Consider the following 56,323-nt stretch of genomic DNA (forward strand, 5'->3'; position numbering starts at 1 on the left):
TTGCCCGACCCGGACGGGCCAACGATGGCCAAAGAGCGCCCGGCGGGCACGACAATATCCACGCCTTTGAGGATCGGACGGGCCGGGTCATAATGAAATTCAACTTCTTTGAGTACCACGGCCCCGCCCGCCACCTGAAGCTCGGGCGCATTGGGCGCGTCAAGGATTTCTGCGGGTTGATGCAACAGATCAAACATCGCCTCCATATCGACCAGCCCCTGACGGATTTCACGGTACACCGTCCCAAGGAAATTCAGCGGCATGGTGATCTGCACCATATAGGCGTTGACCATGACAAAATCGCCCACGGTCATCGTGCCGTTTTCAACCCCAAGCGCGGCCATGACCATCACGATCACAAGCCCCGCTGTGATCAAAAAGCTTTGGCCAAAGTTGAGAAACCCCAGCGAATAGGCGGTTTTGACCGCCGCCGTTTCATAGGCTTCCATGGCTTTGTCATAGCGCGCCGCTTCGCGTTGTTCGGCGCCGAAATATTTCACCGTTTCAAAGTTCAAAAGACTGTCGATCGCCTTTTGATTGGCGTCGGTATCCTGGTCGTTCATCTCCTTGCGCAGCTTCACCCGCCATTCCGTGACCTTAAAGGTAAAGACCACATAGGCGAGGATCGTCCCGGCCAAAACGGCCATATAGGAGGCACCAAAGGCAAAGGAGACGACCACCAAAATCATAGCAAGTTCAATCGCCAAAGGCCCGATACTGAACACCAGAAAGCGCAGCAAAAACGCCACGCCTTTGGTGCCACGCTCAATAATCCGGCTAAGCCCCCCGGTTTTGCGGGCAATGTGATAGCGCATGGAGAGGGCGTGAATGTGATTGAAGGTCTCAAGCGCCAATTTGCGCAGCGCCGATTGCGCCACCGGAGCAAAGACCACATCGCGCAACTGGTTGAACCCGTTCGACATCAGCCGCGCCATGCCATAGGCGACGGTCAACCCAACCGCCCCCATGCCCAACATCCAGGCCGCCGATTTGGCGTCCCCGGCCAAAGCATCGACGGCGGCTTTGTACAACACAGGCGTGCCAACGGTGACAACTTTCGCCGCCATCAAAAACACCAAGGCGATGATCACCCGGATTTTGGTGGCACGGACTTCGGCTTTTGGACCTGCGTTGGGCCAAAAATACGGGATCACGGCACGGATCACCGCCCATCCATTTTTCGGGCCTTCGGTGGTGGTCATCGGGCGGTTGCCGCGCATATGGGCTGCCTTTCGGTGGCATGTTTCAAAGCGAGCGACACAATCGCGCAGACCACCGCCGGGCACAAGCCCCGATGCCGCACAGCCTGCTGTGCCTTCGGTCTCACACCTGATCGGATCACTCAGGTAAAACGAAAATCTGCCCCGGATAGATCAAATCAGCATCGCGAATTTGGCTTTTGTTGGCATCAAACACCCGCACATACATCACCCCATCGCCATAGGTTGCCGAGGCAATCCCCCAAAGCGTATTGCCGGGCTGAACGGTCACAGACATGATGCGTTTGGCCGGGGCCGGGGCCGGAGTTGGGGCCGGGGTTGGAGCTGCGGCTGGGGTCGGTTTGGAGAGCGGGGCTTCAAGGGGCGCGCTCGTCTGCCCAATCGGTACCGCCGCATCCCCCGCGGACGTCCCCGCCAAAACCGCCACATCTTCACGATGGAACGGGATTTCGGCGCGCTGTGTGACCTGCCCTGTCGCGTCCACCTGATCGGCGCGCAACCTGTAGCGCCCCGGAGCCACATGGCTCAGTTCCTGCCGCCATTGCCCATCCGCGCCAATCGAAGCCTCGGCCTTGAGCGCCTCCATGAGATAGAGCCGCACACTCTGCCCCGGCGCGCCACGCCCAGACACAAACACCCGCCCCTCGGGATCGTAAGTCACCGCATCAATGCGCAAGTCTCCCGCCTCAGTGCCCGGCTGTTGCAACACTTTGACGCCCTCATCGGTCGCGATCATCACTGTGGGGGCAACTGGTGGGACACTTGCGTTTTCTGCTGTGCTTTCTGCCGTGTTTTCTGGTGTGGGATCGGTCTGTGACTGTTCCCCCGGTTCAGCAGTCTCACCAGTCGCCCCAGCCTCGGCGGTCCGCAAAATCGACGTTGCCACGGCACCTCCCGTGGCGGAGGCTGCGGCCGCATCCCCCGGTTCGCTTTGTGCCGCGCCCGTTTCCGCCGGGACGCCATCCACCGCCACAGCGGCACTCTCGGTGCTGACATCAAGGTCCGGCACCGCAGCAAAGGGTGCAATGATCACACTTTCGGCGCTGTCCAACACGTTTTCGCTGCCGTCTGGTGTGTCCGCATTCGCCCCGCTGCGCAGGCGCATTTCGCGCGGGCTATCGCTCCCGGCGAGATCGAACAAGGCGACAAATTCGCCGCGGCCGTTGGCCGATGTGCGCGCCACCTCTTGACCATCGACCAAGATTGCCACCTCAGCCCCCGCCTCGGCGCGTCCGGCCACCGTGGCCAAGCCATCGGGAGGAATGCGCACAAGATCGAAGGCCGGATAGCTCTGTACCATGCCTGCGGGCGCGATCTCTTGGTCCGTTGGCGCTTGGCTTTCGGGGCTTTCGGGCGCGACCGTGTCCGCCGCCTCCCTCCCTGTCCCACCGTCAGAGATCCCGATCTCAGAGGTCAACGCCGCTGGCGCGCCCGGCGCACCGCCGCCGGGATAGGCCACATATAATGTGTACCCGATCCCTGCCACCAACCCGATCGCCACCACTGCGGCGACGGGCATCATCCATCCCTGCGTTTTGCCCATTGTGTCCTTCATCCCCATATCCCACGCCCAACACGCCAAGCAGAGTTTGGCCCGGTCAGTATGACCGCGCGACCAAAGCACCACCACATTGCTTTTGACAAGGGTTGAGACAGCCTAGCAAGGGGGCTAACAAGGGTCAAAGACTTCCTTTTTCAAAGCGTTTCAAGCAAAGCCCGTCCGCACTGGCTTTCGGCGCCCCCCTGACGAGGCTGACATGTCCCACAGCGTTTCCAGTCAAACCTGCCTCAGATGTTCCTGGAAACGCTTTAGAAAGTACGCGTCATGACAACCGCCGCCTCTTCAACAACCTCGCTCTTTTCCGTCTGTGTCTATTGCGGCTCGCGCGCGGGCGGCGCGCCCAACTATGAAGCCGCCGCCACCGCCTTTGGCCGCGCTTTGGCCGATGAAGGCTGGCGTTTGGTTTATGGTGCGGGCGATGTCGGATTGATGGGGGCCGTGGCGCGCGCGGCGCAGAGTGCGGGGGCTTTGACCTTTGGCGTGATCCCGACGCATCTTTTGCCCAAAGAGGTCGGCAAACGCGATTTGACCACCTTCGTGATCACCGAAAACATGCATGAGCGCAAAAAGGTCATGTTCATGAACTCGGATGCCATCGTCGTCCTGCCCGGCGGCGCGGGCTCTTTGGACGAGTTTTTCGAAGTGCTGACCTGGAAACAAATCGGCCTGCATGACAAACCGATCTTTCTTTTGTCCACCGACGGCTATTGGAAACCGCTCGAAGGCCTGATTGAGCACATCATTTCCGAAGGCTTCGCACCGATGTCGACATCAAGCTATTTTGAAACGGTCGAAACGGTGGAAGAGTTGGTTGCGGCATTGAGGGCGGTTCGGGGATAAGGCGGGCCACGCGGAGCAAGGCCCAGACCAAGCGGATTGCGCAGGCCGGACCGCGGCTCTAACAGCAGCCTCAGATCAAAGCGCTTGCAGGACGTGAGCAACGCGACAAAAGCACCTTCGGTGCGCGGCGTCCAAAGGCCCCTACGTCGGTGGTCGCGCACTGCACACAGGTCATCGGCACACACGCAAAGGTGTCGGCCTTGCCAGTTGCTCCCCCTTTCAGTCCCGCGCGATCTGGGAGATACTGTGATGACACGCCAAAACGAATGGCCCCGATGCAACAGCCGATAGAAAACACCGCGCAGGCCATACAGGAGAGGGTCGATGCCTTTGTGCGCAGCCACTTCCACTTGGCCGCGACCCTCCGGCTACATCGCGTCGCATTCGGGTGGGATCTGTTGCGTGCGCCCATCAACGTGGCCCTTGCGCCGGTGTTCTTGTTGGTCGGATTGGCGGCGGTCGCCTCACGTCTGGCGGGGTTTAGCCGTTTGGAGGCTTGGCTGAAGGCGCGGCAGATTTTCCTCAAAACCTCTGTGGCACGCGTGATCGAGGCGGACATCGCCACCGACCTGCTTGAGGGCGCCACTCTGACGCCACACAGCCGCGCATTGATCACCGATTATACCGGCGTCCGCTCTGCCGTTGCCGAGATCACAACATCGTTGTTTGTCCTCTTGGCCGGGCTGTTGCTCTTCGGGACGGCCACGCCGGGTGTGACCTCGCTGACCCCGAAAGTGTCGGAATATGTCGCGCATGCCTCAGCCGTCGCGCATTTCCCACTTGGATCAGGATTGGGAAGCCTTTGGTACGGGGTCTTCCCCCTGAGCTTGCCGATTTGGTTCGTCGTGCTGACGGGGGTGGCATTGGCCATGACCGCCTCTCTCGTGACCACCTTCGCCGGGTGCATCGCCGACCCAATCCAAGCGCGGCTTGGCATTCACCGACGCCGCCTGATACGGCTTGTTGAAAGAATTTCTATGGCGGAGGGGCAAACATCCGGCCTCGCACCGGAACACATTCTGGCGCGCCTCGCGGATTTCACGGATGCGGGCATCAGCCTGCTGCGATTTTTTCGCTCGTGATGCGTGGGGTGAGGAGGAAAATGACTGCGGCGCGCAGCAGGCTTGAACATTTGGCCGCCTCATTTTCCAATGACAAACCCACTTCAAATCAAATAGATGCCGTAGCAGATCGCATTTCCGAGTGAGGCGGGGTAACCTGAGCATTTCCGTGACCTATCGTGACCAATTGAACCATCGCTTTGGCCAAGCCATTCGGGACGCCGTTTTAAAAGACGTCTCACAGGATCGCAGCACGGGCCGCAGCATAGGCCGCCCCATGGGCCCCGGCAAACTTCGGTGGACTGTGATGCTTCTGTCGCTGTTGATTGTCAGCACCCCCTTTTGCGTGGCCGCTTTGGGCCTCGTGCTTATCGTGGTTCACCACGAGAGTGTCGTGGCGATTGGCGCGGGCGTCCTGTTTGTGGCTGTCGGATACTATTTGCGCACGCCAAAGCATAAAAACACGAAAGCCACACTGCGACGCCCCGATGCGCCAAAGGTGTTCGGTGTGCTTGATGACATCTGTGCACAGATGAATGCGCCCAGGATCGACGGCGTTCATGTCCTTGCTGAAGTGAACGCCTATATGGCCGAATATAGCAAGACGGAGCGGATCTTGGGCCTCGGCGCGCCGCTTTGGCTGGCGCTTGAGCCCGCTGAACGCGTGGCTCTGCTTGCCCATGAAATCGGGCATTTGATCAACCATGATCCGGCGCGGGGGCGGCTGAGCTATGCCGCCCTTGGCACGTTGGCGCGCTGGCAGGATCTCTCTCACCCGCCCATGCTCATAGATGGGGCAACCAACAGCCGTTTCTATTTTGAAGACCGTGGTCTGATCGATCAGGTGTTTGGCTTTCTGTGTGGCACTGCGATTGCGGCCCTGTCGCGCGGGTTTGAAACCCTGATGTTTGCCGACAGTCAAAGGGCCGAATATTTGGCCGATCTTGCGGCCGCATCGGTGGCAGGGACAGCGGCCAAAACCGAATTGTTGCGAAAGCTCATTCTCTCGCCCTTGGCCGAAGAGGCGCTCACGCAGACCTATTTTGATGGCTCAAAACACATCGCGGTCTTTGACAAAATGGCCCGCGCCATAGCGGCCCCCATCTCTGAAAAAGCCAATGCCCTCAATGCGGAGGCCATGATGTTGCTACACCGGATCGACAGCACCCACCCGCCCACACGCTATCGTCTGGATGTGGTGGCGGCAGCGGGTCACCCTGCCCCGGCTCTTGACGCGGCTCAGATGGATTGGGCGGGGATGGACCAAGAGCTGTCCGCCTTTTTCCAGCGCATGGAACGGGCGCTTCTGTCCGAGATCATCGTTCAGTAAACAACCCGCGCATCGGCCAAAGCCAGTGCGTCCCCCTCACCCTGCCCGCCGCAGCTTTCGCGCTGCAGACTCCGCCCGGATCGCTTGCACCGAATAGAGCGCCAGAGCGCTCCAGATCAGCGGCATGGCGATGGCGTGCCAGTGGGTGAAGGGTTCGCCAAAGATCAAAACGGCCAGTCCGAATTGGATCGTGGAGTTCCAATATTGCCCCATGCCGACCACCGTCATCGGCAAACGCCGCGCGGCTGTGGCGAAAAAGATCAAGGGCACGCCGGTGGCCAACCCGGCCGCGATCAACAGGAGACTGCCAGACAGGGAATGGCCAAACGCCCCCGCCGGTTGCGCCACACTGCCGCCCCAGCCGAACAGTTCCGCCCCGATCAAATAAGCCAAGGCGATGGGCACCAAAAGCACCACCTCGCCTGTCACCGACAGGATCGGCCCGGCGTCGAGGGATTTCTTGATCGCGCCGTAGCTGGCAAAGGTGATCGCCAAGGACAGCGCCAACCACGGCAAAGCCCCAAGCCCGATCCCCAAGACAAGCACGGCCAGCGCCGCCAAAAGAATAGCCGGAACTTGTAACCCGCGCAGCCGCTCGCGAAAGGCCAGCATGCCGATCAACGTGGCGACCAGCGGAAAGACGTAATAGCCAAACGAGGCCTCAAGCGCCTGCCCGGATTGGATCGCATAGATGAACAGACCCCAGTTCACCGAGATCAAAAGCGAGGCCGGGATCACATAGCGCAGCTTTGGCCCCCGCATCAGGGTCAGCAGGTCGTGCAAACGGCCCTGATAGGCCAAATAACCGCCAAACAACACACAGGTCCAAAGCGTGCGATGCGCCAGCACTTCAAAGGCTGGCACATCCGCCACCGCTTTGTAATAGAGGGGCGACAGGCCCCAAAGGGTCTGTGCGAGGATCAGGGCAACGAGGCCTTTTTGAGTGTCGGTCATGGGCCTCAAAAAGCGTGGATTTTGCGCGATGGCAACGCTCTAAATCCGCACAGGGGCTAGGATTTAGAGCGGAACAGAAAACGCTTGGATCGCACGGAGGAAAATCTCTGCCCCGATCGGGATCAGAGCATCGGGGAAATCGAAATCCGGGTTGTGCAATTCCGGTTGATCGACGCCTGAGCCTAAAAACAGCATGGCGGCGGGGATTTGGGTGCCAAAGAGGCCAAAATCCTCGGACGGGCGCATCGGGATCGCGCCTTTGACGCGCGGCAGACCCTGCGTGGCACTCTCTAAAAGCGCTGTGGCGGCGGGCGCGTTGACCGAATGGCTGAACGGGTCATGCACGGTGATCACCGGGGCGAACTCTGCGCCTTCCGCCTCAATCAAGGCCCGCGCTTCGGCCTCAAGGGTCTCCATTTCCGCATTAAGCAATGTGCGCAGCGTGACCTGTAATTCTGCCTCGCCGGGGCTGATGCCAAAAGACGGCACGCCAAGCCGGGCATGGGTCACGGTGGCGAGGCGAAAGCGCGGGTCTTCTGTCGGCACATCGCGCGACAGGGCCGCAAGCGCCGGGATCAGCCGCGCCAAAGCCAGCCCCGGAGAGCGGCCATTCTCGGGTCGGGCCGCGTGGGAGGTTTGGCCCGTGAAAGCGACATGCAGCCCTTTGGAGGCACAGGCCACCGGGCCCTCTTGCAATGCGACAGCGCCCAAAGGCAGCTTTGGCAGATTGTGCAGAGCAATTGTCATATCAGGCTGCAAGGCGGCAAATTTGGGATCGTCCAAAACCGCCCGCGCCCCCGCCCCGGTTTCCTCGGCGGGTTGAAATAATAACACCACGCGGGTTTCCGGAGCGTGGCGCGACAGAGCCGAGGCCACGGCAAACAAGATCGCCATATGACCGTCATGACCACACAGATGCCCGACGCCCTCAACCTCTGAGCGATACTCCGGCCCTTCGGCCTCCAAGATTGGCAAAGCATCCAGTTCAGCCCGGATCATCAGCGTTGTCCCGCCCTGCAAATCTTTCGGCCCAAACACCGCCGCCACGCCGGTGCCGCCCAAACCCTCGACCACCTCGGCCCCGAAGGCCCCCATGCGCGCCGCGATCCGCTTGGCCGTTTCAAATTCGGTGCCAGACACCTCTGGGAAACGATGCAACTCATGGCGCAGCGCCACGGCCTCGGCCAGCGTGTCGGGATCAAGGGTCCATGCGTTTGGCAATGGGGTCATGTCATGCGCTCCTTCGTCATATTGAGCCTATGTGACAAACTGCGCAGCACCTGTCCACCGCCCCAAAGCAAACCCGCCAAACGCAAAAGGACGCCCCGAGGGACGTCCTTTCAAATCCATGATGAACGCAAAGATCACATGCGCCGATCACATCCGGGAGGCAACGTTTTCCCAGTTGACCAGTTTGTCGAGGAAGTTCGACAGGTAGACCGGGCGTTTGTTGCGAAAGTCGATGTAGTAGGAATGCTCCCACACGTCACAGCCGAGCAAAGCGGTTTGACCGAAACAAAGCGGGTTCACGCCGTTTTCGGTCTTGGTGACTTTGAGAGCACCATCAGTGTCTTTGACAAGCCAGGCCCAGCCGGAGCCAAACTGACCTGCGCCGGCGGCGGAGAATTGTTTTTTGAACTCGTCAACCGAGCCAAATGCCTCAACCAGGGCTTTTTCAAGCTCGCCCGGCATTTTTTTCTCGCCCGGACCCATCATGTCCCAAAATTGGCTGTGGTTCCAGTGCTGGGAGGCGTTGTTGAAGATGCCGGATTGGGCCACAGCAGAGGCATCGTAAGTGCCTTTGATGATCTCTTCGACAGATTTGCCTTCCCATTCGGTGCCCGCAACCAGCGTGTTGCCAGTGGTCACATAGGCGTTGTGGTGCATGTCATGGTGATACTCAAGCGTCTCTTTGGACATGCCGAGATCGGCCAGAGCGTCGTGAGCGTAAGGAAGATCGGGAAGTTCGAATGCCATTGTAGGGCCTCCATTTCAGAAGTTGTGCGTTTCTGTCGGACATATACCTGAGCCGGGAGCGGTCCGGGGTCAAGGGCGAATGTTTAGACTCATTTGCAAAACCGGCGAACACCCGCTGTGAAGCAATGATCAGAGGCGCATAGAAGGTCGGATTTCGGGGATTTGGGTTTTCTGTTATGTCCCCGTGATGACGCGACCTATTCAGTATCTTACGTCACAGCCACCGCAGGATCAGAACATCCCCTGAGCCATCCGGTCACACCTGCGTCATTGGGGGTTTCACGACAGGCAGCGGACGGGTAAAGCTGGGCATCACATCTGCCTTACATGGACCCTGACATGACCTTTTGGATCATCGCCACTGCCATAGCCCTTTTGTCTATCGCTCCCATCGCTCTTGTGCTGCGCCGTGGCCGTGGAATGGGGGCGCAAAGCACCTCGACCGCCGAGATCGAAATGAAAGTCTACCGCGACCAGCTCAAAGAGGTGGAACGCGATCTGGCGCGCGGGGTGCTCTCGCTTGATGATGCCAAACGCGCCCGCACCGAAGTGTCGCGCCGGATGCTTGAGGCCGATAAAGAGCATCAGGGCGGCAAAGCCGGTGCGCCCAAAGGCACGCTTTGGGGCGCCATCGCTTTGGCCGTTGCCCTTTTGGGCGGCGGGGTCTGGCTCTATGGCGACCTCGGGCAACCGAAATACGAAGATCTGCCCCTTGCGCACCGGATTGCCTTGGCCGACGAAATCCGCGCCACGCGGATGAGCCAGGACGAAGCCGAAGCCAAAGTCCCGGCCACACCGATGGCGCAACAGGCAGACCAGCAGTTGGTTGATCTTGTGATCAAATTGCGTGCGGCGTTGCAATCGCGCCCGGACGAGCTTGAAGGCCACATGTTGTTGGCCCGCAACGAGGCCAATATCGGCAATTTCCGCGAGGCTTATTTGGCGCAAAGCGAGGTGATCCGCATCAAAGGCGCGGAGGCCACCGCCGAAGACTATGCGCAAATGGCCAATATGATGATCTTGGCGGCCGGTGGCTTTGTCTCGCCAGAGGCCGAAACGGCCCTGTCCAACGCGCTCAAACGCGATCCAAACAATGGCATCGCCGTGTTTTTCTCCGGTCTGATGTTTGCCCAAAACGACCGCCCGGATATGACCTTTCGCCTCTGGCAACCGCTGTTGACCCGCTCTGAGCCGACCGATCCTTGGCTGCCACTCATTCGCGAGCAAATCGAAGCCGTGGCTCAGGCTGCGGGCATCCGCTACACCCTGCCGCCCGCCAACGATGGTCTGAAAGGCCCCTCGGCAGAAGACATGGAAAACGCCGCCGACATGACGCCGCAAGAGCGCCAAGAGATGATCCGCGGCATGGTCGAAGGCCTGTCTGCCCGTCTGGCCAATGAGGGCGGCACGCCGGAAGAATGGGCGCGGCTGATTTCCTCGCTGGCGATGCTGGGCGACACGGAACGAGCCAAAGCGATCTGGGGCGAGGCGCAGGTGATCTTTGGTGCCGACCCGGCCAAACTGGCCGTGGTGCGCGGCGGGGCCGAACGCGCGGGATTTGTCGAATGAGCGCGCTGATCACCGATGATATGGCAGAGTTTAAAACCGCCCTGCCCGTCATGGCCCCATTGGCGGGGTTGGATTTTGGCGACAAAACCATCGGCGTTGCGATCTCGGATCGGCTGCGCTCGGTCGCCTCACCAACGACCACGATCCGTCGCAAGAAATTCACCCTGGACGCCGAGGCGCTTTTGGCCCTGTTCAAAGAACGCGAAGTCGGCGGCATCGTTTTGGGCCTGCCGCGCAATATGGATGGCTCCGAAGGCCCGCGCTGTCAAAAAACCCGCGCCTTTGCCCGCAATCTGGCGCAGCTGACCGAGATTCCGATCACCTTTTGGGACGAACGCCTCTCATCCGTGGCTGCAGACCGCGCCATGTTGGAAGCCGATATGTCGCGTGCCAAACGGGCCGAAAAAATCGACCAAGTCGCCGCTGGCGTGATCCTTCAGGGCGCGCTGGACCGGCTCGGGCATATGTGAGGCTGCGATGAGCGACGAGATTTGGCGCCGTGACGAGATCGAGAGCCCTTGCACCAAGGTCTGTCAAATCCATCCCGAGACACGGCTGTGCCTCGGCTGCGCGCGCTCGATTGAGGAAATCGGCGATTGGTCACGGCTGACGCCCGAGGCGCGGCAGGAGATCATGGCGGATTTGCCGAACCGCACCCCTGCCCCGACCACGCGCCGTGGCGGCCGGGCCGCGCGACTGAAACGTCAGATTACCTGATTTTTGGAGAGTATTTGGCCTGCAATGAAGACGGGCTTCATGACAGCGAAAATACTCACCCCATCATCGCCTTACGCAGCATATTGAGTGCAACGAGGATCAGGAAACCACCAAACACCCGCTTGAGCGGTTTGGGGTCCATCGCATGGGCAATTTTCGCTCCCAAAGGCGCGGTGATGAGTGTCATTGAGATCACCACAAGAAAGGCCGCAATGTTTACGGCCCCGATGGTGAAAGGCGGTGTGACCTCCGCCGGGATATCGACAAAGAGAAAACCGATGACTGACGGGATGGCAATGATCGCACCAAAGCCCGCCGCGGTGGCAACTGCGCGGTGGATCGGCACACCGTAAAGTGTCATTGTCGGCACGCCAAAAGACCCGCCGCCAATGCCCATCAGCACCGACAAGAACCCGATCAGCGGCGAAATGACCCCCCGCATGAGGCCTTTGGGCATCTCGGAGCCCAACCGCCATGCGGCATTGCCAAAGGCCATATAGAGGCCGATGAACACGGCGACACCGCCAAAAATCATCTGAAGCGTGACGGTGCGCAGGCTTGAGGCGACCAAAACGCCCACCACGGCGCCGATGGCGATGCCGGGGGCGAAACTTTTCAGGATCGACCAGTCCACCGCACCCTTTTTGTGATGCGACAGCACCGAGCGGATCGAGGTGACAATGATGGTGGCCAATGAGGTCGCCAGACAGATTTGCATCAACTGTGGCGAGCCATAGCCGAGGCCCGCGAAGGCATAATAAAACGCCGGGACCAAGACGATGCCGCCGCCGACGCCCAAAAGCCCGGCCAGGATACCGGCAAACGCGCCAATGACGGCGATCAACAGCGCGAAGGGCATCAAGGTTGCAAAGTCCATCATGATCGGGTCCCATATTCTACATTTTTCAACAGGCTTACCGACAGTTTCGCAGATTGACCAGAGGGGCAAAGCGCCCGAAACTTACAGGTGGCTCAGGCCAGTTTCTCCTATTTTGACCCGCGACCGCTCTCACACAGCACCCTCGCCCTCCCGAATGAAGGTCTCCCCATGTCTCCGCTGTTCAAAAGCGCCCTTGTTTTGGGCCTTCTTTCTGCCGTTGGGCCTTTTGCCATCGACATGTTTCTGCCCGCGCTTCCGGCGATTGCGGCGGATCTTCGTGCCAGTGTCGGCACGACGCAGGGCACGATTTCGCTTTATTTCATGGCCTTTGGTCTGTCGCAGTTGATCTATGGCCCCTTGGCCGATCAGGCCGGTCGCAAAGTGCCGATCTATATCGGCTTGGCTTTGTTCATTGCGGGGTCTGTTGCGGCCACGCTTGCGCCGACGATTACTGCGCTGATCACCGCCCGGATGATTCAGGGGGCGGGCGCGGCTTCGCTCATGGTGGTGACCCGCGCGATCATTCGCGATCAATATCGCGGCTATGAAGCGACCCGGTTGATGTCCTTGGTGATGTTGGTGTTTTCGGTCTCGCCAATGTTTGCGCCGCTGGCAGGCTCTGGCTTGATTCTCATGACCGGGTGGCGCGGCATCTTTGCGGCGATGGCGGTGGCCGGGATCGTGGCCTTTGTCATCACGGCCCTGTTGCAGCCCGAAACCTTGCCGAAAGACAAGCGCGTCAAGGTCAGTCTGAGCGCGATGGCGCGCGGGGCCCGGACGCTGTTTCACGATCCGGTGTTTTTGGGCCTGACCTTTATTGGCGCCTTTTCGATGTCGGCATTTTTCGTCTTTATCGCCTCGGCGTCTTTTGTCTACACCGAGAGCTTCGGCCTGACACCGGCGCAGTTCTCTTTGGCCTTCACCGTCAATGCCATGGGCTTTATTGGCGCGTCACAGATTGCACCGGGGCTGATGCGCAAACATGGGGCGTTGAAGATCATCAGTCTTGGCGTGTTTGGTTATGCCGCCTCGATGCTGGCGCTGTTTGCACTGGTGCTTGCCGGCTTTGGCACGTTTTGGGTCATGGTGGCCGGGCTTGTCGCCACCTTTGCCTTTGTCGGCCTGATCATCCCAACCGCCATGGTTGCGTCTCTGGACGATCATGGCGAGATTGCCGGGCTGGCCTCCTCATTGGGCGGCACGTTACAGATGGTTGCGGGCGGGATCATGACCGCCGCCGCAGGGCCGTTCTTTGACGGAACGCCCCTGCCGATGGTGGCGGCGATGATGGCCTGTTCGCTGATTGCGCTGATCCTTTTGCTGGTGGTCACACCGCGAGCGCGGATGCGGATGACACCGTTTTGAGGCCTCCGCCGATCAGCCGTTCAGATCGACCACAACCCGACCTTTGACCCCGCCTTTGAGGATCGACGCCCCAAGCTCCGGCAGGTCTTCGAGCCGGGCAGGATGGACCATCTCTTCGAGTTTCTCCATCGGCAGATCGGTGGCGATCCGTGCCCAAGCCCGCAGGCGGGCCTCTTTCGGTTGCATCACACTGTCGATGCCCAAAAGGTTCACGCCACGCAACAGAAACGGCATCACTGACGTCGGCAAAGCCGCGCCGCCCGCAAGGCCCACAGCGGCGACGGAGCCACCGTATTTCATCTGGCCCAAGACCCGCGCCAACATCTCGCCGCCGACGGCATCGACGCAGCCCGCCCATGTCTCGGTCTCGAGCGGGCGTTTGACCACCTCGTTGATCTCTTCGCGCGCCACGATTTGGGTCGCGCCCAGATCGCGCAGATAGTCCGCGCTCTCGGGGCGTCCGGTCACGGCGGCGACCTCATAGCCGAGATGGGCGAGGATCGCGGTGGCAACCGAGCCGACACCGCCCGACGCCCCTGTGACCAAAACCGGACCCTGCCCCGGTTTCAACCCGTGGTCCTCCAATGCCATCACCGCCAACATCGCGGTAAAACCCGCCGTGCCGACCGCCATGGCTTGGCGTGTGCTCAGATCTTTCGGCAGCGGCACCAGCCAATCGGATTTGACCCGCGCCTGTTGCGCATAGCCGCCCCAATGCACCTCGCCAACGCGCCAGCCGGTCAGAACCACCGGATCGCCGGGTTTGAAATCTGGGCTGTCAGAGCTTGCGACCGTGCCAGAGAAATCAATGCCCGGCACATGCGGATATTTGCGGACCAAACCGCCGCCTTTGGGCGACAGGCACAGCCCGTCTTTGTAATTGAGGGTGGAATAATCAACATTGACCACCACATCGCCCTCAGGCAGCGCGTCCGTGTCGATCTGTTTGATCTGGGCCGTAGCCAGCCCGTCCTCGCCTTGTTCCATCACCAGAGCTTTAAACATATGTCTCTCCCGTTTTGTCGAAATGGCCGTTTTGCACCGCTGGGCGCGCCAGAGGCTCTTGCACGCGGCGCTGAGTCTCCCCATAAATGTCAGACAATTAAATCGTGAGCGCAAGACAAATGTCTGACAATTCAAAATCGCAGCAAAAAACGGCTGAAAAAGACCTTTCCGCCCAAATCGCGCAGGCCATTCGCGATGCGATCCTGTCCGGGGATTTGGTGGCGGATGATCGGTTGCCGTCTGAGGCGGAGCTGTCGGACACCTATGGCGTCTCGCGCCCAACCGTGCGCGAAGCGTTGAAACGGCTGGCGGCCCAAAGCCTGATCCGCACCAAACGCGGCGCGTCCGGTGGGGCCTTTGTCCATCGGCTGTCCTATCCCGAGGCCTACAGCCAATTGGCCACCACAGCGACGCTGCTGCTCAGCCTCAATGAGGTGGATTTTGCCACCGCCTGCCGCGCCCGGTTTGCGCTTGAGCGCGGCTGCGCGCCGCTTTCGGCGCAAAACCGTGACGTCGATCATTTGGCCGCAATGCGGGCTGAAATCACCCGCCAATCACAACCTGGCCTCTCAGACGAAGCGTTTTGTGCCTCGGATGTGGCGTTTCACCGGGCTTTGGTCGATGGCGCCAGCAACCCGGTCCTGTCCTGGCATTTGGCGGGAGCTGTCGAAGGGATGCAGCCCTTGATGAATATGATCACTTTTCGCAACCGCGACAGGGCAGAAATTGTGGCGCTGCACATTCGGATCACGGATGCTCTTGAGGCCCGCGATGCGGCGCTGATCGACCAGCTTTTGAACGCGCTTTGCACCGTAACGCTGCGTCAAGCGGAAGCCACCGAATCGCTGCACGCGCAGAAAAACTCCGGCGCCCGCATCTAATTTGATCAAATTATCAGCAAAGCGATAGAAAAAGCCCAAACCGGCCCTCTCTCCCCCTTGCACAAGTCAAAACCCGTGATAGCGTCGATCACTGAAATTGGTCCACTTTAGGGAGACGACCCAATGAACAGCTTTAAACTTCTGTGCGCCTCAACGGCCCTTGCCACGCTCGCGGGCGCGGGGTTTGCGGAAGACGCAGATCTGCTTGTGTTTGATTACTCCGGTTTTGAAAACGCCGACTTCCACACCAAATATATCGAGAAAAACGGCGACGTGCCGTCGTTTGCCTTCTTTGGCGAGGAAGACGAAGCGCTGCAAAAACTCGTCTCCGGCTTTAAGGCCGACGTCAGCCATGTCTGTGCCGGATCGGTGATGAAATGGGTCGAAAGTGGCATTCTGGAAGCTTGGGACACCTCCAAAATCACCGATTATGCCAACCTCGACAGCAATCTGTTGGGTGCAGATACGGCGGCGGCGACGTCCTATTTTATCCCGTCCGATTTCGGCTCCACCGCCATCGCCTATAACATGGATGAGGTGCCCGCCGAAGACGTCGCCTCGCTTCAGGTGTTCAAAAACCCGAAATACGAAGGCCGCATGACCCTGCCAGACAACGTCGATGACGCCTATGCACTCGCCTATCTGGCGACCGGCACGACCAATTGGCAAAACGCCACGGATGAGCAATTTGAAGCCGCCTCTGACTGGCTGCGCGAAGTCCACCCGAACCTGCGCACCTATTGGACCGATCCGGGCGAATTGGCTCAACTTTTGGCCACGGGCGAAGTGTTGGTGGCCTGGGCCTGGAACGAAACCTACCCGACCATGGTTGGAGAAGAGTTCCCGATCGGCTTTCAACGCCAAGCCACCGAAGGCTCGTCGCTGTGGCTGTGCGGTTATGTGAACCTCAAAGACGCTCCCGGCTCGGAAGACAAGGCCTATGACTTTATCAACGGCTTCTTGGATGTCGCCAACGCGGCCCCTTTGATGGAGGCGGGTTACGGCACGCCGAACCTTAAAGGCCTTGCCACTTTGGGCGATCAAACCTTGATCGATGCTGGCCTTGAGCCGATTGACGCCCCGATTCTGGCCCAATTGCCGATGTCCATTGAGTTGCGCGAAAAGCAATCCGAGGCCTTTGAGAAAATCAAAGCCGGGTTCTAAGCCGGTCTCAGCACCCCCCAAAAGAAACGCCGCTCCTTTCGGGGCGGCGTTTTGCGTTTGATCGAGGCCATCCCTCTTCTGCCCCTCTTGAACCCGGCCCCGGAACCGCTTAGGTATGAGGTGTTCGGGCAACCGGACTATGGACATAAACGCGCTCGTAATACGCGGATCGGACCCGGGGGCGGTACCCGGCGTCTCCACCATACACCCATCGGTTTGGACCTTCATTTGAGGCCTTGGCGATTTGGATCATGGGGACGAAATAGGATCGACGGACGTCTAAAGGGGTTTGCTTTGTTTCGGTGAGTTACCACCGTTATCGGTACACTAAAGCTAGTTGCAAATGACAACAAAGCTCCGATGGCTCTCGCAGCGTAAGCTGTGCGAAAAATCGAAAACTAAGTCCTTAGGTTTAGCGACTTAAGGCGGGGTTCGCAGGTACCTGGCAACAGAAACCTGCACTTTCCCCCTCTCTGCCGGATAAGAAACTTGACGTTAGGTCAATTTGTAAATTCGTCTGGATTTAAACCAATCCTTTAGGGTTTGCGCCCATAGTTTTTAAAGGTCATGGACAGAGGCGGATGAGAAAATGAACGGCGTTGAACTGCTGAAAGCATGGTATGAACGGGTCTGGGTTCAGGGCGATTTATCCGCCATTGACGACTATTTCGGCATCTCTGGTGCCGCCTCCGGGTTGATGACCGATCTTGCCGCCGAGCTTGAGGATTTTCGCGTCCTCGTCCCCGCCGTCCTTCATGCGCTGCGCGATGTGTCCTGTGACATTCTTGATTCGATGGAACAGGGCGATCGGGCGTGGGTCCGAATGCGCCTCAACGCAAAACGCGCGATGGACATGAAACCGGTCTCCATTTCGGGTCAGGTGATGATCCGCACCAAGGATGGCAAAATCTGCGAAGCCTATAACAACTTTGATTTTGTCAGCTATTTTGAACAAATGGGCAACCTTCCGCCCAACACAGTGGCGCTCTGCCTTGCGGGTGAATCTTTAGGCTAAGCCTGAGCTGCTCAGAAGCTGCGCAGAGCCCAGAATACGATTTTTCTTGCCTTGCGCGAAATTTGATCAAAAGTGATCAAGCCGGGCCCTTTGTCTACCCTAAAAGCAATGCTCAAACGCGCCATCTCTATCAGGCGCATCCGGGGTAGATCATCGCCTGTCCGGCGTCTTTCCATAGGTGATCCATGACCAAATTCCTTGCTCTTCCTCTGGCTCTTGCAACGCTCGCGTCCCTGCCCCTGAGCGCACAAGACGCACCGCTGCCGAAACTCGGGCCAAACGCGACCCCCATCACGCAGGCCACGGACTATCTGCGCCAAACGCCCGCGCCCGATTACTGGGCCTTCGCGCCCTATGTGAAAATGCAATTCACCACCTCCGCCTGCTCGGTCGCCGCCATCACGGGGGCGGTCAACGGGCTTTCCGGCCTGCCCACCAATGCCGAAGACACGGTGATGACCCAGCCTGACCTGTTGGAACGCGTTGGCGACGCCCATTGGTCCGACATCTCCGCCGAGGGCGGCGATGGTGTGACCTTTGCCGAGCTTGAGACCTATGCCGGAAAGGCGCTCATAGCGGCCGGTCTCGACAGCTATACGGTCAGCGCCTTTAAACCCACTGACGCCTCGGAAGCCACGCTTGCCACCGTGCGCGAGTGGTTGACACTCAACGAACAGAGCGCCGAAGACGCAATGATGATCTATTTCAACCAAGGCGTCGTCACCGGCGATTGGGACGGCCCGCATGTCTCCGTCATCGGGGCCTATGATGCGGCCAAGGACGAGGTGTTGATCCTGGAGGTCGATCAGGAATGGTACATCCCCTATTGGACCTCGGTGCCGGTCTTGGTTGAGGCGATGTTGAAACCGACCTCGGCGGAGCATGGCGTGCTTGAGGGCGAAACCGGCGGTTTGGTGCGCCTGGCACTGGCAAATTGAGCATCTAACTCTTGACCCAAACGCAGGGGCGTTTACCAAAGGCGTGCCGGACATGACGCCCGGACTAACGCGAGCGCCCGGATGACGCCCCTGCCCCAAACACCCCTGCCCGACTTTCTCAAAGCCTTTGCCCGCATTGGCCTGTTGTCCTTTGGCGGACCGGCGGCACAAATCGCGGTGATGCACCGCGAAGTGGTCGAGAACCGTGGCTGGATGGACGAGGACGGATTTCTCTCCGCCCTGTCCTTTTGCATGATGTTGCCCGGCCCAGAAGCCATGCAGCTTGCCACCTATTGCGGCTGGCGTTTGCGCGGCGTGCCCGGCGGTGTCATTGCGGGGCTGTTTTTCGTCCTCCCCGGCGCATTGGTCATGTTGATTTTGGCCGCGCTTTACGCCCATTTCGGCCACCTGCCCCTCTCCGAGGCGCTGTTTTTAGGCGTCAAAGCCACAGTGACCCTGATCGTGCTGCAAGCCCTGTTCCGCTTGGGCAAAAAGGCCTTGGGGCGGGTGGATCGTTGGGCTTTGGCGGTGATGTCTTTCGTGCTGATTGCGGTGTTTGCCGTGCCGTTCCCGGTGATCGTCTTGGCAGCCGCGCTCGTCGGCGCGCTCACCGCTCCCCCCGCAGAGGTCCAAATCCACGCCGCGCCCAAAGCCCACCACCTGCCCCGCACGCTCGTCATTTGGGGGGCGCTGTGGGCCGCGCCCTTGCTCAGCCTTTGGGCCACGGGCCAAGAGCGGCTTTTGGCAATCGGTTTGTTTTTCTCCCGCCTTGCCGTGGTGACCTTTGGCGGTGCCTATGCGGTTTTGGCCTATATGAGCCAAGAGGTGGTCAACAACCAGGGCTGGCTCACGCCCGAGGCCATGCTTGATGGCCTGGGGCTGGCCGAAACCACGCCGGGACCGCTGATTTTGGTCACCGAGTTTGTCGGCTATATGGCGGCCACCCCTTTGGGCCTTTGGGGCGGCGTGATCGGCGCGTCTTTGACGCTTTGGGTCACCTTTGTGCCTTGTTTTCTCTGGATTTTCGCGGGTGCCCCTTACATCGACTGGATCAGCACCCGCCCAAGGCTCTCCGGCGCGCTCAAGGCGATCACCGCCGCCGTGGTGGGCGTCATCGCTTCGCTGTCATGGTGGTTCACCCTGCATGTGCTCTTTGCCCAAACCACACGGGTACAGGCCGGGCCTGTGCGCCTCGATCTGCCGATGCTGCAGAGCCTCAACCTCAAGGCCCTCGCCCTCATGGTGCTGGCGGCGGTTTTGCTCTTTGCGTTCAAGCGCGGATTGATGACTGTGCTGGCCCTCGTGGCCCTGACAGGCCTCGCGTTTCATATTGTCCTTTGATGACCTCTTTCCTTAGCCGCAGAATCTCGTATGCTGCACCACAGGAGACACAGAAAGGATGCACAGATGGCCAAAACCATCGACTACGGGAACCTCATGCATGACGCGATGCGTGGTCTGATCCGTAAGGTGCTGGACGGCGTGGCCAAAGACGGCCTTCCGGGGGACCATCATTTCTTTATCACCTTTGACACCATGCACCCGGATGTGGAATTGGCTGATTGGCTCTCGGATCGCTATCCCGAAGAAATGACCATCGTCATTCAGCATTGGTTCGACAATCTCGACGTTACCGACGATGGCGTGGCGATCACATTGAATTTCGGCGACAGCCCGGAGCCTTTGTACATCCCCTATGACGCGATCCGCACCTTTGTCGATCCGTCGGTGGAATTTGGTCTGCGCTTTGAGACCCAGGATTATGATGTCGAAGAGATGGAGGGAGACGAGATCCCCCATGACGCCGAAGTCAAAAGTTTCGAGCGCAAAGATGAGGCCGACACATCCGGCACCGCAACGGACGGGCCGAAAGAGGCGGAAATCGTCTCGCTCGACAAGTTTCGCAAATAATAGACCGGCCGCGCGGCCCCTTTTTAACAGCCGCGAAACAGCTTCGTGAATTTTACGTAACGCGATCGGCTCCCCCCTTGTCAGATTACGCGGCGATGGGCACTGCTATCTCAGCATCACGCCAGAGGAGAGCCACATGCCACGCGATTTTGCTGTTTTCCTTGGAGAGATGATCCGCAACCCCGACGATGTGCGCGCGATTGCGCCCTCCTCTTCGGCGATGGCGCGGGTCATGGCGGCGGGGCTTGAAGACATTGACGGGCCTATCGTTGAAATCGGGCCGGGCACCGGCGTGTTCACCCGCGCGATTTTGGAACGCGGCGTGGCGCCCGAGCGGCTCACCCTGTTTGAACTGAACGCCCGTTTTTGCGACGATCTGCGCAGCAAATTTCCCGGCGTTCAGGTGCTCAACCGCTCCGCGACCGAAATCCATCACGTTCTGTCCCCCAATGTCGGCGCGGTCTTGTCCGGCGTGCCGTTGCTCAACCGCCCTACCTTGCAAGACGGCATCCTCGCCTCAGTCTTCGCCTCCCTGCGTCCGGGCGGCGTCTTTACCCAATTCACCTATGCATTCAGTTCGCCGATCGAACCGGACATGCAGCGTCAGCACGGCATCACGGCGCGCAAAAAGGGCACGATCTGGGCCAATCTGCCACCCGCGCGGGTGTTTGAATACACGCGTCAGCCAATTTAGACGTGTCACCTCCCAAACCCGGCGATCTTTTAGCGCTACCATGGGGATGTATGCGTCCGTATACATTGCATGAGCCCCCCTGAGCGCGTATAGCCGAGGCAATATTTGGCATTGCACCAAGGGAGATCCCCCCATGTCCACCCCCGTGACCACCACCCGCACCGAAACCGATAGCTTTGGCCCGCTCGAAGTTCCAAGCGACAAATATTGGGGCGCGCAAACCCAGCGCTCGATCCTGAACTTCCCGATCGGTTGGGAACGTCAGCCGGTGCCAATCATCCGCGCGCTGGGTGTGGTCAAAAAGGCCTGTGCGATGGAAAATATGGCGCAGGGCAACCTGTCCAAAGAGTTGGGCGATGCAATTGTCGCCGCAGCGAATGAGGTGATCGACGGCAAATTCGACGACAACTTCCCGCTCGTGGTGTGGCAAACCGGGTCCGGGACCCAGTCCAACATGAACGCCAACGAAGTGATTTCGAACCGCGCGATTGAAATGCTCGGTGGCGAAATGGGGTCGAAAAAGCCGGTTCACCCGAACGATCATTGCAACATGGGCCAGTCCTCGAACGACACCTTCCCGACCGCGATGCATGTCGGCATCGGCATGCAGGCGCGCGACGTGTTGCTGCCGGGTCTGACCAAATTGGCCAAAGCGCTTGAAGTCAAAGCCGACGCCTTTAAAGACATCATCAAAATCGGCCGCACCCATACCCAGGACGCGACCCCGCTGACCTTGGGCCAGGAATTCTCCGGCTACGCCCACCAAGTCCGCATGGGCATCAAGCGCGTTGAGATGTGCCTGCCCGCGATCTACGAATTGGCACAGGGCGGCACCGCCGTGGGCACCGGTCTCAACACCCAAAAGGGCTGGGCCGAAGCCGTGGCGAAAAACATGGCCGAGATCACTGGCCTGCCGTTTGTGACCGCGCCGAACAAATTCGAAGCGCTGGCCGCCCATGACGCCATGGTGATGTTCTCCGGCGCGCTCAAAACCGTCGCCGCCTCGCTGTTCAAAATTGCCAATGACATCCGCCTTTTGGGCTCTGGTCCGCGCTGTGGTTTGGGCGAATTGATCCTGCCGGAAAACGAACCGGGCTCGTCCATTATGCCGGGCAAGGTCAACCCGACCCAAGCCGAAGCACTGACCATGGTCTGCGCCCATGTCATGGGCAATGACGCCGCCGTCGGTTTTGCGGGCTCGCAAGGTCATTTCGAATTGAACGTTTACAACCCGATGATGTCCTATAACGTCTTGCAATCCATGCAGCTTTTGGGCGACAGCGCCTCCGCCTTTACCGACAACATGGTGGTGGGTATCGAGGCCAACGAACCGCGCATCGAAAAACTTCTGCACGAGTCCCTGATGCTGGTCACCGCCCTGGCCCCGACCATCGGCTATGACAACGCCACCAAAGTTGCCAAAACCGCGCATAAAAACGGCACCACATTGAAAGAAGAAGCCATTGCTTTGGGCTTTGTCGATGAAGCCACCTTTGACGCCGTGGTGCGCCCGGAACAGATGATCGGCCCGAAAGGCTAATGTCAGCGAGCAGGGCATCGCGGAAAGCGGTGCCCCGTGCCCAAGCTGGGCGCAGCAGCGGCGGATGTGAAAATCTGGCGACGTTATAGGCCGCCAGACCGTCATAGATTTTGTGGTGATTTCGCGATGATTTCGCGGTTTTAGGACTCACGCGCGATCACAGTCCCGCGGGTCATCCGGCAGGCGGCTTTCGCTTTGCCGTTAGTTTTGAGGCGCGTAGGAGCGCATCACCTCTTCGTATCGCGCAGTGGTGATCTCCGGGTTATGGGTCTGCACGCAGGCGACCATTTCCGGACGTGCGCCCTCGGGGGCGACGACCTCGCCGGCTTTATAGCGTTGTTTCGCGGCTTTCATCTCTTCGCGCGAGGGACGGTTGGCTTTGAAACATTGGGTCAGCTCTTGCTTGGTCAGGCCCAGATCCTTGGCGATGTCCTCGACCGGAAAGCGGCCCTGCGCCGTGGCGGGCAGAGCGAGGGTGATGAGAAGCGGGGCGGCAAGAAGGGTTTTCATGTGGTTCTCCTGTTTCATGGAGCCTCTGATACGCACGGCGCAGCCGCCTTCCGTCGCCAAAAACGAAAGGCGACCCGAAGATCGCCTTCACTTTATTTTGTTGGGGTTTCTGCGTAGGGAGTCGCTGTTTCGCGCGTAGCGGATCAGCCTTGCGCCCGATCATCTGTTCCGGCCGGACCACGGCGTCACAGGCGGACGATCGGATCGACCGAGCTTTTACCCTGACGAAATCAACATTCTGTGCAATATTCCACAGCAGGCAGGCATTCTTTCCCGCTGTTATGCAACTGATGCATAGGTGATGCATAAAAGACAATGCATGCAAAAATGCAAATCTCTATCAAACAACATTGTTTTACATTGATCGGCATCAAGGTAGTTTTACGCAAGTGATCTATGATGATGATATCGTCCAAGGCAAGAAAGAGTGGACAGCGCTCCACATCTGTATTGGACATCATATGACTCCGGGGAGGATAACATGACATATTTTGCCACATCCAAAAAATCTAAACTTATGAGTGCTTTGTCCATTTTGGCATTGAGTGCGGCTTTGGTCGGTACCACGGCCTATGTAATGAGTGTAGATATTGTGACACCCGCCTATGCGGCCGAAGACGGGGAAGACGGTGGACAAAAAGGCCCACACGCTGGCTCTGGCGATGGCGATTCCGGCAACAGCGGGAAAGAAGGTCATGGCGGCCAATCCACCGGTGCACAGGGATCTGGCCAAGGCGGGCCGGGCGAAGACTCTGAAGGTGCAGGCCCGCGCGCCAATCAAGACAGTTCCAACGCAGGGGCTGGTGGGCCGGTTTGGGCCAACGAAGGCATCCCAGAAGTTGAAATTGGTCGCCTCAACGTGGCCCGTTCACCCGAACATGTGTTGGATCGTGCGCTGACAGAGGCGCTTGCGGAACTGTCGAGCGATGCGGTTGAGTTCTATAATCTCAACCTCTCCGACATGATCGCCGAGTTGTCGCTCAATTGGGATGACACCGTGATCATCGACAGCCCGCTGCAAAGTCTGGCCTTGTTCCAGGCCTATCTCGAAGGGGACTCCCCATTGGCCTCCAGCGGTGTCACAAACAATGTCGATACGGTTTTGGCCGCCCTTTTGGGGGTCGCCTCTGACAAGACCGTCCCGATTTCGACCGACACTGTGATCGCCGTCACGACCATTCTTGGTGTGCCGATGAGCGCCGCTGATGCCGCCGATCTTGCGGCCAATGCCGAGGCCATTCGCATCGCAGTGCTTGCAGGTCACGGTTAAACCCCGTCGATCTGATCACAAACAACAAAACAGAGGCCCCCATTGGGGGCCTTCCCCAAAGACAGACATTGCCCTTAATGAACAGATAAGAGTCTATGGAGCACCTATGAAACCGATCACGCACCTATCCCGCCTTGCACCGCTCGCTTTGAGTGTCGCGTTGACCACCGCCATGACGGCCCCACTGACCGCCGCGCCCGACAACCTTCCCGGCGCAGGTCTTGCCAGTGTCACCTACGGTCCCTATCTGCGTGCCGAATTTGGCATGGCCACCACGGATATCAATGACGGATCGTGGCAACCCCACGGCTATCCCTCTGACCCACAAGTCAATTTTGACCTGAGCGGCGAAGATGGCAGTTTTGGCACCGTGGCGATGGGCTTTGACTGGATGAATGGCTATCGCTTCGATCTGGGGATGACGTTTTCCGAATCGATGAGCGTCAGCGGCCCCTGCGCCTCGGCCTCCGACGGGTCGGATTGCGCCACTCATGCCGATATCACCTCGGCCACGCTGGACACCAGCGCTCTGATGGGCAGCCTCTATTATTCGCCGCTTGAGGCGCCGGCAAAAACACCACCTTCAATCCGTTTGTCGTCGTCGGGCTTGGCCTTGCCAACAACAAAGTCGGAGAGTGGACCCGGACCAATGACAGCCTGTCGACCGGGGTTGATCGCAGCTTTGAGGGCGACAGTTCCACCAGCCTGGCCTACTCCTTGGGCTTTGGCGCCAGTTGGCAGGTCACCAAACCCGGCCAATGGCCCGTCATCCTGGAAGCCAGCTATCGCTACTATAATTTTGGCACAGCTCAGGGTGGCAGCACCCCGATTAATGGTGGACAGTCTCCGGTCACCCCGCTGAAATTCGACGTGGACAATCAAGTCGTGAGCATTGGTGTGCGCGTGCCGCTTCAGCGCATGTAAGTCATCAGCCATCGAAACACGCCAGCCCCGTTCCTCCACCGCGTTGAACGGGGCTTTCGTATCTGATCTTGGCGATGACCTGCGCATGGGATAGATTGCCGCCATGAGCACCGAAAAAAACGTCGCCAATCTCAATCAGTTCCGCAAGGCCAAGGCCCGAGCGGACAGGCGTGCATTGGCCGATGAAAATGCGGTGAAATTCGGGCGCAGCAAGGCGCAAAAGGCGCTCGAACAAGCGCAAACCGCCAAAGCCAAGGCCCTTTTGGACGCCCACAAGAAAGACGACAGATGAGTGCGCGGCCTGTCAAACGCTCGCTGACGCTGCACGGTCACCGCACCTCTGTGTCGCTCGAAGATGCATTTTGGCGTGCCTTTCGCGCCATCGCCAAAGAGCGTGATCTACCGATCAATGTGCTGGCCGCCGAAATTGACGAAACCCGCGGCGTGGACAGTGGTCTGGCCTCCGCGATCCGGGTCTATGTGTTGGACTACACTCAGAAAAAATTGCTTTAGAAAAAGCCCCATGTCGGCGACTGAGACGCAACTGCCAAGCGCAGGGATTTGCGCGCGGGCCCCTGCCCCAAACGTCCCTCCAAGACCACGCTTGGGTCTTTCGCCGCTTGCCGCAGGACTGGCAACATCATCACCGCGTCGATCATCGGCGCGCGCGCGGATTTGCCAAGGTTTGAAAGCTGCTGCGCGCCCCAACGGGCCTGTTCCAACGTGGCTTTCGCCAATGTTGCCACCGCCTCTGGCCGACCATCTAGCAAAGGCACCCGTCCCGCGTCGACAAGTGCCGGGATCGCCATGAAATAGCGCGCCAAAGCCCCGCCTTGGCCCAGACTGTTGAGTGCTTTTGACGCCGTATCGGGTGCCCCCAAAAGCCGCGCCGCGACATGTAGCGGGATCGTGTATGTGGCGTGGAGATAGCGGTACAGCGCCGCCGCGTCTTCATGCGGATCGCGGTAAATATCCCATTGCCGCGCCGTCACCGTGGCGTCCAGCGCCTCAGCCGACGCCGCATCCAACACAGCAGCCAAAGGCGCGGCGACCTCATGGGCGCGCGGGGCTTTGCCTTCGGTTTTCTCGGTCAACACATCGCGCCAAAATTGCAGGCGCATCTCCGCAATCATGCTTTCTTTCGTCACCCAGGGCGCTTTTGCGACCTCCAGACAAAAGGCATGGATCGGAAACAACACCTCGCGCGCGGCCACAGGCGCGGCCATGGTGGCGCGAAACCGGTCTTCGTCGCCCTTTTGGACAATCTCAGCACAGGCTTGTATGGACATTATTTCGCTCTCATTCTGCACCAAGCGCCTGCGCGCCATCGCGCGTCAGTTTCCACAGCACCGCATCCAACAGCGCCTCAAACGACGCATCTATGATGTTGGACGACACGCCGACCGTCGACCAACGCCGCCCCAATGTGTCCTCGTGATCAATAATCACGCGGGTCCGTGCCTCTGTACCGCCATTGGTGATTCTTACTTTAAAATCAACCAATTCCATGTCGGAAATCAGGTCCGAATAAGGTCCCAAATCCTTAACCAGCGCCTTTGAGAGCGCGTTGACCGGGCCACCATCAGAGCCATCCGCCATGATGCCTTCAGACACGGACAAATGCCGCTCGCCCGCGATATTGACCACCACCGTGACCTCGGACAGGTGGATCACCCGGCCCTTGGCGTCCTTGCGGCGTTCGACCGTGGCGCGGTAGCGCTCGACCTCGAAAAACGCGGGCATCAAGCCCAATTCGCGCCGCGCTTCCAACTCGAACGAGGCTTGCGCGGTGTCATAGGAATACCCCTCCGCCTCACGCTCTTTGATCCGGTCCAAAATCCGCCCCAGATCGGCCTTTGTCGACACGTCCAATCCCATATCCGCCAAGCGGGAGCGCAGGTTGGATTGCCCGGCCTGATTGGACATCGGCACGATCCGGGCGTTGCCGACGATCTCCGGCGGGATGTGTTCATAGGTGGTTGGGTCTTTGAGAATGGCGGAGGCGTGAAGGCCCGCTTTATGGGCAAAGGCGGAGGCGCCAACATAGGGCGAACTGCGCAAAGGCACGCGGTTGAGGATGTCGTCAAGCATCCGCGACACCTTGACCAGATCGCCCAAAGCAGCCTCAGACACCCCGGTGTCGAGCGTCGACCTATACGGTTCTTTCAGTAGAAATGTCGGGATCAGCGTGGTCAAATTGGCATTGCCACAGCGTTCGCCCAGACCATTCAACGTGCCCTGCACCTGACGCGCCCCGGCGTTGACCGCCGCCAGTGAATTGGCCACCGCATTGCCGGTGTCATCATGGGTGTGGATGCCCAAATGGGTGCCGGGAATGCCGGATTCGATGACCTTCAACGTGATCTGATAGACCTCGCCCGGCAACGTGCCGCCATTGGTGTCACAGAGCACGATCCAGCGCGCGCCATTGTCATAGGCGGCGGTGAGACAGGCCAGCGCATAGTCGGGATTGGCCTTGTAACCGTCAAAGAAATGCTCGGCATCAAACAGCGCCTCGCGACCCTCTTTCACCACATGGGCAAAGGATTTGGCGATGTTGTCAATGTTCTGGTCCAGCGTGATGCCGAGCGCCGTGGTGACGTGAAAGTCATGGGTCTTGCCGACCAGACAGACGGCCTTGGTGCCCGCGTTCAACACCCCCGCAAGGACTTCGTCATTCTCCGCCGAGCGCCCTGCCCGTTTGGTCATGCCAAAGGCGGTGAAGGTGGCGCGGGTTTTGGGCGGTTCGGCGAAAAATTCGCTGTCGGTCGGGTTGGCACCGGGCCAGCCGCCCTCGATATAATCGACGCCCAGATGATCGAGCGCCTCCGCGATCATGTGCTTTTCCGGCGTGGAAAATTGCACGCCTTGGGTCTGTTGGCCGTCTCTGAGGGTTGTGTCGTAGAGGTAGAGGCGGTCTTTGGTTGTACTCACAGCAGCCCCCCCTGTTTCCAAGTGTCGAATACTGGCGGGATGCCGACCCCCTCAAGCTTTGAAGCATCGAAGTTGGGACCCGCGTCAAGTTCCACTCCATCCTTGGTCATACGCACCTCAACGCCCGCTGCAAGCAGAGATGATTTAAGAGAATCGACTTCAGAGAAATCCTTAGTTTCTTTTGCACGAGATCTGTAGGCCTCTAGCAACATTGAGAAAACTGAAAGATCAACTGCTTCTTCTGCCCAACGTCCAAGTTCCGGCGTAAGCAGTCCAAGAAGGTTCGCCGAGGCAACGAATTCACTATAAGCTGCATCAACATCAAATGGTGGCATATCGGCACCATTTTCGAAGGCATCCAAATTGCTTGCGAGCCTATGAAGCTCGGAAAGCGCGTCATGTGTGTTCAGATCATCAGCAAGTGCCTTTACTATTTCAGGCGATGGCTTACTAGCAACTACCCCATTCGAGAACGAACGCCATTTCCACAAAGTCTTCTTCGCCTGCTCCGCCTTCTCCGCCGTCCAGTCCATCGGCTTGCGGTAATGCGTGCTCAGGAACACAAAGCGGATCACTTCGCCCGGAACGCTCGCCATTCCGTCGTGACCGTCCAACAGGTCCCGCACGGTAAAGAAATTGCCCAGAGACTTGGACATTTTCTTGCCCTCAACCTGCAACATTTCGTTGTGCAGCCAATAGTTGGCAAAGCCCCCGCCGTCATGATCATGACCATGGGCGCAGCAACTTTGGGCGATCTCGTTTTCGTGGTGCGGGAACATCAAATCGTTGCCGCCGCCGTGGATGTCAAAACTCTCGCCCAAAAGCTCATAGGACATGGCCGAGCATTCGATGTGCCAGCCGGGGCGGCCATACCCCCACGGGCTATCCCACCCCGGTTGATCGTCTGAAGACGGTTTCCACAGCACGAAATCCATCGGATCGCGTTTGTTATCCGCCACTTCGACACGCGCACCGGCAATCATGTCATCGACAGACCGGCCCGACAAAGCGCCGTATTTCTCATAGGAGTTCACCGAGAACAGCACATGCCCCGCCCCGTCCGAATAGGCGTGGCCCTTTGCGATCAACGTCTCGATCATCGCGATCATCTGCGGGATATACTCGGTCGCGCGCGGCATCTCGTTCGGGTCCAGTGCCCCAACTGCGCGCATATCATCGAGATACCACTGCGTCGTTTCATCGGTGATCTCGCGAATGCTCCGCCCGCTCGCCTCGGCACGGGCGTTGATCTTGTCATCCACATCGGTGAAATTGCGCACATAGGTGACGTGATCCGCGCCGTAGACATGCCGCAGCAGACGATAGAGCACATCGAACACGATCACAGGCCGCGCATTGCCAATATGGGCGCGATCATAGACCGTCGGCCCACAGACATACATCCGCACATTGTCGGCATCAATCGGGGTGAAAACCTCTTTTTTGCGGGTTTTCGTGTTGGTCAGCTTGATCACGGTCATAAGCGCTCCTCAGGGCCATCCCCGCGGGCTTATCAGCTTACTTTTTGAGAGAAAAGAGACCGACCCCGCGTAACTTTCGTTAGCAGATAATGCAGCAAATAATGATGGTGCAAATGTTGGTCATGGAGACCTTATAGCCAGCGGCTTTGGCCTTGCAAAGCCCCTTTTGGCGCGGCACCTTGGCACCATGACACAGCACCCCATTCCCGACCCGATCCACAGCGTGCCCGAGGGCATCGAACAGCTTTTGGAAATCATGAAGCGCCTGCGTGATCCGAAGGGCGGTTGCCCTTGGGACATTGAACAGGATTTCGCGACGATTTCACCCTACACAATCGAAGAAGCCTATGAGGTCGACGACGCGATCACGCGCGGCGACATGGCGGATTTGAAATCCGAGCTGGGGGATTTGCTGTTTCAATCGGTGTTTCAGGCGCAAATCGCGGCGGACAAAGGGCTTTTTGACTTTCACGATGTGGCAAAGGCGATCTCGGACAAGATGATTTCGCGCCATCCGCATGTCTTTGGCGATGAGAGCAATCAAAAGAGCCCGGAACAGCAAACCCTTGATTGGGAGCGCGAAAAAGCCGCCGAGCGTAAGCGGCGCGGCGAAACGCGGGTTCTGGACGGGGTGGCGATGGGATTGCCCGCCTTGATGCGGGCGCAAAAATTGCAAAAACGCGCGGCCCGCGTTGGGTTTGACTGGCCGGATGTGTCGCATGTGATCGACAAAATCCGTGAGGAAGCGGCAGAATTGGTCGAAGCGCGTGAGAGCAAAACCCAAGCGGATGTGGCCGAGGAATTCGGGGATTTATTGTTCGTTATGGTCAATCTGGGCCGCCATTTGGGCGTCGATGCCGAGGAATCCCTGCGCAGTTGCAATGCAAAATTCACCCGTCGGTTCAATGCTATAGAGGACGGACTTGCGGCAAAAGGCAAGACGCCCCAAGACAGCGATCTGGAGGAAATGGATGCGCTTTGGGACGCGGTGAAAGCGGCCGAGAAAACCGCCAGATAGATCGAAATCACTCGGCTACATTTTCCGAGTAAATTTATCACCTATTGACCTGATGGTTTTTGTCGGGTTTAAAAGCCACACATGAAGCCTTGGAGATTCTGATGCCTTTTAAACCCAACTTCGCCCTGACCGCTGCCCTGACACTCACCGCCACGGCAGCAAGCGCCGATGTGAACGTCTATTCCTACCGTCAGCCCGAATTGATCGCGCCGCTGACCGAGGCCTTCACCGAGGAGACAGGCATCAAGGTCAACGTCGCCTTCCTCGAAAAAGGCTTGGTCGAACGGCTCAAGGCAGAGGGCGATCGCTCCCCCGCCGATGTGATCTTAACCGTTGATATTGCACGGATTTCCGAAGCTGTGGATGCGGGTGTCACTCAACCTTTGATGACCGAGACACTGGCACAAAATATCCCCGCCACATACCATGACCCCGAGGGCAATTGGTGGGGCGTGACCACGCGGGCGCGAATTATCTATGCCTCGAAAGAACGCGTGGCCCCCGGCGAAGTGACCACCTACGAAGACCTCGCGGACCCGAAATGGAAAGGCCGGATTTGCACCCGTTCGGGGATGCACACCTATATGATCGGCCTCACCTCCGCCTATCTCGCCCACCATGGTGAAGAGGAAACAAAGCAATGGCTTCAAGGGCTTAAAGACAACCTAGCCCGCAAACCCCAGGGCAATGACCGCGCACAGGTCAAGGCGATTTGGGCCGGGGAATGCGACATTTCCCTGGGCAACACCTATTACATGGGCGCAATGTTGGCTGACCCGGAGCAAAAGGTCTGGGCTGACTCGGTGCGCCTTGATTTTCCGGTGTTTGACGTCGAAGGCGGCGGCACCCATGTGAATATCTCCGGTGTGGCGCTCACCAAAGCATCAAAGAACATCGCCGAGGCCACTCAATTCATTGAGTTTTTGACCTCGAAGGAAGCGCAGGAAATCTATGCGGAGGCCAATTCTGAATACCCGGTTGTGCCCGGCACAGAACCCTCGGCCCTGGTCGCAAGCTGGGGGGAATTGACGCCCGACAACCTTGGCCTGATTGACATCGCCAATGCGCGCGGCGAGGCTTTGAAATTGACCGAGGAAGTCGATTACGACGGCTAATGGCCGAAATCTGCATCCCAAAATTGACTGACCCCGCCTCGATGAATGATTTGAGGTGGGGTTTTCACGCGATTGGGCCTTGATGTTCGATCCATTTCGACGCATTGAAGCGCTCTTTTCACAGCGCCCCTCTTTTGGCCCCCCGAGTCTCCTATGCCACGTTTTCAGATTGACAGGCCGCACCGCCTCTCGCACAATCCCCTCCATGACACATCTGTTCGCCATGACTTCGTATTATCGCTGCTCCACATAGGATGCGGCCATTTGTCATGTAAATTTCACGGCCGCCATAGGGCGGCTTTAATTTTTTTGGTGTCCTGTGGCGCGTAATCAGGAGACCCAAGTGATGACCAAACCCCACCCCGCCAAGACCTCGCATCTGACGCATGTGCCCTTGTCCATCCGCCCGATGGAACGGACCGATTGTGCGCGCGTCTTGCAGATGATCGACGCCTTGACCCGCCATCATGGTGACCGCATGAGCCTTGATGAGGCCTCGTTGATTGACCTGATCTATGCCCCCTCGCCTTGGGCGCGGATTTTGGTGGCGGAGAGTCACGGTAAAACCGTGGGCTATGCCGCGCTTGTCGGTGGGCTTCAGCTGCAATTTGGCCTGCGGACCATGGATTTGCACCACCTCTATGTCGACGCGGATCAGCGCGGCATGGGCATTGGTCGTGCCTTGATCGAGGCGGCGCGAGAAACCGCGCGCAATCTGGACTGTGTGCAACTGACGGTTGGCACCCATGTCGAAAACAAACCGGCGCAAGCGGCCTATTTGGCCTGCGGGTTTGAACCTTTGGCCCCCAGAGGCCCACGCTTTGTGATGACCTTGAGCTAAAAGAACGGGCTGAGCCGCGCGATGCGGCTCAGCCCGATCCCTTACAGTTCGATCACATCCACGCGCTGACCTTTGACGGCAAGGCCGATCTCGCCCTTGCACAGGCGCAGCGCATCGACGCCAAACACCTCGGCCCGCCAGCCTTTGAGTGCCGGAAAATCGCGTTTTCCAGCGGCGATCATATCCAGATCAGAGGCCGAAGCGATCATTTTCGCGGCGACATTATAGGTGTCGGATTTCGCCTTGAGCAGCACCCGTAACATGTCGGCCAAAGCCGGATTGACCTGTAACTTATCATTACTCAGGTCCAGTTTGGGCATCTCGGCGGCGGTGTATTTTGACGCCTTTTCAATGGCTTGCAAAATACCATCGGCGATCTCACCTTTGCGCGCTTCGCGCAGCAAAAGCCGCGAGCGCGACAGGTCTTGCAGCGAGGTCGGCTTGGTCGAGGCCAATTCCAACAACGCATCGTCTTTATAAACGCGGTTGCGCGGGATGTCGCGGCTTTGCGAATAAACCTCGCGAAAGGCGGCAAGCTCTTTGACGGCGGCCAAGAATTTGCCCGAGCTGGTGCGGGTCTTGACGCGTTTCCACGCCTCCTCCGGCTGCACCACATAGGTCGCGGGCGAGGTGAGGATTTCCAGCTCCTCGGCCACCCATTTTTCCCGGCCTTCGCGTTTGATCTCATCGCGCAGGAATTCGTAAATCACCCGCAAATGGGTCACATCCGCCAGCGCATAATTTTCCTGTGCCGTGGTCAACGGACGGCGCGACCAATCGGTGAAGCGCGAGGTCTTGTCCAAATTTTCCTTGGCAATTTTGCGCACCAAGGTCTCGTAGCCGACCTGTTCGCCAAAGCCACAGACCATGGCCGCGACTTGGGTGTCGAACAGCGGATCGGGGATCACGCCGCCTTGGATGAAGAAAATCTCAAGGTCCTGACGCGCCGCATGAAACACTTTGACGACGCTGGTGTCGCGAAACAGATCATAGAGGGGCGCAAGATCGAGGCCCTTGACCAACGGATCTAACAAAACCGCATCTTCTTCGGCATCGCCCGGAATGGCGAGCTGAACGAGGCAGAGCTTGGAATAATAGGTCCGTTCGCGCAGGAATTCGGTATCGACCGTGACATAGGCTTGCTTTTTGGCGCGGTCGCAGAAGGCCTGAAGGCCCTCGGTCGTTGTGAGTGTGATCATCTAGACTTCTTTTTTGAGCGGCGCGGGGTCATCCCGCCGATTGGACCGTGATACGGGGTTTGCGGGCGAAATGAAAGTGCTTTGCCCGAAACGCGGGGAACAGCGGTTACAGATCGACACGGGTGATGTCCCCCACGACAAAGCGTCTGAGGACGGCAGGATACAGCGCATGTTCGCGCGGCAGCACGCGCGCGGCAAGCGTTTCGGCAGTGTCATCGGGTAAAATGGGCACCCGCGCCTGCCCCAAAATCGGCCCACCATCCAACTCGGCGGTGACTTCGTGGACCGAGCATCCCGCCTCGGAATCCCCGGCCTCAATCGCGCGCTGATGGGTGTGCAGGCCTTTGTATTTCGGCAAAAGCGAGGGGTGAATATTGAGCATCCGGCCCGCATAATGCGTGATGAAGCGCGGCGTCAGAATGCGCATGAACCCGGCCAGCGCGATGATATCTGGCGCATGAGCATCAATCGCAGAAATCAACGCCTCTTCAAAGGCTTCCCGATCCCCCTTAAAGTCTTTATGATCGACAACAGCCGTGGCAATGCCCATGTCGGAGGCCTTGTTCAAACCGCCCGCACCCGGCACATTCGAGAGCACCAAACAAGGGCGCGCCGGATGATCGCCCACCATGGAATTTGCCAGCGACACCATATTGGAGCCGCCCCCCGAAATCAGGATGGCGACCTTTTTATGTGTCCCGCTCACTTAAGCTCGCCCTCATAGGTCACGCCACCGCCCACGGTGATTTCGCCAAGGCGGTAGACCGTTTCGCCCTCGGCCTCGAGCAATGCGCTCAGAGCTTCCGCCTGATCTGCGGCCACAACGGCGACCATGCCAATCCCGGCGTTGAAGGTTTTGAGCAATTCGTGCTGCGACAGGCCCGCAGTTTCGGTCAGCCAAGCAAACACCGGGCTCAAGGTCCAGGCGTTGAGGTTGATGTCAGCGCCGTAGCCTTCGGGCAGAACGCGCGGCAGATTTTCGGTCAAACCGCCGCCGGTGATATGCGCCAGCGCATGAACGCCGCCCGCACGGATCGCTTTGAGCACCGGTTTGACATATAGCCGGGTTGGTTTGAGCAACTCATCGCCCAAGGTCTCATCCGAGAACGGTGCGATGTCGGACCAACGAAAGCCCGCGACCTCAACCGTTTTGCGCACCAAAGAATAACCGTTGGAATGCACCCCGTTGGAGGCAAGCCCCAGCAAAACATCACCGGCCTCAACCCCCGCAGGCAGGTCAGATCCACGCTCCATCGCGCCCACGGCAAAGCCCGCAAGGTCGAAATCGCCGTCTTCATACATGCCCGGCATTTCGGCGGTTTCGCCACCGATGAGCGCACAGCCGGAGAGTTCACACCCCTTGGCAATACCTTCGATCACGGCCGTGGCATTGTCGAGTTTGAGTTTGCCCGTCGCGAAATAATCCAGGAAAAACAGTGGCTCAGCACCCTGGCAGACCAGATCATTGACGCACATGGCGACCAGGTCGATGCCAACGGTCGAGACGTGATCGGTGTCGATCGCGATGCGCAATTTGGTGCCAACGCCATCGGTGGCGGCGACCAAGATCGGATCATCATAGCCGGCGGCCTTCAGATCAAACAGCGCACCAAAGCCACCCAGCCCGGACATCACCCCCGGACGCGCGGTCTTTTTCGCCGCCGGTTTGATCCGCTCCACAAGCGCATTGCCCGCATCAATATCCACACCCGCATCCGCATATGTCAGGCCGTTTTTGCCGTCGCTCATGATCTCTGGTCCCCAAACTGGCATCATTTGCTCCGCGCTTTAACGCAGATGGCCGATAAAGAAAAGCGCGAGCTTGCAAAAGAGCGCTCTATCACAGCCACTCTTGACCCCGGCGCGCGTCCGCAATAGTCACAGCATTGGTAGGGGCCTGTAGCTCAATTGGTTAGAGCAGAGCGCTCATAACGCTTTGGTTGCGGGTTCAAGTCCTGCCGGGCCTACCAAAACTCAATAAAATCAATGATGTGATGGAAGATTGGGCATTTTTAACGCCCTCTCCCGCCTTTGGTGCGGTGATGTACCAGATCAACGTGCCAAAACCAAATCGGCCTTGAGTCCTCCAAGCGTCTCGCTGACCCCAAGCCGGAGTGTGCCACCATGACGGCGCGCCACATCAAGCGCGATGGCAAGGCCAAGCCCGACGCCCGAGCCGCGGTTTTGATTGCGCGCGGCGTCCAGGCGCACAAAGGGTTGCAAGGCGCGCTCGCGGGCAGAGGCCTCGATCCCCGGCCCGTCGTCTTCAACCGACAGGACCACGGCACGCTCAAACAGGCGCAGGCTCAGTTGGGTTCGGTTGCCATAGCGCAGAGCATTTGAGACCAGATTGTCAAGCGCGCGGGCCAGGGCCTCGGGCCGGGCCATAAGCCAAACGTCATGATCCGGCATCTCACCAAGGCTGACCTGCCCCCCGGCACGGTCGGCCTTGGCTTTGGCCGCCACCACCAGCGCACAGAGATCAAGCCGCACCGGCTCTTCCAGCGTGTCCGACCGGGCAAAGGCCAAAAAGGCATCAATCAACCGCTCCATCTCATCCAGATCGGACTGCATGGCGGTGATGTCTTTGGTGTCCTCGGGTGGCACATCGAGCATGGCTAGCCCCAGACGAATGCGCGTCAAAGGCGTGCGCAGATCATGCGATACACCGGACAACATCAATGTGCGCTGTTCGATCTGACGCTCAATGCGCGCCCGCATATTCAAAAACGCCGCCCCGGCCGAGCGGACTTCGACCGCGCCCGCCAGCCGATAAGGCCGGATTTCACCGCGACCAAAGCTTTCGGCAGCGCGCGCCAATTGTCGGATCGGCCGCAATTGATTGCGCAGGAACACCGCCGCGATCAATGTCATCACCACGCCGGTGAACAGCGTCCAGACCATCAATTGATGCGGATTTGCGGCCGACGCGCGACGACGCGGCAAACGCACATCCAAACGGCCCGCATCGGTCAGGATCGACAGATGCACCACCGCGGGCTGGGTCAACACATCCACCCCTTCAACCCCCTCAATGCCTGCGCGCAAAACCGCCGCGATGACCCTTGATGAGACGTCATACCAAGGGCGCGCATCGGCGACCGGTTCAAGAGTGCCAAAGCCAGAGGCAAATTCCAACCGCGCATCAAGTTCGGCCAGGGCTGGCGCGATTTGATCCTCGGGGATCCCCTCCACCGCCGCCACATAGAGGTTCAGCTCGGCCACCACCCCGCGCATCAATTGGCGGGTGATGTCTTCAAAATAGCGTTGCGAAAAGGTAACCATGACCACAAGTTGGATCACCACGACGGGCACCAAAAGGATCAGGGCGGCGCGCCCATACAGCCCGCGTGGCATATATTTTTTGAGCCAAGTAAAAAACATGCGCTATTGGTAGCCTTGCTGCCGCATCAATGGAAAGAGAAATCAAGTGGACCCGCGCCCAGACACCCTGACCCAGCTTGACGACGCCGTGATCCGTATTCTGGCACCGAACCCCTCGCCAATGACCTATTGGGGTACAAATACCTATGTGCTGGGCACCGGAAACGCCCGCGTTTTGATCGACCCCGGCCCGGATGACGCCAGCCACCACGCTGCAATTTTAAACGCCCTGCCCCATGGCACCCGCCTCACCCATATCCTCGTCACCCACGCGCATGCCGATCACAGTGCCGGCGCGCGCGCTTTGGCGCAGGAAACCGGGGCACCGATTCTTGCCTTTGGCGATGCTCAGGCGGGGCGCGCCGCGCATATGGACGCGCTGGCAAACGATGGGCTTTTGGCCGGGGGCGAAGGTTTGGATCACGGCTTTGTTCCCGACGAAACCGTCCCTCATGGCACCGTACTGGACACCCCGGCGGGCACGATCAAAGCGCTGCACACCCCCGGACATATGGGCAACCACCTGTGTTTTGGCTTTGGCGATACGGTCTTTTCCGGCGATTTGATCATGGGCTGGTCCTCGTCGCTGATTTCCCCGCCCGATGGCGATGCGGCGGCGTTTCGCGACAGCTGTGCCTTGGTGATGGACCAGGCCCCGGCCCGTCTCTACCCCGGTCACGGCGCGCCGGTCAAAACCCCAGGTGAACGGATCAGGTTCCTGCTGCACCACCGTGCCGCGCGCGAAGCGCAAATCCTGCGGGTTTTGGCCGAGAAACCAATGGATCTCCTCACCCTCACCCGCGCGGTCTACACCGATCTGCCAGCCTCCCACCTGCCCATGGCCGCCCGCAACACCTTGGCTCATCTCATTGATCTAAGCCAAAAAAACCGGGTTTCTGCTACGCCAGAACTCGCTGAATCCGCGACCTTTTCAGTGCTTTGAAAGAAAGCGGCACAAAAATCCAAGTTTTGTCATAAAACCCCCTTGCACGGCCCAAACCACATAGCTATACAGCGCCACATGTTCCGGCGTAGCTCAGCGGTAGAGCAGTTGACTGTTAATCAATTGGTCGTAGGTTCGATCCCTACCGCCGGAGCCAAAGATTTCAAGGGCTTAGCTGTAAATCAGCTAGGCCCTTTTTCTTTGCCTTTTGCTCTGGGGGAACACCGGGGGAACAGATCGCATTTGTTGCCTGAAAGCCCGTTTCGACCTACTCTGACTGCACTTTAAAGCAATTGGAGGAATGAATATGAGTGAAGGACGTGACAGAGATTATACTGTCCAATTCTTTGAAGATTCATCTGCCCGAACCCTTGTTGCAGATATGAATTACTGCATACGCGCTGGGGAAGATGCCACAATTGGCCAAATCCTTGACAGAGAAATTAGGAACAATCCATCACTCAGCGAATTGTATATCGTCGTCACGCCAGTCTAGAAACTATTGAGAGCAATCTATGAAGATACTAAATTTCATTGCCTATGTCTGCTGGGGGCTAGCTGGCATATTCATAATTATAGCTATCGCCGAACCGACATCATTTATGTTAGCGCTAGGCCTTTCGGTTTCGCTAGCAATTTCTGGCGTCTTGTTCTTCTCATTTAGCAAGGTGATTTTTCTTCTAGAAGAAATTCGCGATTCAATAACTGGTAGCAGTGCGCCCAGCACGAGCATTGAACAAAGCCACTCCTCAAATTCAAATACGGTGGTGGCGGATAAGTCTCCGACTCGCACCATTGAAGAGATTTCAAAGGACCTCGAAGAAATGAAGAAACGGGTCGCACAATAAAATAACCCCCCGCCATTACAGCGAGGGGTCAGTGCGCTTTCGACAAAGAGCGCGAAGGCGGGAAGCTGAACATAACCGCCGCCACCTCTACAATTTACCTGCCGCCACGCTCTGGCGCAAAATTCACGATTTGAGCGGCCTTATCCAAATCAACCCCCGCCTCTTTCGCCATTGCCTCAACAATCTGCCCCGTAGCCCGCGCTCGGCCACCAGAATCAAAGGTTTGCAATGGTCGCATAACGTCCAGCGTCACACCGCCGCCCAGCTTCTCCGATGCCTCTTGGGCCATGAGAGCGGCAACAGGAGTAAGCGCCCATTGCCACGGAACCCCGCGCCCAATTCGTTAAGGCCAGTGCCCGCCGCTTCGAGGAAGCGCACGATTTGGGAAACAATCGGGGCATTCTCATACACTTCAGCCAATGCCGTCTCGACACTGTGCAACATGCCAGCCGTCAAAGATGCACAGCGAAGCGGTGACATGGCGGGCGTCAGATAGCGACAAGACAGGATAAGCCCCTATTCGAGGCCTGAAACGTTACATTACACGTAACGTCTTCGACATCATCGCTCGCCGCCACAAACAGATAAATCAGGCTCAGATTGCGGCTTGACACTGAGAAGGGCGTCCAAGGCTCGCAATTCACCAGCCGCGAGTGGCAGATATTTCTCAGCCAGCACAATCTGGAATCTGGCATGAGCCGACGTGGGAATTGTCACGATAACGCGGTAGCAGAACACGATAACGCGGTGGTAGAAAGCATCTTTCAACTCCTGAAACGGGAGCGCCTCCGGTGGAAACCTACCAGACTCGCGACGCAGCCCGACAAGAGGTGTTTGACGACATCGGGATGTTCGACCCCCCGAAACGCAAGCACACAAACAACGGTATGCTGTCACCCGTTGACTATGAAATCAAACAACAGAGAATGGACGAGGCAGGTGTCTGGGAGGGCACCTCATTGATTTTGTCTCTTACCGTTTCTGTCATTTTTCTCCTTTGTCGAAATTTACACGTTTTCCATCAGGACCAATGACTTCCTACCGACCTGCGCAGATTGATTTCAACACCCCCTGTATCTGCTCACATGAGAGAGAGTCGCATGTGCGGTTTCCTAGGTCGTCGAACTTCCGATACTTCGCAGCAAGTGCGTCTTCGTGGTCGTTTCCTCCTAACATATTGATATTACGTCGTCTTGCTTCCATACTCAAACCAGCATTCACCACACACCGAGACGACACCACGACGGAATCTGTCATGGTTGATCGACAATCTATAGGTGTAACGGGTGTTCGTGGTTGCCGACGACATCGGCAGGCGGTAACATCACACCAAAGGCGCGCTACGCGCTGATAAATATACGATTTTTCGCAAAGAGGCGACGTATCGACGTGAGTGGTCCAGGTGCCACAGGACCAACCGACCCTCTCTCCCCGAAAAGTGCATTTTGACGTAGAGAACCAACATGGATGTGACGCTATCAGAACTTGAGCAACATCTGTGGGGGGGGGCGGTCAGGTTGAAGGACATGGTGTTGTTACCAGCGCCGATCTATAGGAAGTGTGAGACGTGAGCGGAAATTCTGCAATGAAAACAAACAAAGAAATTAAATTTGTTAATCAAAAATTTCCGGACATGGCGCGCATCTCGAGTCTTCTTGAAATTTGTGCTGCACAAAACACATGGGCTAACCGTGGACCATTGTATGAAAAGCTCGCAAATGATTACTCAGCTCATTTTGGCTTGACAAGCGCCTGCTCCATAACTCCATGCGCCAACGCAGGAATTGCATTGGAGGCAATGGCTCGCGTTTTGGCGTCGCGTGAGGATCGTAAACTCAAATGGGTGGGGTCTGCATTTAGCTTTCAAAACCTAGGGCGCGGGTTTTTCGCGGATATGACGCTGTTGGATTGCACCGAGCAAGGGCTTTTGGACCTCGACCGCGTGAGGGAGCTGCCGAGCGATAGCTTCGATGGTATTATTGTTGTCAATCCATTCGGGCTTTTCCAAGATTTCTCCGAATATACAGCCTTTTCACAAGAAACTGGGAAGTTTCTTCTAATCGATAACGCGGCGGGCATCAGCCGCTCAATGCCTGACTGGCCGTGGCAAGCACTCAGTCTTCACCACACCAAGCCATATGGTATGGGCGAGGGTGGCTTAGCGCTTACGCCGTCAGAAGCATCTGGGGAACTTTACAGCCTGCTCAATTACGGTCCTGTGCCGCGAGACGCGGCAAGTTGGCTAAACAATGGCAAGCTCTCTGACATAGCATGCGCATTCTTGATCGAACGGCTGGAAAAAGCGCCGGAATGGGAACCATTGTATCTGGAACAATCAGCGCGCGTCCACCGAATTGCTAGTGGCCTCGGTTTCTCGCCCATTCGTCCATTTGGAGTGACAGCACCTGCTATGAGTTGGGGATACATAGGACCCAACGAAATTCCGCTTGAACGAGTGATGGAGACGCGGCGGCTTACCTTTGCAAAATACTACAAACCCCTCGCAGAATCACCGAAAACAAAAGCGCTTTACGCGCATCTCGTCAACATACCGACCCATCCGGACGTCGCCGCACTCACAGATGGTGAACTGGAGGACGAAATTGCGCGCTTGCTATGATGTGTCCTGACCGGTCTTGATTATTTTTGCAGGCACACCAACGGCTGTACAGTGAGGCGGTATAGAGCGAACCACCGCAGCGCCGGCCCCGATCACAGCTCCGTCGCCGATTGAGATACCCTGTATGACAGTCGCACCTGTCCCAATGTCGACGCCTTCTCCCAACGTGACGTAACCAGAAATATTCGCTCCGGGACTAATTGTCGAATAGGCACCCAACTCCGCATCGTGACCCACGGTTACGCTCAGGTTTAAGTGCACATGTGGAGACACGATGATATCCGTCGTCAGACATGCATTGGCACAAACCAGAACTCCCTCGCTGAGAGATACTTTTGCCCCGATCCACGCGCGCGGGTGCACCAGTGTCGGGAAAACGTGACCGAGCGCCCCCAGCTTCTCAGCGACACGCCTTCTCACTGACGGCGCGCCGATAGCAATTGCAATGTTTGCGCGCGCCCCTCGTTCAAGTGACGATATGTCGTCCACCACTGGTAATCCGTGCACGGATTGTGGACGAGCGAAGCCGGGATCAACTACAAAACCCAAGCAGTTCCACTGTGGCTCCTGCGCATTGAGTGCATGCAGTATCTGCAATACCTCACGCCCAAAGCCACCGCATCCATAAATAGCAATGTCACGCACCTAATGCCTCTCCCTGATGGTGTCTGACCCAGTCAACTCTTTACCCAAAACGCTCCTTCAGAATTGCCAAAAAATGCATTACATTTTCTAACTCTCGCTCCTTCGCTTGGCGCATGTCCGCGATCAGTTGCTTGCGTGTGGAACGCGCCCAGTCCATTTCTTCTTCGCCATATGCCACGCCGTTTTTTAGCTCGAACCCTGCGTGCCAATCCTCTGAACTCAATCCAGGTTGAGGAACAACAACCGGTATGCAGCCACAAAGCACTGCATAATAAGCATACATTGTATAAAGGTCGTGACAATAGAACACTTCAGTCGTGTTGAAAATCTCGCTATCTCAGCGTGGCTTTTTCCGTCCAGTGGAATTGCGTCGTCGGGAGTGGGGATTTGCGCGGCCGTTGCGGTTCCTTTGCGGATCATGCGACACGATCCCGATCTCTCGCGCCCTAAGTCACGGTATATGTCATCGCGGAGCCAGCGTACCTGCAACAATCTGCTTGGGGAAATCCCTTCAATGCCCTGCGCGAAAGTTTCTTGATAAAAAAAAATCTCATCATCTGCCCCGATCCGCGCATCAACCCCAAAGAAACCAGGACGGTTGAGAAGCCAGCGCACGACCCGCCTAGCACCTAGTGGGTTTCCAGATACTGTCTCGGGATATACAATAATGCCGTCGCCGACGCACTCACCTGAGGCAACAGGAACGTCCATACTTGGGTGCGATTTAAAATTCCTGTGCTTCCGGAGGCCATTCCAGGTTTTTATTGCGCGAAGCCAGCGTGATCGGACGTCAGAATAGTCTTTTATATACGGGACAGCATATGCCTCGACACCAAGCATTCTCATCCGATCCACGAGCACGTGAAGGACGATTATACCGCCACTGTTTTCATCGAAAGATGGGCACATAACGAAGATCGGGAGCGACGGGCGCTCCACTTTTCTGGATGTCAACATTGCCTTATATCGTCCTATTTTTTGACTGTGCCGCAGCTTGCATTTGCAGATTGTGATCATATACCGATAAACTCAAATCTTTCAAATCCTTGATAGGATCAAGCCTCATTGATTTGCTTGAGAACTGCACGCTCTACGTGATCCAAGCTCCCGGACTGATGGGGGTGAGGACGCGTAACCTTTTCTGGTTGACCGAGGAGCTTAGGGAGCGGCAACAGCCGTTCGTCCCGATGATCTGCGCCCAGATGACACGGCTTTCCTCATTCGTCTGCTCCTTCGCGGTTGAGCAGATCAAGGCTGGATTGCGGAACACGTTCTCACAAGCCTTCTTACCGGGCTGAGGGAGGTTCCAGAACGATAGAGAAATGCAGAGCATCGTGATGAAAGATGTCGCGGGATTGTGGGATTCGTCGCGGTGCCCGATACGGTTAGACTTGCGGAAAAGCTTGGGCACTTACGGAAGAAGGTAGGAAAGAAACGAACGGTTTGGCGATGTTCTTGGGCATGTCCCTAAGCATCGGGGGCGTCGGTGGGCTGCTTTCCGGCATTCTTGCACGTTCTTTTCACCGGGCAATGATGTGGACCGTCGGCTTTGGAGTTTTGGATACGGTTCTTTTAACCATGACTTCGGCGACTTCGCGCTTTGCACCGGAATTGATTCTGATTGCAGTTTTTTGGGGTCTTGTCGATTGGTTCGTCGTCGGTCGCTTTTTGCAAGACACCGGGCTTTCAAGGCTGCGGCAATCGAAACAACCGCGAAATAAACAAAGCTACGTCTCTTCATAGCAAACGGGGCAGTGGTTCCTCATTGGCCCTTCGGCGGCCCGAACCCGAACCACATAACAGGTCGCAAAGCCCCGCAGCGGGTCGGACATCGCGGCCTATGAACGTCAATCAGCCTTGGTTTTTTTGCGCCTTTTGCCCTTTTTAAGCGCCTCAAAGCCGACAATCACATCCAGCAATTCCGTGGTGATGTCATCTTGGCGCACCGCGCGCATTTGCCCGGTCAACCCCTCCAGACGGTCATCGATCGACTGTTCCGCCTGCTGCATCAGTGACATCCGTGCGGCGTTTTCGGTGACCAGCGCTTCGGCGGCGGCGCGAAACATGCTGGCGAACAGATGTTCACGGATCAGCGCCATCAACATATCCTCGGCCGCCATTGTAAAGGACGGCAACGTGCGCGAGACCCAAGGCGTGGCGGCCAGCACACGCAAAAGCTCAGAGTCGAGCGGCAAAAGCGACTTGATTTCTGGCACCTGCCCCGCCCCGCCGTCTCGGGTAAAATAGGCCAGAGACACAGAGATGTCGCCCGGATGGGCCGCATGGCGGATGTCATCAAGGCGCTGGGTCAACAGATTGGACAACCGTCCGATCCCGTCCACCGAGGCGGGCGGAAACAGGGTCTCTTTCGCGGCCAAACCTTGATCAGTCAGCGCATCCTCCATCTGCGCGCCAACGCAAAGCAGAGTGAGCGGCCCCTCCGGCCAATCTTGCACGGCTTGGGCGACATGGGCAGCCAGTGCCTCGTTATAATTGCCGCATAATCCGTGATCTGAACCAAAGACAATCAGCACCCGCCGCACAACCGGCGTGTCCCTCGCATCCAATGGATAGTGATGTAAAAACGCCTGAAATCCGGTCAGAACCGTGTCATGATAGGCCTCGATGGCGCGGGCAGCATGATCATAAGGCGCGGCGTTGATGACCGAGAGGGTTTTCATCGTATGCACGATGCCGCGAATGCTGTTCATGCTCTCGGTGCGCCGGGTCAGGCGTTCAAGCGACTGGGTCATCCTGAGCGTCCCTTGCCTGTGCCTTTGTCTGGCCCGCCGCCCGCCTGCCGCATGTGCCGACCCAGCTCGACCATCCGGGCGCGATCCGCATCGCTGATCGGCGCGTTCTCGGCAATGCGTTGGGCCAGATCGCCCAGATCGGCGCGGGCACGGCCGCGCAGCCGCAACACCACCGCCATCGTCTCCGCCTCGCTCAGCCCGTCAAACTGCCCCTCCATCGCAGCGACCAAAACCGTGAGCTGTTCGACTGCCGACATCGGATCACGCTCCGCCTGTCGCAAGGCGCCGCGCACCGCAGCCCCACGGGTCAACCGCGCCCGTGTCGCCTCATCGAGCCTTGTGCCAAACCGGGCAAATTCTTCCAACTCCTCAAATTGCGACAGCATCACCCGCAGGTTGCCCGCGACAGACCTGAACGCCTGGCTTTGCGCCTTGCCGCCAACGCGCGATACCGAGACGCCCAAGTCCACCGCCGGAAATTGATTTTTGCGCACCAGACGTGGTGACAGGTAAATCTGACCGTCGGTGATGGAAATCAGGTTGGTGGGAATATAGGCGGACAGGTTTTCGGCTTGGGTTTCGACCACGGGCAGCACGGTGATCGAGCCGCCGCCCGCGTCATCGGTGAATTGTCCGCCACGCTCCAGCAGCCGGGCGTGGATGTAGAAAATATCGCCCGGAAAGGCCTCGCGCCCCGGCGGGCGGCGCAGCAACAGCGAGAGTTCGCGATAGGAGCGCGCGTGGTGGGTCAGATCGTCCATCACCACCAAAACATCCCGGCCCTGAGCGGCAAAAAACTCGGCCATGCTCATCGCCGCATAGGGCGCGACATAGGCCAGCCCGGCAGCGTCTTCGTCGCCTGCCGACATCACAATCGTGCGCGCCATCATACCGCCTTTGCTGAGCGCGCCGATGACTTTGGCCACCGCATCGCCACGCTGGCCGATGGCGCAGTAAATGCAAATCAGATCGGTGTCTTTTTGGTTGAGGATCGCATCCACCGCCAAAGAGGTCTTGCCGGTTTGCCGATCCCCGATGATCAACTCACGCTGGCCCAGCCCCACGGGCACGGCGGCGTCAATCGTTTTGATCCCCGTGGCCAAGGGTCGTTTGATCGCCTGTCTGTTGAGGATTTTCGGCGCTTCTGCTTCGACCGGGTGCTGGGCCTGGGCCTTGATCGGCCCTTTACCATCAAGCGGCGCGCCAAGCGCATTGACCACCCGGCCCAACAGCGCAAACCCCACCGCCGTGCTGACCACCCGGTGCGACCGCAGCACCGTGTCGCCCACGGCAATCCGGTCAGATGGCCCCAGCAACACCACCCCCAAACGGTCCGGTTCAAGGTCCAACACGATGCCCTGCACCCCACCCTCAAACAGCAACACCTCATCCGAGAGCGCGCGCTCCAGCCCGGTGACGATCACAATGCCATCGGCGATCTCCGCGACCTTGCCGATCTCGCTGAGATGCGGCTTGGGGGCTTTCAGGGTCAACAATGTGTTGACAAGTCGGCCTGGGTCCAGATCAGGGACAGTCACATCGCTCTCATGCTTCATTGGATTGCGCCTTGAGGTCGCCCCCTGCGGACAGGTGATCCTGAATCACCGCGTCCAACCCGTCCAAATAGCTGTCCACGGTCCAGGCCACCTGTGCCCCCCCCATGCGCAGGACAAGCCCCGGCGCCTGGTCCGGGTCAGTGCGAAACGCCGGTGTCACACCAGGAAAAGCGGCCTGAAGCTCTGCACTCAGGGCCGTTTGCGCCGCCTCTGGCAGGGCTGCGTGACTGGTGAAAACCGCCTCCGTCGCGGGTCCAGAGGCCCGTTTGATGTCAGAGACCATCGGTTTGATTTGGCCTATCAGGTGATGGGCCATGCGCCCTTCCAATGTGTCATCTGCCAAATCCATCAGTGCCTTACGGGTCAAAGACAACAACGCCCCTGCCCCCGCGCGGTGCAATTTGGTGCTGTATTTTTGTCCCTCTTCCGTCAAATGCGCCTGCCAGCTTTTGCGCTCTTGGTCGATGCGGGCGTGGGCCTCGGCCAACAGCGTGTCGCGTTCAACTTCGGCCTCTTGGCGCAGGCGCTCAGAGACATCGGATTGTGCCGACTGCAGCTCCGCAATCTGGGTGCGATAGGAGGCCTCCGTCGTTTTGGCGGCGGCTTCGGCCTCAGCGGCCTGTTGCATCCGGGCCTTGATCTCGGCCTCACGCGCGTCGATGCCGTCCAAAATCGGCCGATATAAAAACCGTTTCAAAAGCCAGATCAGCACCAGAAAATTGGCGATCTGGGCCGCAACCGTGATCCAGTCGATCGACATGATTTACCCGCCCACACCCGGTGCAGCCGTCTGCGCCGCCGCAACGGCGGCGTTCCAGAACGGGTTGGCAAAGAGCAGGATCATCGCCACGACGAAACAATAAATCGCCGTGGATTCGATCATTGCAAGGCTGACGAACAGGGTGCGCGACAGGGTTGAGGCGGCGTCAGGTTGTTGGGCGATGGCGCTGAGCGCGGTGGAGGCCGCACGCCCTTCGCCAAGCGCCGGACCGATGGCACCGAAAGCCACGGTCAAGCCCGCAGTAAAGATCGAGATGGCAGCAATGAGACCGAGATCAGTCATGATGTTTCCTTTTCAGTCTGGGGAGGATGTGCGGGGTCGGTGGAAGATTCTGTTGAAGATTCTGTGGCGCTTGAGATGTAAACCGTCGCCAGAATGGCAAAAATATAGGCTTGGATCATGCCGGTCAGCAGGCCCAGAACATCCATGATCACCGGAAAGAAAAACGGCGCAACCCCGAGCAGGATCGTGGCGATCACCGCCCCGCTCATGATGTTGCCATAGAGGCGCACGGCCAAAGAGACGCCGCGCGAAAATTCTGAGATGATATTGAAAGGCAGCATGATGAACGAGGGTTCAAGATAGGTCTTGAGATAACCGCCCAAACCCCGGCTGGTGATGCCAAACAGCGGCACGGCAATCAGGACGGAGAGCGCAAGCGCTGTGGTGGTGGACAGCGACGCGGTGGGCGGTTCAAACCCCGGGATGACCAGCAGCAAGTTGGAGACGGCGACGAATAAAAACAGCGTGCCGGCATAGTAGAGCAACGGGCGATCCGTGCGCCCGGCGATCTCTTTGATCTGGCTTTCGATGCCCTGAACGATCACCTCCAACATGGTGCGCCAGCGATTTGGCGGCACATCTGGGCGCAGATTTCGGGTGACCAAAATAGAGCCCAACGTCAGCACCAACATAACGATCCAGGTGAAAAACACCGTGGCATTCAGCGAGATGCCCCATAGGTCGAACAAGATGGTTTGGTCGGGGGACAGGGTCATGATGTGGCTCCTGATCCAGGGGTAAACAGGTCCAAACGGATGGCGAGAAACCGCAAGATGACAAAGGCCAAGGCAAAGCCGGCAAAGGCCCAAACCCCGGCCAAGGTCACCACGACCCAGCCCGCGCCGAGCAAAAGCACCATGCGCAAAACCGCGCTCAGGATCAGGACAGGAACCGGGCGCGTGGCTTTCAAAGCGCGCCGCATGCCATAGGCAAGGCCGGCAAAAAACACCGCACTCATCACCGCGCCACTGGCAAGCCCGATCAGCAAAGCCATCCAATCCACGCTCACCGCGTCTATCGAAATCATCGCTCGCCTCTTTCTTTGCTGATCCATGCCCCGGCGATGAACGCCCCAAGCACCACACCGCCCAAAATCAAAGCGATGGTCCATGAAAACGTCTGTGGCGCGACCCGATCCAGCCACATCCCCAAAAACGCCCCGCCCACCGTGGGCACAGCAACCGACCAGCCGACCATGCCAAAGGTGCTGATGCCACGCAACGGGCTTGGGGGGGGATGATCGCGGGTCGATTTCATCCGCTGGGCATGACGTGCGATGTCACGGGCAGACTGGTCTGATCGGTCCGATTTGGGATCTGGGGGGTTGCTCATAACGATGGCTTTCGCAAATCGGCAAAGCGGCGCACCATATTGGCCTCAAGCCGCGACAGGGCGGCGCGCGCGATGCGTTCGTCTTCGTCCATCTGGATGAAACTGTCTTGCACCCGGTCTTGCAGACTGACAAGATCATCCCCCGCCACACCGCGCCGGGTGGAGACACTGACATGATGGCCCTTTTTCACCAAAAGCCCCTCATCAAGGCCAAAAATCACCTCGCTGCCATCCGTCAGAACCAGCGTCAGAACCGAAGGCACCAGCGCCGTGACCATATCCATATGGTTCGGCAAAATCCCAAAGCCGCCGTTCTGCGCCACCGCCATCAACCGCGTCGCTTGCCCTTTAAACAACGTTTTGGTCGGCAGGCGCAGGGTGACGCTCATCTCAGAGGCAAGGCTCATGTCGCCCCCTTCAGGTCCTGCAACCCGCCGATCATGTAATAGGCGCTCTCAGGCAAATCGAATTGGCTCTGGCCCAAAATATGCTCACAGCCGTCGAGCGTGTCCGAAATCGGCACCGATCTGCCCGTCGTGCCCATGAAAGAGCCGGTGGTGAAAAACGGCTGGGTCAAAAACCGCTCCAATCGACGGGCGCGGGCCACGGTGGCCCGATCCGCCGAGGACAGTTCTTCGAGGCCCAGCATGGCGATGATGTCACGCAATTCTTCATAGTCGGCCAAGGTCCGGCGCACCGCGCGGGCGATGTCATAATGGCGTTGGCCAACCACCGAGGGCGTCAACATCACCGAGGCCGACGCGAGCGGATCGACCGCCGGATACAGCCCTTCGCTGGCGCGTTTGCGCGACAACACGACCGAGGCCGAGAGGTGCGAAAAGATATGCGCCGCCGCCGGGTCGGTGAAATCATCGGCCGGGACATAGACCGCCTGAATCGAGGTGATCGCACCTTTGTTGGTCGAGGTGATCCGCTCTTCCAGCGCCGCCAATTCGGTCGCCAAAGTCGGCTGATAGCCGACCCGCGAGGGCATCCGCCCCATCAGCCCCGAGACCTCGGACCCGGCCTGAACAAAGCGGAAAATATTGTCGATCAACAGCAGCACATCCTGACCTTTGTCGTCGCGGAAATATTCCGCCATGGTCAGGGCGGTGTTGCCGATCAAAAACCGCACGCCGGGGGCCTCGTTCATCTGGCCAAACAGCATCACGGTCTTGTCGCGCACCCCGGCCTCGCCCATGTCGCGGTACAATTCCTCGGCCTCGCGCGACCGTTCGCCAATGCCGCAAAACAGGCTGACGCCCTTGTGATGTTGGACGGTGTTGTTGATCAGCTCAGTGATCAACACGGTCTTGCCCACCCCCGCGCCACCAAACAGCCCGGTTTTGCCGCCGCGCTCAATCGGCGACAAAAGATCAATCGCCTTGATCCCGGTCTCAAGCGTCTCGGACTGCAACACCCGGTCGCTGAGGTTCGGCGGGGCTTGGTGGATGGAGCGCAGAGCGGCACCTTTGGGCGCGGGACGTCCGTCAATTGGCGCACCGAACACATCGAGCATCCGCCCCAAGACCTCATCGCCCACCGGCACCGTAATCGGCCCGCCGGTGTTGCGCACCGCCATGCCCAGACCAAGCCCGCGCACGGGGGCCAAGGCCATGGCCCGCACCAAACCGTCGCCAATTAAGGCCGCAACCTCAAGCGCCACATCGCCGGCATAGAGCAGATCATGGATACGGGGCACATCCCCGTCAAAGGCGACATCGACAACGCCGCCGCGAATGGCGGCGATATGACCGTCGCGGGACGCCGCAGCATCCACGCCCGGCTGATCACTTTGATGTTTAACCTCTTTCGGCGTGGCAGTCATAACATGTTTGACCCTTTTTCAGATCCAAAACCCAGCGCGCACAGCACGCCCGACCGGTGAGTCCTCTCCAATCAGTGTAGCCTGATAGAAAACCACAGCAATGACATTGACCCAGGTCAGCATAGGGTGACGGATGAGAACACAAACATGTGAGGGCGACACCAAAGACCGGGCGCTGTCTGGCAGACATCAGGGGCTTTGTCAGGGCGCATGCCCTTGATAGAACAACATGATAGAACAAAGCGACAAAACAGCGAACAGGCGGAACACCATGGCACAGAGCCTTGTCATCATGGGGGTAAGCGGTTGTGGCAAATCCACGCTCGGGCAGGCCATGGCGACGCAGCTTGAGTGGCGCTTTGTCGAGGGCGACGATCTTCACCCGCCCGAAAACCGTGCCGCGATGGCGGCGGGGCGGCCCTTGGATGACACAATGCGCGCGCCGTGGCTGGACCGGATCGCGGCGGAGTTGTCGCAAGACGCGGGTGTCGTGGTCTCCTGCTCCGCGCTCAAACGCGCCTATCGGGATCGGCTGCGCGGCGTGCCGGGCGTGGTTTTTATCCACCTCGCCCTGCCCTACGATGTCGCCAAATCCCGCGTCAGCGCCCGCGCGGATCACTTCATGCCCGCCACCTTGATCGACAGCCAATTCGCCACGTTGGAGCCGCCCGCCAACGAACCCGATGTGATCGAGGTCGACGCGACGGCAAGTTTTGACACGGTGCTGAACACAGCTCTTGCGAGCCTTGCAAGAATGGGCCGCTCAGCGCCTTAACCCTCGGCGAGGGCATGGATTACGTTGCATGGGCTGGCGACTGAATGTCATTGGCACTGGCGTTGGCACTGGCTTGTCTGGACTGGCGCTGAAGTGCAGGCCGATCAAGGTTATGGCTGACTTTGGCGCCGCGCGCGCCGGATCAGAGACTACCGCCTGACCTCAGAGCTGAGCCGCGACCGTACAGCCGCCTTGCGGCAGCATCATATCCGGCTGCGGCAGGTTCAACAACGCCTCAAGACCGGCATTGTCTGCAATCAGATCTTGCAAGGTCATGCTGTCCAACACGCCGTAAAACGCTTCTAACGCAGCCGTGAGCGCCACGCGCAACCGACAGACGGCACTGAGCGGACAGGTATTGTCATCGCCCGCAAAACATTCGGCAAAGGGCACGCCCGCTTCGAAATGACGAAACACATCGCCGATGGTGATGCTGTCGGGGCTGCGCGCCAAAGCGATGCCCCCGGCCCGCCCGCGCGTGGTGTCGATATAGCCCTCATTGGCCAAAAGATGCACCACCTGCGCCAAATGGTTCTCGGATGCATTCGCCGCCTTGGCGATCTCCGCACGGCGCACCATATGGCCGGTGTTCACGGCACAGGCCATCAACACACGCATGGCAAGATTGGTTCGGATTGTCAGCCGCATGGCGGGGGGGCTCCCTGTGAGATTTCTGACAGCTTATACAGCGGTGCTTTGTGCCACGTTGATCTACATCAGAAAGGTATATTTCAAATAGAGAAATAACCGCTTTCAAACCGGCTTTCGGCCTCAGACCCGTTGATTGCGGTCAAAATAAGCCGATTTTCGCGGATCGTCAGCGATTTTACGCCATCAAACCCCTCCGGGCGCGGCAGAACGGCGATGGCATGGCGCAGGGTATGGCGGGTGTTTGGTCCGAGGATGAGCGCGGTGGGCACGCCTTCGCGGGCAATCGCATTGTCGCCAAGCGCCGCTTTGTGGCCCTCCGCCCCGGCCGTACAGCCGTCTTCGACGCCCAAAACCCCGTCATGGCGCCCGTCCCACGGCGCATAGTCGCGCCCGCCATTGGAGATCCACAGCATCGTCACCGGCATCACCGCGCTGTCTTTGAGCACCACGACAATGTCATTTTGTGCCGCACGGGTCACGGCGGTCCAACCGATCCCGACCTCAGCTTCCACCAAAGTGACGAAATCCTCATGCCCGCTGCCACGCGGATACTGGGTCAAGTCCACCGTGCCACCGTTTGCTGCGGGAAAACGCGTCAGATCGGTGCTGCGCCCCGGATAGGCCAGGACATGCGCCGGTTCCAAAGGGGTCTCTGGCGACAGAGCGGCGCGTTTGGGCGAAGTGGCAATGGCATCGCCGGGAGAGACGCGGATCATCGGATGATGGGCAAAGGTCAGCCCGCTCGGCGCGGTTGCCTCTTGCGGTCCGCCTTCGATCACATGGGTTTGATAGAGCACGGGGTGGTCTTCGCAAAGCCGGATGTCTTTCGTCACCCGCGCGCCCATGATGTCGTGATCCAACATCAGTTTCATCCCCGCACCTCCCGCGCCTTGATAGCGGCTGATCAGATGCCAGCGCGAATTGGCGCTCCAGCCATGCGGCGGGTCAGGCACAAGATCGGAGGCACCAAAGGGCGCGGCCAGAAAATCCCCGGCCAGATGGGCGTCAATCACACTGTCTGCAGCCTGCGCCGAGGGTGTTCCGACCCAATGGGCGGTGTGCAAGATGTCGTGGCCGTCCAGAGAAAAGCGGCGGATATTGCCGACTTCAGGATCAAAGGCCAGGTCCGCAGGCCCGGCTTGAATCCTCAGCCAGCGCTCCAAGATCAGCCCCTAAATCCAGTGGCCACAACGAATTTTTCCGAACTGTCCGAACGCGACGCGGGCGGTTTGACGTGCACGACCTTTTCAAACTTCTGTTTGAGCAGCTTTTGCAAATCGCCCTCCGCGCCGCCCGCCAGGACCTTGGCCACGAACGTGCCGCCCGGCTCCAAGACGTCAAAGGCAAAATAGGCCGCCGCCTCACAGAGCGCCATGATGCGCAGGTGGTCGGTCTGTTTGTGCCCCGACGAGGCCGCCGCCATGTCCGACATCACCACATCGGCATTACCGCCCAGCCAGTCTTTGACCTTTTGATCGGCATCGTCTTCCATGAAATCAAGTTGGTGGATTTCGGTGCCCGCGATCGGATCGACCTGTTGCAAATCGACGCCCAGAATAGTGCCGATTTTCTTGCCGGATTTTTCGCCCAAAGCGTTGACCCGCTTGACCGCCACCTGACACCACCCGCCCGGCGCACAGCCCAGATCTACCACCCGCGCGCCGGGCACGAGAAAGCGGAATTTGTCGTCGAGTTCCAAAATCTTAAACGCCGCCCGCCCGCGGTAGCCCTCATCATGGGCCCGCTTGACATAGGGGTCGTTCAGTTGGCGCTCAAGCCAAAGCGTCGACGAAAGTTTCCGCCCCCGCGCCGATTTCACTTTCACCCGCAGTTCGCGCGCACCGCGTCCTGAGCTTTTCTTTTCGGTCATGTGTTTTGGGTCCTTTGATCAAGGACCTTATAGCAGGGGGATGGGGATGGGGGAAAGGGGGGTGTTACCCCCTCACTCAAACGCCTTCAGCCGCTTCATCAGGCTCGAGGTGTCCCACCGTCCGCCGCCCATCTTCTGCACGTCTTTGTAGAACTGATCGACCAGCGCGGTGACCGGCAGCGACGCGCCGACTTCATCCGCCGTGGCAAGGCAGATTGCCAAGTCTTTGCGCATCCAATCGACGGCAAAACCGTGGTTGTATTCGTCCGCCAGCATGGTTTTGTGGCGGTTGATCATTTGCCATGACCCGGCGGCCCCGCCTGAGATCACTTCGACCAAGGCCTCACCGTCCAGCCCGGATTTTTCCGCCAGATGCAGCGCTTCGGACAGGCCTTGCATCAGGCCCGCGATACAGATTTGATTGCACATCTTGGCGGTCTGGCCCATGCCGACCGCGCCCAAGAGTTTCACAATCTTGCCGTAAGCGGCCATCACCGGCTCCGCCGCCGCGAAATCCGCCTCAGTCCCGCCACACATCACCGAGAGCACGCCGTTTTCCGCGCCCGCTTGACCGCCCGACACCGGGGCGTCGACATAACCGATGCCAAAGGCGGCGGCGGCTTCGGCCAGTTCGCGGGTGACCTTGGCGGAGACCGTGGTGTGATCGACAAAAATCGCGCCTTTTTTCATCCCCGCAAAGGCCCCATCCGGGCCAAGGCAGACCGAGCGCAGATCATCATCATTACCGACACAGCTCATGACGAAATCACACCCCTCAGACGCCTCACGCGGGGTGGCGGCATATCCGCCCTGATGCGCCTCGGCCCAGGCCTGTGCCTTGGCGCTGGTGCGGTTATAGACGGTGACCTCATGGTCCTTGGCGGCCAAATGCCCGGCCATCGGGTATCCCATGACGCCCAAACCCAAAAATCCGACTTTCGCCATGGCTTTCCCCTTTGCGATCTATGTGCTTTAACGCGAGGCCAGAAGCCTAGCCCATCGGGGCGGCGCGTCAACACCCATATCCGCACAGCGGCCCCTCGGGTCCGACCCAACACGACTGATCCCATGCCCCTCTCCATGCCCACCATGCCCCGCATTTTTTCATTGCTGCTCAAACTCGTGTCCGCGCTTGTGATCATCACGGTCCTGGGCATTTGGTTGACCTATTGGTTGGCCTCGCGTTCCCTGCCCGATTATAATGCGGATCATACGGTGGCGGGGATTTCCGCCCCGGTCGAGATCGCCCGAGACAATGCCAATGTGCCGCATATTTTTGGCGCCACGGATGCCGATGTCTATTATGGCTTGGGCTTTGCGCATGCTCAGGATCGGTTGTTTCAGATGATGTTGCTCAGGCGCACGGCGCAGGGCAAGCTCTCTGAGGTTTATGGCCAGCGCACCTTTGCCACCGACGAATTGATGCGCCGTCTTGGGCTTTATGCCGCGGCGGAGGCCTCGGTGGCGGCGCAAACGCCCGAAACCACGGCGGCACTCGAAGCCTATGCGCGCGGCGTGAATGCCTGGATCGAAGAGGTCAACAAAGGCTCTTTGGGGCGCGGCGCGCCGGAGTTCTTTTTGTTCCCGACAGAGATTGCCTATTGGCGGCCTGCTGATTCCATCGCCATTCTCAAACTCGTCGCGGTGCAGCTCTCCGATCAAATCCCCAACGAGGTTTTACGCGCGCGCACCTCTTTGTTGATCTCGCCCGAACGGCTGGCCGATCTGATGCCCGATGCGCCGGGTCAGGGCACCGCAGTTTTGCCCAAATATGCCGCGCTTTTCCCCGATGTCGCGCCGTTCACCGCCAACTCCGGCATCGACTATGCGCTCGCGCCCTTCCCCAAAGCCGGGCTTGCGGGCGCGTCCAATGTTTGGGCCGCCTCCCCCCGGCGCTCCGCCTCGGGTGCGACGCTTTTGGCCAATGATCCGCATCTGGGGTTTTCCGCTCCGGGGGCGTGGTATTTGGCGCGGCTGGAACTGGGCACGGGCGGCGTGATTGGCGCGACTGTACCAGGGGTTCCGGGCGTTGTGTCGGGGCGCGGCGAGGATTTTGGCTGGGGCATCACCGCCGCCTATCTGGATGACGCCGATCTTTATGTGGAAAAGCTCAACCCGGACAAAGCGGACGAAGTTCTGAC

58 protein-coding genes, 2 tRNA genes, 1 other RNA gene and 1 pseudogene (1 of these 62 cut by a window edge) are annotated in these 56,323 nt (G+C 58.6%); 32 read left to right on the forward strand and 30 right to left on the reverse strand.

The window, feature by feature from the left end; genetic code table 11:
- Both C8029_RS17845 and C8029_RS17850 read right to left on the reverse strand, forming a co-directional pair.
- The coding region (locus tag C8029_RS17845; RefSeq protein ID WP_152003418.1) for an ABC transporter transmembrane domain-containing protein at window positions 1–1,220 on the reverse strand (1,220 nt) is incomplete at its 3' end.
- 118 nt (window positions 1,221–1,338) lie between these two features.
- A complete protein-coding gene (locus C8029_RS17850; protein WP_226946388.1) occupies window positions 1,339–2,775 on the reverse strand; it encodes a LysM peptidoglycan-binding domain-containing protein in 1,437 nt (478 codons plus the stop codon).
- 270 nt (window positions 2,776–3,045) lie between these two features.
- Here C8029_RS17850 and C8029_RS17855 point away from each other — a divergent pair, with 270 nt between their 5' ends.
- The 3 genes from C8029_RS17855 (at window position 3,046) to C8029_RS17865 (ending at window position 6,012) form a co-directional block, all read left to right on the forward strand.
- Complete coding sequence (locus C8029_RS17855; RefSeq protein ID WP_009571173.1) at window positions 3,046–3,621, forward strand: LOG family protein; 576 nt, start codon at window positions 3,046–3,048, stop codon at window positions 3,619–3,621.
- Window positions 3,622–3,896: 275 nt separating this feature from the next.
- Complete coding sequence (locus C8029_RS17860; protein ID WP_152003420.1) at window positions 3,897–4,703, forward strand: DUF6635 family protein; 807 nt, start codon at window positions 3,897–3,899, stop codon at window positions 4,701–4,703.
- Between the two features lie 148 nt (window positions 4,704–4,851).
- Window positions 4,852–6,012 carry a M48 family metallopeptidase gene (locus tag C8029_RS17865; RefSeq protein WP_152003421.1) on the forward strand — a complete coding sequence of 387 codons (1,161 nt, stop codon included), beginning with the start codon at window positions 4,852–4,854 and terminating at the stop codon, window positions 6,010–6,012.
- 36 nt (window positions 6,013–6,048) lie between these two features.
- Here the strand turns inward: C8029_RS17865 and rarD are convergent, their stop codons facing one another.
- The 3 genes from rarD to C8029_RS17880 form a co-directional block, all read right to left on the reverse strand.
- Window positions 6,049–6,966, reverse strand: coding sequence for an EamA family transporter RarD (rarD, locus tag C8029_RS17870; RefSeq protein ID WP_009571176.1), 918 nt, complete (start codon window positions 6,964–6,966; stop codon window positions 6,049–6,051).
- Window positions 6,967–7,029: 63 nt separating this feature from the next.
- The gene (locus C8029_RS17875; protein ID WP_152003422.1) at window positions 7,030–8,196 is read right to left on the reverse strand and encodes an amidohydrolase; all 1,167 of its coding nucleotides are present in this window, start codon (window positions 8,194–8,196) and stop codon (window positions 7,030–7,032) included.
- A 147-nt stretch (window positions 8,197–8,343) separates the two neighbouring features.
- Window positions 8,344–8,943, reverse strand: a complete 600-nt coding sequence (locus C8029_RS17880; RefSeq protein WP_074639958.1) for a superoxide dismutase — start codon at window positions 8,941–8,943, stop codon at window positions 8,344–8,346.
- 339 nt (window positions 8,944–9,282) lie between these two features.
- Between C8029_RS17880 and ccmI the strand changes: the two genes are divergently transcribed.
- From ccmI to C8029_RS17895, 3 genes are read left to right on the forward strand one after another with little or no spacing between them, the layout of a single operon-like run.
- Window positions 9,283–10,512, forward strand: coding sequence for a c-type cytochrome biogenesis protein CcmI (gene ccmI, locus C8029_RS17885; protein ID WP_009571179.1), 1,230 nt, complete (start codon window positions 9,283–9,285; stop codon window positions 10,510–10,512).
- Window positions 10,509–10,982, forward strand: coding sequence for a Holliday junction resolvase RuvX (gene ruvX, locus C8029_RS17890; RefSeq protein WP_152003423.1), 474 nt, complete (start codon window positions 10,509–10,511; stop codon window positions 10,980–10,982). The genes ccmI and ruvX overlap by 4 nt, the downstream gene beginning before the upstream one ends.
- 7 nt (window positions 10,983–10,989) lie before the next feature.
- Complete coding sequence (locus tag C8029_RS17895; protein WP_152003424.1) at window positions 10,990–11,229, forward strand: DUF1289 domain-containing protein; 240 nt, start codon at window positions 10,990–10,992, stop codon at window positions 11,227–11,229.
- 55 nt (window positions 11,230–11,284) lie between these two features.
- On the opposite strand, the gene C8029_RS17900 is transcribed toward C8029_RS17895, so the two are convergent.
- Window positions 11,285–12,109 carry a sulfite exporter TauE/SafE family protein gene (locus tag C8029_RS17900; RefSeq protein ID WP_152003425.1) on the reverse strand — a complete coding sequence of 275 codons (825 nt, stop codon included), beginning with the start codon at window positions 12,107–12,109 and terminating at the stop codon, window positions 11,285–11,287.
- Window positions 12,110–12,277: 168 nt separating this feature from the next.
- On the opposite strand from C8029_RS17900, the gene C8029_RS17905 reads away from it, so the two are divergent.
- On the forward strand, window positions 12,278–13,474 hold the full coding sequence (locus C8029_RS17905) for a multidrug effflux MFS transporter (protein WP_152003426.1): 1,197 nt from the start codon (window positions 12,278–12,280) through the stop codon (window positions 13,472–13,474).
- A 12-nt stretch (window positions 13,475–13,486) separates the two neighbouring features.
- Here C8029_RS17905 and acuI read toward each other — a convergent pair whose 3' ends face one another.
- Complete coding sequence (acuI, locus tag C8029_RS17910; RefSeq protein WP_152003427.1) at window positions 13,487–14,479, reverse strand: acrylyl-CoA reductase (NADPH); 993 nt, start codon at window positions 14,477–14,479, stop codon at window positions 13,487–13,489.
- A gap of 119 nt (window positions 14,480–14,598) precedes the next feature.
- On the opposite strand from acuI, the gene C8029_RS17915 reads away from it, so the two are divergent.
- The 9 genes from C8029_RS17915 (at window position 14,599) to fumC (ending at window position 22,622) form a co-directional block, all read left to right on the forward strand.
- Window positions 14,599–15,360: a FadR/GntR family transcriptional regulator gene (locus C8029_RS17915; RefSeq protein ID WP_152003428.1), complete on the forward strand. Its 762-nt coding sequence runs from the start codon at window positions 14,599–14,601 to the stop codon at window positions 15,358–15,360.
- A gap of 123 nt (window positions 15,361–15,483) precedes the next feature.
- Window positions 15,484–16,524: an ABC transporter substrate-binding protein gene (locus C8029_RS17920; protein WP_152003429.1), complete on the forward strand. Its 1,041-nt coding sequence runs from the start codon at window positions 15,484–15,486 to the stop codon at window positions 16,522–16,524.
- A gap of 83 nt (window positions 16,525–16,607) precedes the next feature.
- Window positions 16,608–16,987, forward strand: a transfer-messenger RNA (tmRNA) gene (gene ssrA, locus C8029_RS17925).
- Between the two features lie 126 nt (window positions 16,988–17,113).
- Window positions 17,114–17,539, forward strand: a complete 426-nt coding sequence (locus tag C8029_RS17930; protein ID WP_009571188.1) for a nuclear transport factor 2 family protein — start codon at window positions 17,114–17,116, stop codon at window positions 17,537–17,539.
- Window positions 17,540–17,724: 185 nt separating this feature from the next.
- Window positions 17,725–18,477: a phytochelatin synthase family protein gene (locus tag C8029_RS17935; RefSeq protein WP_009571189.1), complete on the forward strand. Its 753-nt coding sequence runs from the start codon at window positions 17,725–17,727 to the stop codon at window positions 18,475–18,477.
- Between the two features lie 81 nt (window positions 18,478–18,558).
- On the forward strand, window positions 18,559–19,818 hold the full coding sequence (gene chrA, locus C8029_RS17940) for a chromate efflux transporter (protein WP_152003430.1): 1,260 nt from the start codon (window positions 18,559–18,561) through the stop codon (window positions 19,816–19,818).
- A 66-nt stretch (window positions 19,819–19,884) separates the two neighbouring features.
- A complete protein-coding gene (locus tag C8029_RS17945; protein WP_152003431.1) occupies window positions 19,885–20,388 on the forward strand; it encodes an SspB family protein in 504 nt (167 codons plus the stop codon).
- Window positions 20,389–20,524: 136 nt separating this feature from the next.
- Window positions 20,525–21,082: a class I SAM-dependent methyltransferase gene (locus C8029_RS17950; protein WP_009571192.1), complete on the forward strand. Its 558-nt coding sequence runs from the start codon at window positions 20,525–20,527 to the stop codon at window positions 21,080–21,082.
- 145 nt (window positions 21,083–21,227) lie between these two features.
- Entirely contained in the window at window positions 21,228–22,622 is a 1,395-nt protein-coding gene (fumC, locus tag C8029_RS17955) for a class II fumarate hydratase (RefSeq protein WP_152003461.1), read from the forward strand.
- Between the two features lie 201 nt (window positions 22,623–22,823).
- Here fumC and C8029_RS17960 read toward each other — a convergent pair whose 3' ends face one another.
- Window positions 22,824–23,132 carry a hypothetical protein gene (locus C8029_RS17960; RefSeq protein WP_009571194.1) on the reverse strand — a complete coding sequence of 103 codons (309 nt, stop codon included), beginning with the start codon at window positions 23,130–23,132 and terminating at the stop codon, window positions 22,824–22,826.
- 481 nt (window positions 23,133–23,613) lie between these two features.
- Here C8029_RS17960 and C8029_RS17965 point away from each other — a divergent pair, with 481 nt between their 5' ends.
- From C8029_RS17965 to C8029_RS17980, 4 genes are all read left to right on the forward strand, one after another.
- Window positions 23,614–24,402: a hypothetical protein gene (locus C8029_RS17965; RefSeq protein ID WP_152003432.1), complete on the forward strand. Its 789-nt coding sequence runs from the start codon at window positions 23,614–23,616 to the stop codon at window positions 24,400–24,402.
- A 106-nt stretch (window positions 24,403–24,508) separates the two neighbouring features.
- On the forward strand, window positions 24,509–25,264 hold the full coding sequence (locus C8029_RS17970) for a hypothetical protein (protein ID WP_152003433.1): 756 nt from the start codon (window positions 24,509–24,511) through the stop codon (window positions 25,262–25,264).
- Between the two features lie 165 nt (window positions 25,265–25,429).
- Complete coding sequence (locus tag C8029_RS17975; protein ID WP_009571197.1) at window positions 25,430–25,618, forward strand: DUF4169 family protein; 189 nt, start codon at window positions 25,430–25,432, stop codon at window positions 25,616–25,618.
- Window positions 25,615–25,839 (forward strand): ribbon-helix-helix domain-containing protein, encoded by a 225-nt coding sequence (locus C8029_RS17980; protein ID WP_009571198.1) that lies wholly within the window; start codon window positions 25,615–25,617, stop codon window positions 25,837–25,839. The genes C8029_RS17975 and C8029_RS17980 overlap by 4 nt, the downstream gene beginning before the upstream one ends.
- Here C8029_RS17980 and C8029_RS17985 read toward each other — a convergent pair.
- Genes C8029_RS17985 through cysS form a run of 3 tightly spaced genes read right to left on the reverse strand, consistent with a single transcriptional unit; the run spans window position 25,836 to window position 29,741 of the window.
- Entirely contained in the window at window positions 25,836–26,615 is a 780-nt protein-coding gene (locus tag C8029_RS17985) for a squalene/phytoene synthase family protein (protein WP_009571199.1), read from the reverse strand. The genes C8029_RS17980 and C8029_RS17985 overlap by 4 nt on opposite strands.
- 10 nt (window positions 26,616–26,625) lie before the next feature.
- On the reverse strand, window positions 26,626–28,260 hold the full coding sequence (gene cimA, locus C8029_RS17990; RefSeq protein ID WP_009571200.1) for a citramalate synthase: 1,635 nt from the start codon (window positions 28,258–28,260) through the stop codon (window positions 26,626–26,628).
- Window positions 28,257–29,741, reverse strand: a complete 1,485-nt coding sequence (gene cysS, locus C8029_RS17995) for a cysteine--tRNA ligase (protein WP_009571201.1) — start codon at window positions 29,739–29,741, stop codon at window positions 28,257–28,259. Before cysS ends, cimA begins: the two co-directional genes overlap by 4 nt.
- Before the next feature lie 187 nt (window positions 29,742–29,928).
- Here cysS and mazG point away from each other — a divergent pair, with 187 nt between their 5' ends.
- From mazG to C8029_RS18010, 3 genes are all read left to right on the forward strand, one after another.
- On the forward strand, window positions 29,929–30,759 hold the full coding sequence (mazG, locus tag C8029_RS18000; protein WP_051130596.1) for a nucleoside triphosphate pyrophosphohydrolase: 831 nt from the start codon (window positions 29,929–29,931) through the stop codon (window positions 30,757–30,759).
- Between the two features lie 101 nt (window positions 30,760–30,860).
- Window positions 30,861–31,874: a Fe(3+) ABC transporter substrate-binding protein gene (locus C8029_RS18005; RefSeq protein WP_193217683.1), complete on the forward strand. Its 1,014-nt coding sequence runs from the start codon at window positions 30,861–30,863 to the stop codon at window positions 31,872–31,874.
- Window positions 31,875–32,220: 346 nt separating this feature from the next.
- Window positions 32,221–32,715, forward strand: coding sequence for a GNAT family N-acetyltransferase (locus C8029_RS18010; protein WP_009571204.1), 495 nt, complete (start codon window positions 32,221–32,223; stop codon window positions 32,713–32,715).
- A gap of 41 nt (window positions 32,716–32,756) precedes the next feature.
- On the opposite strand, the gene rnd is transcribed toward C8029_RS18010, so the two are convergent.
- The 3 genes from rnd to purM form a co-directional block, all read right to left on the reverse strand.
- Window positions 32,757–33,914 carry a ribonuclease D gene (gene rnd, locus C8029_RS18015; protein ID WP_152003434.1) on the reverse strand — a complete coding sequence of 386 codons (1,158 nt, stop codon included), beginning with the start codon at window positions 33,912–33,914 and terminating at the stop codon, window positions 32,757–32,759.
- Between the two features lie 106 nt (window positions 33,915–34,020).
- Window positions 34,021–34,620: a phosphoribosylglycinamide formyltransferase gene (purN, locus tag C8029_RS18020; RefSeq protein WP_152003435.1), complete on the reverse strand. Its 600-nt coding sequence runs from the start codon at window positions 34,618–34,620 to the stop codon at window positions 34,021–34,023.
- Window positions 34,617–35,663 carry a phosphoribosylformylglycinamidine cyclo-ligase gene (gene purM / locus C8029_RS18025; RefSeq protein ID WP_152003436.1) on the reverse strand — a complete coding sequence of 349 codons (1,047 nt, stop codon included), beginning with the start codon at window positions 35,661–35,663 and terminating at the stop codon, window positions 34,617–34,619. Before purM ends, purN begins: the two co-directional genes overlap by 4 nt.
- A gap of 144 nt (window positions 35,664–35,807) precedes the next feature.
- Between purM and C8029_RS18030 the strand changes: the two genes are divergently transcribed.
- Window positions 35,808–35,884 (forward strand) — tRNA-Ile (locus C8029_RS18030).
- An 82-nt stretch (window positions 35,885–35,966) separates the two neighbouring features.
- Here C8029_RS18030 and C8029_RS18035 read toward each other — a convergent pair.
- On the reverse strand, window positions 35,967–37,298 hold the full coding sequence (locus C8029_RS18035; protein ID WP_009571208.1) for an ATP-binding protein: 1,332 nt from the start codon (window positions 37,296–37,298) through the stop codon (window positions 35,967–35,969).
- A 46-nt stretch (window positions 37,299–37,344) separates the two neighbouring features.
- Between C8029_RS18035 and C8029_RS18040 the strand changes: the two genes are divergently transcribed.
- The 5 genes and pseudogenes from C8029_RS18040 (at window position 37,345) to C8029_RS18060 (ending at window position 41,709) form a co-directional block, all read left to right on the forward strand.
- Window positions 37,345–38,241: an MBL fold metallo-hydrolase gene (locus tag C8029_RS18040; RefSeq protein ID WP_009571209.1), complete on the forward strand. Its 897-nt coding sequence runs from the start codon at window positions 37,345–37,347 to the stop codon at window positions 38,239–38,241.
- Window positions 38,242–38,323: 82 nt separating this feature from the next.
- Window positions 38,324–38,398, forward strand: a tRNA-Asn gene (locus C8029_RS18045).
- A gap of 358 nt (window positions 38,399–38,756) precedes the next feature.
- Window positions 38,757–39,089, forward strand: coding sequence for a hypothetical protein (locus C8029_RS18050; RefSeq protein ID WP_009571210.1), 333 nt, complete (start codon window positions 38,757–38,759; stop codon window positions 39,087–39,089).
- A gap of 627 nt (window positions 39,090–39,716) precedes the next feature.
- A pseudogene (locus tag C8029_RS22545) lies at window positions 39,717–40,000 on the forward strand (IS3 family transposase); the annotation flags it as partial.
- Between the two features lie 674 nt (window positions 40,001–40,674).
- Window positions 40,675–41,709, forward strand: coding sequence for a DegT/DnrJ/EryC1/StrS family aminotransferase (locus C8029_RS18060; RefSeq protein ID WP_040401986.1), 1,035 nt, complete (start codon window positions 40,675–40,677; stop codon window positions 41,707–41,709).
- Here C8029_RS18060 and C8029_RS18065 read toward each other — a convergent pair.
- Window positions 41,704–42,354 (reverse strand): acetyltransferase, encoded by a 651-nt coding sequence (locus C8029_RS18065; RefSeq protein ID WP_152003437.1) that lies wholly within the window; start codon window positions 42,352–42,354, stop codon window positions 41,704–41,706. The genes C8029_RS18060 and C8029_RS18065 overlap by 6 nt on opposite strands.
- 40 nt (window positions 42,355–42,394) lie before the next feature.
- The gene (locus C8029_RS18070; RefSeq protein WP_152003438.1) at window positions 42,395–42,637 is read right to left on the reverse strand and encodes a hypothetical protein; all 243 of its coding nucleotides are present in this window, start codon (window positions 42,635–42,637) and stop codon (window positions 42,395–42,397) included.
- 1,160 nt (window positions 42,638–43,797) lie between these two features.
- On the opposite strand from C8029_RS18070, the gene C8029_RS18075 reads away from it, so the two are divergent.
- Entirely contained in the window at window positions 43,798–44,097 is a 300-nt protein-coding gene (locus C8029_RS18075) for a hypothetical protein (protein WP_152003439.1), read from the forward strand.
- A 104-nt stretch (window positions 44,098–44,201) separates the two neighbouring features.
- On the opposite strand, the gene C8029_RS18080 is transcribed toward C8029_RS18075, so the two are convergent.
- From C8029_RS18080 to atpD, 9 genes are read right to left on the reverse strand one after another with little or no spacing between them, the layout of a single operon-like run.
- Window positions 44,202–45,107, reverse strand: a complete 906-nt coding sequence (locus C8029_RS18080) for a F0F1 ATP synthase subunit gamma (protein WP_152003440.1) — start codon at window positions 45,105–45,107, stop codon at window positions 44,202–44,204.
- Window positions 45,104–46,663: a F0F1 ATP synthase subunit alpha gene (locus C8029_RS18085; RefSeq protein ID WP_152003441.1), complete on the reverse strand. Its 1,560-nt coding sequence runs from the start codon at window positions 46,661–46,663 to the stop codon at window positions 45,104–45,106. The genes C8029_RS18080 and C8029_RS18085 overlap by 4 nt, the downstream gene beginning before the upstream one ends.
- On the reverse strand, window positions 46,653–47,423 hold the full coding sequence (locus tag C8029_RS18090; RefSeq protein ID WP_152003442.1) for a F0F1 ATP synthase subunit B family protein: 771 nt from the start codon (window positions 47,421–47,423) through the stop codon (window positions 46,653–46,655). The genes C8029_RS18085 and C8029_RS18090 overlap by 11 nt, the downstream gene beginning before the upstream one ends.
- Window positions 47,424–47,426: 3 nt before the next feature.
- Window positions 47,427–47,726: a F0F1 ATP synthase subunit C gene (locus tag C8029_RS18095; protein ID WP_152003443.1), complete on the reverse strand. Its 300-nt coding sequence runs from the start codon at window positions 47,724–47,726 to the stop codon at window positions 47,427–47,429.
- Window positions 47,723–48,442: a F0F1 ATP synthase subunit A gene (locus C8029_RS18100; protein ID WP_152003444.1), complete on the reverse strand. Its 720-nt coding sequence runs from the start codon at window positions 48,440–48,442 to the stop codon at window positions 47,723–47,725. Before C8029_RS18100 ends, C8029_RS18095 begins: the two co-directional genes overlap by 4 nt.
- Window positions 48,439–48,753, reverse strand: a complete 315-nt coding sequence (locus C8029_RS18105) for an N-ATPase subunit AtpR (RefSeq protein WP_009571224.1) — start codon at window positions 48,751–48,753, stop codon at window positions 48,439–48,441. Before C8029_RS18105 ends, C8029_RS18100 begins: the two co-directional genes overlap by 4 nt.
- Window positions 48,750–49,058, reverse strand: coding sequence for an AtpZ/AtpI family protein (locus C8029_RS18110; protein WP_009571225.1), 309 nt, complete (start codon window positions 49,056–49,058; stop codon window positions 48,750–48,752). The genes C8029_RS18105 and C8029_RS18110 overlap by 4 nt, the downstream gene beginning before the upstream one ends.
- A complete protein-coding gene (locus C8029_RS18115) occupies window positions 49,055–49,465 on the reverse strand; it encodes an ATPase (protein WP_009571226.1) in 411 nt (136 codons plus the stop codon). The genes C8029_RS18110 and C8029_RS18115 overlap by 4 nt, the downstream gene beginning before the upstream one ends.
- Window positions 49,462–50,886, reverse strand: coding sequence for a F0F1 ATP synthase subunit beta (gene atpD, locus C8029_RS18120; protein ID WP_009571227.1), 1,425 nt, complete (start codon window positions 50,884–50,886; stop codon window positions 49,462–49,464). The genes C8029_RS18115 and atpD overlap by 4 nt, the downstream gene beginning before the upstream one ends.
- A 271-nt stretch (window positions 50,887–51,157) precedes the next feature.
- Here atpD and C8029_RS18125 point away from each other — a divergent pair, with 271 nt between their 5' ends.
- Window positions 51,158–51,661 carry a gluconokinase gene (locus C8029_RS18125; RefSeq protein ID WP_009571228.1) on the forward strand — a complete coding sequence of 168 codons (504 nt, stop codon included), beginning with the start codon at window positions 51,158–51,160 and terminating at the stop codon, window positions 51,659–51,661.
- Between the two features lie 162 nt (window positions 51,662–51,823).
- Here C8029_RS18125 and C8029_RS18130 read toward each other — a convergent pair whose 3' ends face one another.
- The 4 genes from C8029_RS18130 to C8029_RS18145 all read right to left on the reverse strand — a co-directional run bounded on the left by C8029_RS18130 (window position 51,824) and on the right by C8029_RS18145 (window position 55,127).
- Window positions 51,824–52,309 carry an RrF2 family transcriptional regulator gene (locus tag C8029_RS18130; RefSeq protein WP_152003445.1) on the reverse strand — a complete coding sequence of 162 codons (486 nt, stop codon included), beginning with the start codon at window positions 52,307–52,309 and terminating at the stop codon, window positions 51,824–51,826.
- Between the two features lie 83 nt (window positions 52,310–52,392).
- Window positions 52,393–53,475 carry a hypothetical protein gene (locus C8029_RS18135; RefSeq protein WP_152003446.1) on the reverse strand — a complete coding sequence of 361 codons (1,083 nt, stop codon included), beginning with the start codon at window positions 53,473–53,475 and terminating at the stop codon, window positions 52,393–52,395.
- A 2-nt stretch (window positions 53,476–53,477) separates the two neighbouring features.
- Entirely contained in the window at window positions 53,478–54,182 is a 705-nt protein-coding gene (locus C8029_RS18140) for an RlmE family RNA methyltransferase (protein WP_009571231.1), read from the reverse strand.
- 72 nt (window positions 54,183–54,254) lie between these two features.
- A complete protein-coding gene (locus C8029_RS18145) occupies window positions 54,255–55,127 on the reverse strand; it encodes an NAD(P)-dependent oxidoreductase (RefSeq protein WP_009571232.1) in 873 nt (290 codons plus the stop codon).
- A gap of 144 nt (window positions 55,128–55,271) precedes the next feature.
- On the opposite strand from C8029_RS18145, the gene C8029_RS18150 reads away from it, so the two are divergent.
- Window positions 55,272–56,323, forward strand: partial view of a penicillin acylase family protein gene (locus C8029_RS18150; protein WP_193217688.1) — the 5' end (the start) only. It continues 1,420 nt past the right edge of the window; only the first 1,052 of its 2,472 coding nucleotides appear in the window; its start codon is at window positions 55,272–55,274; its stop codon lies beyond the right edge, outside the window.

It is taken from the genome of Roseobacter sp. TSBP12 (assembly GCF_009129705.1).
GTDB lineage: Bacteria > Pseudomonadota > Alphaproteobacteria > Rhodobacterales > Rhodobacteraceae > Celeribacter > Celeribacter baekdonensis_A.

Coding starts and splice junctions, on each gene's coding strand:
- C8029_RS18005 (WP_193217683.1), top strand. CDS start 30,861: ATGCCTTTTAAACCCAACTTCGCCCTGACCGCTGCCCTGACACTCACC.
- C8029_RS17920 (WP_152003429.1), top strand. CDS start 15,484: ATGAACAGCTTTAAACTTCTGTGCGCCTCAACGGCCCTTGCCACGCTC.
- chrA (WP_152003430.1), top strand. CDS start 18,559: ATGACGCCCCTGCCCCAAACACCCCTGCCCGACTTTCTCAAAGCCTTT.
- C8029_RS18145 (WP_009571232.1), bottom strand. CDS start 55,127: ATGGCGAAAGTCGGATTTTTGGGTTTGGGCGTCATGGGATACCCGATG.
- C8029_RS18085 (WP_152003441.1), bottom strand. CDS start 46,663: ATGAAGCATGAGAGCGATGTGACTGTCCCTGATCTGGACCCAGGCCGA.
- C8029_RS17960 (WP_009571194.1), bottom strand. CDS start 23,132: ATGAAAACCCTTCTTGCCGCCCCGCTTCTCATCACCCTCGCTCTGCCC.
- C8029_RS17860 (WP_152003420.1), top strand. CDS start 3,897: ATGCAACAGCCGATAGAAAACACCGCGCAGGCCATACAGGAGAGGGTC.
- C8029_RS17915 (WP_152003428.1), top strand. CDS start 14,599: ATGTCTGACAATTCAAAATCGCAGCAAAAAACGGCTGAAAAAGACCTT.
- C8029_RS17900 (WP_152003425.1), bottom strand. CDS start 12,109: ATGATGGACTTTGCAACCTTGATGCCCTTCGCGCTGTTGATCGCCGTC.
- C8029_RS17880 (WP_074639958.1), bottom strand. CDS start 8,943: ATGGCATTCGAACTTCCCGATCTTCCTTACGCTCACGACGCTCTGGCC.
- C8029_RS18125 (WP_009571228.1), top strand. CDS start 51,158: ATGGCACAGAGCCTTGTCATCATGGGGGTAAGCGGTTGTGGCAAATCC.
- C8029_RS18050 (WP_009571210.1), top strand. CDS start 38,757: ATGAAGATACTAAATTTCATTGCCTATGTCTGCTGGGGGCTAGCTGGC.
- C8029_RS17965 (WP_152003432.1), top strand. CDS start 23,614: ATGACATATTTTGCCACATCCAAAAAATCTAAACTTATGAGTGCTTTG.
- C8029_RS18035 (WP_009571208.1), bottom strand. CDS start 37,298: ATGTTTTTTACTTGGCTCAAAAAATATATGCCACGCGGGCTGTATGGG.
- C8029_RS18115 (WP_009571226.1), bottom strand. CDS start 49,465: ATGAGCCTTGCCTCTGAGATGAGCGTCACCCTGCGCCTGCCGACCAAA.
- C8029_RS18140 (WP_009571231.1), bottom strand. CDS start 54,182: ATGACCGAAAAGAAAAGCTCAGGACGCGGTGCGCGCGAACTGCGGGTG.
- C8029_RS18105 (WP_009571224.1), bottom strand. CDS start 48,753: ATGATTTCGATAGACGCGGTGAGCGTGGATTGGATGGCTTTGCTGATC.
- atpD (WP_009571227.1), bottom strand. CDS start 50,886: ATGACTGCCACGCCGAAAGAGGTTAAACATCAAAGTGATCAGCCGGGC.
- C8029_RS18080 (WP_152003440.1), bottom strand. CDS start 45,107: ATGACCCAGTCGCTTGAACGCCTGACCCGGCGCACCGAGAGCATGAAC.
- C8029_RS17875 (WP_152003422.1), bottom strand. CDS start 8,196: ATGACCCCATTGCCAAACGCATGGACCCTTGATCCCGACACGCTGGCC.
- C8029_RS17850 (WP_226946388.1), bottom strand. CDS start 2,775: ATGAAGGACACAATGGGCAAAACGCAGGGATGGATGATGCCCGTCGCC.
- mazG (WP_051130596.1), top strand. CDS start 29,929: ATGACACAGCACCCCATTCCCGACCCGATCCACAGCGTGCCCGAGGGC.
- ccmI (WP_009571179.1), top strand. CDS start 9,283: ATGACCTTTTGGATCATCGCCACTGCCATAGCCCTTTTGTCTATCGCT.
- cysS (WP_009571201.1), bottom strand. CDS start 29,741: ATGACCGTGATCAAGCTGACCAACACGAAAACCCGCAAAAAAGAGGTT.
- C8029_RS17945 (WP_152003431.1), top strand. CDS start 19,885: ATGGCCAAAACCATCGACTACGGGAACCTCATGCATGACGCGATGCGT.
- C8029_RS18100 (WP_152003444.1), bottom strand. CDS start 48,442: ATGACCCTGTCCCCCGACCAAACCATCTTGTTCGACCTATGGGGCATC.
- C8029_RS18110 (WP_009571225.1), bottom strand. CDS start 49,058: ATGAGCAACCCCCCAGATCCCAAATCGGACCGATCAGACCAGTCTGCC.
- C8029_RS17985 (WP_009571199.1), bottom strand. CDS start 26,615: ATGTCCATACAAGCCTGTGCTGAGATTGTCCAAAAGGGCGACGAAGAC.
- C8029_RS17935 (WP_009571189.1), top strand. CDS start 17,725: ATGACCAAATTCCTTGCTCTTCCTCTGGCTCTTGCAACGCTCGCGTCC.
- C8029_RS18060 (WP_040401986.1), top strand. CDS start 40,675: ATGAAAACAAACAAAGAAATTAAATTTGTTAATCAAAAATTTCCGGAC.
- ruvX (WP_152003423.1), top strand. CDS start 10,509: ATGAGCGCGCTGATCACCGATGATATGGCAGAGTTTAAAACCGCCCTG.
- acuI (WP_152003427.1), bottom strand. CDS start 14,479: ATGTTTAAAGCTCTGGTGATGGAACAAGGCGAGGACGGGCTGGCTACG.
- purM (WP_152003436.1), bottom strand. CDS start 35,663: ATGAGCGACGGCAAAAACGGCCTGACATATGCGGATGCGGGTGTGGAT.
- C8029_RS17930 (WP_009571188.1), top strand. CDS start 17,114: ATGAACGGCGTTGAACTGCTGAAAGCATGGTATGAACGGGTCTGGGTT.
- rarD (WP_009571176.1), bottom strand. CDS start 6,966: ATGACCGACACTCAAAAAGGCCTCGTTGCCCTGATCCTCGCACAGACC.
- C8029_RS18090 (WP_152003442.1), bottom strand. CDS start 47,423: ATGTCGATCGACTGGATCACGGTTGCGGCCCAGATCGCCAATTTTCTG.
- C8029_RS18095 (WP_152003443.1), bottom strand. CDS start 47,726: ATGACTGATCTCGGTCTCATTGCTGCCATCTCGATCTTTACTGCGGGC.
- C8029_RS18070 (WP_152003438.1), bottom strand. CDS start 42,637: ATGTATGCTTATTATGCAGTGCTTTGTGGCTGCATACCGGTTGTTGTT.
- C8029_RS17980 (WP_009571198.1), top strand. CDS start 25,615: ATGAGTGCGCGGCCTGTCAAACGCTCGCTGACGCTGCACGGTCACCGC.
- C8029_RS17975 (WP_009571197.1), top strand. CDS start 25,430: ATGAGCACCGAAAAAAACGTCGCCAATCTCAATCAGTTCCGCAAGGCC.
- C8029_RS18010 (WP_009571204.1), top strand. CDS start 32,221: ATGACCAAACCCCACCCCGCCAAGACCTCGCATCTGACGCATGTGCCC.
- C8029_RS17855 (WP_009571173.1), top strand. CDS start 3,046: ATGACAACCGCCGCCTCTTCAACAACCTCGCTCTTTTCCGTCTGTGTC.
- C8029_RS17895 (WP_152003424.1), top strand. CDS start 10,990: ATGAGCGACGAGATTTGGCGCCGTGACGAGATCGAGAGCCCTTGCACC.
- C8029_RS17970 (WP_152003433.1), top strand. CDS start 24,509: ATGAAACCGATCACGCACCTATCCCGCCTTGCACCGCTCGCTTTGAGT.
- C8029_RS17950 (WP_009571192.1), top strand. CDS start 20,525: ATGCCACGCGATTTTGCTGTTTTCCTTGGAGAGATGATCCGCAACCCC.
- C8029_RS17905 (WP_152003426.1), top strand. CDS start 12,278: ATGTCTCCGCTGTTCAAAAGCGCCCTTGTTTTGGGCCTTCTTTCTGCC.
- rnd (WP_152003434.1), bottom strand. CDS start 33,914: ATGATCACACTCACAACGACCGAGGGCCTTCAGGCCTTCTGCGACCGC.
- C8029_RS18130 (WP_152003445.1), bottom strand. CDS start 52,309: ATGCGGCTGACAATCCGAACCAATCTTGCCATGCGTGTGTTGATGGCC.